The organism is Streptomyces sp. TRM49041 (genome assembly GCF_008271805.1).
Lineage (GTDB): Bacteria > Actinomycetota > Actinomycetes > Streptomycetales > Streptomycetaceae > Streptomyces.
In genome coordinates this window covers 1-57671 of the sequence record NZ_VSRY01000076.1, presented here as the reverse complement: position 1 = coordinate 57671, position 57671 = coordinate 1, and the positions used below count along the sequence as shown (strand labels likewise).

Sequence of the window (57671 nt, the reverse complement as noted above, 5' to 3'; positions counted from 1 at the left end):
GGCCGATGACCGTGGAGAGCTCGTACCGGTCGGTGATGACCCGTCCGTTCACCTGGGCTCGTCCTTGCGGAGGAGATCGCTCAGCTCGTCCAGCTCGGCGCGGACCTGCTGGATGCGCGGCGGCGCGGCACCCGCGTCGGGCTGCGGCTGCGGCTGGGGCTGGGGCCCGGGCTGCGGCTGCGGCTGCGGCCGCGGTGCCTGGACGTGGGGCTGCTGGGCCGGTGCCTGCGGCTGCGGGGTCTGCGGCTGCGCGTACGGGGCCGCGGCGGGCGGCGGTATCTGCCCGTACGGCTGGAGCTGCGGCCGCGCGGGGGGCTGCGGCTGCGGGTAGCCGTACCCGCCCGTCGTCCCCGGGTATGTCGCCGCGTACGGGTTGGCGGCCGGGCGGGCCGCGACGCGCGTGTCGTGGTGGCGGATGTCGGCGTACAGGTAGTACCCCGTGAACAGCGCCGCGTTCAGCAGGACACCGCCCACCGCGAGGTCCGCCTGTGTGGACTCGACGTCGCCTTCGGGGAGGAACGCCAGGCAGGTGACCGTGACCACCACGGACACGCCGAACAGCCACCAGTCCCGCGCCCGGCGGGTCACCACCGCGAGCCGCACCATCGTCGCCCCCGTGAGGAAGCCCAGGCTCAGCAGGGGCAGCAGCGCGAACACGACGCGGAGCACGACGACATGGGTCGGCGTACGACGCTGCGGTGTCACATGGCCGGGGCCGTACATGGCTGCTCCAGGGGGACAGGGTGGTGCTACTCGTCTGATACGGGGTCGAGCGTATACAGCGACACCGACAAGAGCTCCAGGGTTGTACAGAACCCCGAACCGAGATCAAGCCGTGAGCGTGCCGTCCGTCAGCCCGTCGTACATGCCGCGCACCAGCTGCTCCCCGAGGCGGCCCGCCTGCCGGAGGGCCTGCTCGAACTCGGCCAGGGTGCGGAACCGTTCGCCGTACCGCCGCTGCTCGGCGAGCGGGAGCCGGGGCAGCTGGAGGCGGCGCACGTCCAGCCGGGTCGCGGTGGAGGCGTAGCTGCTGGCCTGCCGCTGGTTGGCGGTGCCGCGCAGGAACCCGGCGAGGAACCAGGGGTCGAGGGCGGCCGGGTCGGGGCGCAGGAGCTGGAGGTTGCGGCCGAGGGCGGCGCCGGCGGTGGCCTCGTCGACGACGCGGGCGACGGAACCGCCGCCGAGGACGGGGACGATGACGTCACCGGTGCGGAGGAGGACGGGTTCCTCGCCCCCGGCGGGGCCTTCGGGGAGGCTGCCGGTGGGTTCCTGGCCGGTGAGGACGTCCTGTTCGGTGAGCACCCGGACGCGGGCCGCGCCGGTGCCGGCCCCGGCGGTGGCGGTTGTGCCGGCGGTGGCGGTTGCGGTGCCCGTGCCGCCCGCGTGAAGGCGGAGGGCGCCGCTGCGGGCGAGTTCGCCGACGGTGACGCCGGGCGGGCGCGGCGGGGCGGTGTGGCCGGGTGGCGCGGCGGGGTGGGTGAGCGGGGCGGCGGGCGGGGTCAGCTCGGCGGTGCGGCGCAGCTCGGCGGCCAGCCGGTCCCGTACGGCCGCGAGTTCGGCGGCGCCGCCTGCGGCCGGGGGCGGCAGATGGCGGGCGGGCGCGAGGTCCACATCGTCGTCGAGCAGCTCGATGACGGGCAGGGAGCGGCTGGTGCCGGGCCGTTCGGCGACGGTGCCGTGCTGCTCGAAGGGCGTCCACGCGTCGAGTACGGCGGTGTGGACGGCCTGCCAGTCGAGCCTGTCGCGGCCCGCCGCGCCGTACGCGGTGGTATCGACGAGGAGCAGCTCGGGCGACGGCGCCCCGCCGGGCGACGCGGCGGCGGGTTTGCGCAGCACCCACAGGTGGAGGGGGATGCCGTACGGGGGCGCGGCACCGGCCGGGAGGGCGACGACCGCGCGGAGCACGCCGCGGCGCAGCAGGTCGGCGCGGATGCGGCGGCCGGAGCGGCGGGACGCGGCGGCGGGCGGCATGAGCAGGACGGCCGTGCCGCCGGGGCGGAGCCGGGCGACGGCATGCTGGACCCAGGCCAGCTCGGACTCCGTGCGGGCGGGGAAGCCGTACTCCCAGCGCGGGTCGTAGGCCAGCTCGTCGTGGCCCCAGTTGCGCTCGTTGAAGGGCGGGTGGCACAGGACCGCGTCGGCGGTGAGGTGCGGGTGGGCGTCGGCGCGCAGGGAGTCGCCCACACGCGCGTGGACCTCGGCGTCGGTGTGGAGGGCGAGGCGGAGGGCGGTGAGGGCGGCCAGGTCCGGGTCGGCTTCCTGCGCGTACAAGGCGGTGGGCCGCTCGACGGCGCGCAGCAGGGCGCCGGTGCCGGACGCGGGGTCGAGGACGGTGCCGCCGCCGCGGCCGGGCGGTGCGGCGAGGGCGGCCATGAGGGCGGCCGGTCCCGGCGGGGTGAGCGTGTACTGGCGGGGGTTGGCGTCCAGGTGGCGGCCCAGCAGGAACTCGAACGCCTGCCGGGCGCCGCCGGAGCCGCGGGCGCCGCCGGCCTCGGCTTCGGCGGCCTCGGCGGCCTCGGCGGCTTCGGCGGCTTCGCCGGCTTCGCCGGCGAGGTCGGCGGCGGCACGCAGCAGCGGTACGGAGGGCGCGAGCGCCTCCGCGGTGGGCGTCGGTACGGCACGGTCGGCGCCGAGGCGGGCGGTCAGGACCTCGTCGAACACGGTGGGCAGCGCCTTGGCCAGGCGCTCGTCCGGCACGACGGCGTGTTCCAGCCAGGCGGCGGGCCTGTCCCATACGAGGAGGAGGGCACAGCCCGCGTGGATCAGGCCCGTGGTGGCCCCGGCGGGGTGGCCCACGGCCTGCTGCCAGACCCGTTCCCGCAGGGGGACCTCGGCGAGCTTGCCCTGTGCGCGCAACCAGCGTTCGACGTCGGCGAGCGCGAAGGAGGGGCTGGACTCGGTGCCGCCGACGGGCTTGGGGAAGTCCGGGTGGCGGCGCCGCCAGTTGCTGACGGCGGCCCGGCCCACACCGGCGAGCCTGGCGATTCCGGCGGCGGTCACCTCTGTTGCGTTCTCCGGCACCTGGCCGCTCCCTCCGTCCAACTGTGTGGCCGATCCTACGGCGCTCGCACGACGCACTCTTTCACAGTGTGAGTCGACCGAGAAGGTGTGAGCTGTGTTGACTCGGTTCACAAGCTCTGCTGTGATTGACCCGTCGCTACACGGGGCTGCGCCAAGGCTCCGACCACACGTCATGTCTTCGTCTGGAGGGCACACCCATGTCCCACCCCACGCAGCCCCAGTACGGCACCCCTCAGCCCGCCCCCGGCCCGGCCGCACCGGCACGCAACGGGCTCGGCACCGCCGCCCTGGTGCTGGGCGTCATCGGCACGATCTCGGGCTTCATCCCGCTGTTCTTCTGGCTGGCGGGCATCCTCGGCCTCATCGCCCTGATCCTCGGACTGTCCGGCCGGGGCCGCGTCAAGCGCGGCGAGGCCACCAACAAGGGCGTGACGACGACGGGCGCGATCCTGGGCCTGGCGGCGCTGATCCTCTCCGTCGTCGGCGCGGTCATCACCTACAAGGCCGTGGACGAGGCCGTCACCGAGCTCAACAAGGAGCTCGGCAACACCGCTCCGAAGGAGACCACCGGTGAGGCGGGCACCGGCACGGACACGGGCGCGGGCAGCGGTGACGGCACGGACGGCGCCAAGGTCCCTGAGGTGCTCGGCGCCGACGAGACCGTCATCTACGACGACGACCTGAAGATCACCATCTCGGCGGCCAAGGCTTACAAGCCCACCGAGAGCGCGCTCGACCACACCGAGGGCAACAAGGCGTACATGGTCACCGTCGTCATCGAGAACGGCGGCAAGGAGAAGTTCAACGCCGACCTGGTCACCCTGGAGGCCCGCGCCGGTGCGAACGGCGTGGCCGCCCCGCAGATCTACGACGACGGCCTGGACGACTTCACCGGCACGATCGTGCCCGGCAAGAAGGCCACAACGCAGTACGCCTTCGACGCCCCGGCCGACGCGAAGACCCTCACCGTCGAGGTCAGCCCGGGCCTGGAGCACGAGGCCCACCAGTGGGAACTGAAGCTCTGACCCGCTGAGCGCCTCCACCGGCGCTCAGCTCCTCCCCTCCCCTCGCTCCGGCCTACCTCCCCCCTTCCCCCTTCCCTCTTCCCCCTCCCCCGCTCCTCGCGCTCAACTGGAGAACCACCATGCCCGCCCGCCTCGACACCGCTCTCAGGCTCGGCCTCAGCTCCCTCGCCGTCCTCTCCCTCACCGCCTGCGGCCTGACGGGCGGGCAGGCGGCGGAGAAGAAGGAGGAGACGGGCCCGTTCGCGGGCCTGTCCGGGCCGCAGATCCTCAACAAGTCCATCAAGGCGACCAAGACGGCCGAGTCCCTCAGGTTCAACCTCACCACCACCAGCGCCACCGACGGCACCACGAAGGCATACATGGCCGTCGACACCGAGGGGCGCTGCTCGGGGACCCTGTCCATAGGGACCGGGACCATGGAGATGATCAAGACCGGCGGCGTGGCCTACCTCCGCTTCGACGAGGCGTTCCTGCGCGAGGAGAACAAGGACGGCTCACCGGAGGAGACGGAGCAGATCCTCAAGGAACTCAAGGGCCGCTGGATGAAGACGGACGCCTCGGACCCTGAGACCGAGGACAGCCTCGAACTGTGCGAACTCGGCTCTCTCCTCGCGGACCTGGAAACCGGTGTCAACCTCGCCGGCAAGGGCGAGGAGACCACCGTCAACGGCAAGAAGGCGCTGAAGCTCATCGAGTCGGACGGCGAGGAGACCACCACGACCTACGTCGCCACCGAGGGCGAGCCCTATCTGCTGAAGATCGTGGTCAAGGGCGGGGACGAGCCGGGCACGATCACGTTCACCGACTACAACAAGCCCGTCACCGCCGAGGCGCCCGCCGCCAAGGACATCCTCGACCTCGACGAGACCGCGAGCGAGCCCGCGAACGAGACCGAGAGCGAGCCCGAGAGCGCCTAGAGAGCACGGAGCTCACACAGGGACCGAGCCGGGGAGGCTGCCGCAGGGGAGCAGCCATCCCGGCTCGCCCTCGCGCGTTCACAGCCGGTGGCGTACCCACACGTTCGGCTCGACGTACACGGCGTACCCCTGGGACGCCTCACAGCGCACCGGAGCCAGCGCGCCGGGGACCTCCACCGGCCCGTCAGTGTCGAAGGGCAGCCCGGTCCAGGAACGCCACCGCTCCACCGAGTCCGTGACCGTCATGGAGGCAGGCGCCACCGAGTCGACGACGCCGCCCGCCCGCACATGGACCCGCAGCCACGCGTCGTGCGGCAGCCCGTCCTCCGGCCGGGTACGGGAGACGTACTCGGCCATCGGCGTACGCGGCTCCAGGTGCTTGCCGTTGGGCCGGAGGGGGGCGACGACCTCGTCGAAGCCCCGCTCCCGGGCGTTGTCGCGCATCGCGGCGAGCATCCGCGACGACAGGCCACGGCCCAGCGCCGCCTTCGAGACGGATATCTCGATCGCGCTCGTCGTGTCGGGCTTCCGGCCCTCCCGCCGGTCGTCCATCCCCCACAGCAGCACCTGGTCCCAGCCCTTCGCGGGCAGCGCGCCCCGGCCCTCGGCGGCCAGTGCGAACGGCACGCTGAACGAGCGCGCCACCACGACCCCGTCGCCGTCCACCGCGACCTGCACATGCTCCGGGATCTCGCCGACCATCCAGTCGTAGGCGATATCGGAGACCGGGTCGTGGAGCATGAACTCCGGCCACAGGTTCGGCATCCGCCACATGGCGTCCACCAGTTCCGGCCGCTCGGCGAGGGTGCTGATCTTCAGGTCCATACGGGCAGGCTGGCACGCCCCGCCGCCCGCGAACCAGCTGTTTTCCGCCTTCTACGATCCCAGGATCGTCGTCAGGAACTCACCCGTCCACGCCAGCAGTTCCCGCCCCACCACCGGCTTGCCGCCGATCTTGCCCGTCGTCGGACGGGGCACCAGGATCTGCCGCGCGGGCGCCTTGATGACCGTACGCGGGTACAGCCGCTTCAGGCGCAGCTCCTGCGACTCGCGCAGCTCCACGGGCGCGAAGCGGATGTTGTTGCCCTGGAGCACGATCTCGCCGACCCCGCACGCGCGCGCGAGCATGCGCAGCCCGGCCACCAGGAGCAGGTTCTCGACCGGCTCGGGCAGCTTGCCGTACCGGTCGGTCAGCTCCTCCCGTACGGCCTTGATGTCCTCCTCCGTGTTGGCGGAGGCGATCGACCGGTACGCCTGGAGGCGCAGTCGCTCGCCCGGCGCGTAGTCGTGCGGGACATGCGCGTCGACCGGCAGCTCGATCTTGACCTCCAGCGGAGGCTCCTCCTCCACTCCGCCTTCGAGGGACGCCCGGTAGTCGGCGACGGCCTCGCCCACCATCCGTACGTACAGGTCGAAACCGACGCCCGCGATGTGGCCGGACTGCTCGCCGCCCAGCAGGTTGCCCGCGCCGCGGATCTCCAGGTCCTTCATGGCGACGTACATACCGGCGCCCATCTCGGTGTGCTGGGCGATCGTCGCGAGCCGCTCGTGCGCGGTCTCGGTCAGCGGCTTCTCCGGCGGGTACAGGAAGTACGCGTAGCCGCGCTCCCGGCCACGGCCGACGCGGCCGCGCAGCTGGTGGAGCTGCGACAGGCCGAAGTTGTCACCGCGCTCCACGATCAGGGTGTTGGCGTTGGAGATGTCGATACCGGACTCGACGATCGTCGTGGAGACGAGGACGTCGAACTTCTTCTCCCAGAAGTCGACGACGACCTGCTCCAGCGCGTTCTCGGACATCTGGCCGTGCGCGGTCGCGATGCGGGCCTCGGGGACGATCTCGCGGAGCCGGGCGGCGGCGCGGTCGATCGACTCGACGCGGTTGTGGATGTAGAAGACCTGGCCCTCACGGAGCAGTTCACGGCGGACGGCCGCACCGATCTGCTTCTCCTCGTACGGGCCGACGAAGGTGAGGACCGGGTGCCGCTCCTCCGGCGGGGTGGTGATCGTCGACATCTCGCGGATGCCGGTGACGGCCATCTCGAGCGTACGGGGGATGGGCGTCGCGGACATCGTCAGCACGTCCACGTTCGCGCGGAGCTTCTTCAGCTGCTCCTTGTGCTCGACGCCGAAGCGCTGCTCCTCGTCGACGATGACGAGGCCGAGGTCCTTGAACCTCGTCTCGGAGGAGAACAGCCGGTGCGTGCCGATGACGACGTCGACCGAGCCGTCCTTCAGTCCCTCCAGGGTGGCCTTCGCCTCCGCGTCGGACTGGAAACGGGACAGGGCCTTCACGGAGACCGGGAACTGCGCGTACCGCTCGCTGAACGTGCCGAAGTGCTGCTGCACGAGGAGCGTGGTGGGGACGAGGACGGCGACCTGCTTGCTGTCCTGGACCGCCTTGAAGGCGGCGCGGACGGCGATCTCGGTCTTGCCGTAGCCGACGTCGCCGCAGATCAGCCGGTCCATGGGGATCGACTTCTCCATGTCCTCCTTCACCTCGGCGATGGTGGACAGCTGGTCGGGCGTCTCCGCGTACGGGAAGGCGTCCTCAAGCTCGCGCTGCCACGGGGTGTCGGGGCCGAAGACGTGCCCGGGTGCCGCCATGCGCGCGCTGTACAGCTTGATGAGGTCGGCGGCGATCTCCTTGACGGCCTTCTTCGCGCGCGCCTTGGTCTTGGTCCAGTCGGCGCCGCCGAGCCGGTGCAGGGTCGGGGCCTCGCCGCCGACGTACTTGGTGACCTGCTCCAGCTGGTCGGTGGGGATGTAGAGCCGGTCCCCGGGCTGGCCGCGCTTGGCGGGCGCGTACTCGACGAGCAGGTACTCGCGGGTGGCACCCTGGACGGTGCGCTGCACCATCTCGATGTACCGGCCGACGCCGTGCTGCTCGTGGACGATGTAGTCGCCCGCCTCCAGAGTGAGCGGGTCGATCGTCTTGCGGCGGCGGGTCGGCATGCGGCGGCCGTCCTTGCCGGCGGCCTTCTGGCCCGACAGGTCGGTCTCCGTGAGCACGGCCAGCTTCAGACCGGGGTCGACGAAGCCGTACTCGATGGAGCCGCACGCCACCTGCACGACGGACGGGGAGACGACGGCGAGGTCCGCTTCGAGGCGGGCCGGGACGCCTTCGCCGCCCAGCACCTCGACCGTGCGGGTGGCGGGGCCGTGCGCCTCGGTCACGAAGACGGTGCGCCAGCCGTCGGCGAGCCACCCCTTGGTGTCGGCGAGGGCCCGGGCGGTGTCGCCGCGGTACGCCTCCGGGGCGTGCATGCCGAGCTTGAGGGTGTCCTGCTCCGGCTCCCCCGCCGGCTCGTCGGCCGATGTCAACGTGGCCGCGAACGGTGACACCGACCACCAGAGCACTCCGAGCTCGCGGGCCCGGTCCCGTACGTCGGCGATCGACCACAGGGACGCTGCGCCGACGTCGATGGGCGCCTCGCCGCCGCCCGCGGTGGCCGCCCACGACGCCTGGAGGAACTCCTGGGAGGTGGCCACCAGGTCGGCGGCCCGGGTACGCACCCGCTCCGGGTCGCACACGAGAGCCATGGAGCCCTCGGGCAGGACGTCCAGGAGCAGCTCCATGTCGTCCACCAGGACCGGGGCCAGGGACTCCATGCCCTCGATGGCGATCCCCTCGGCCAGCTTGCCGAGCAGCTCGCCCAGCTCGGGGTGCGCCTCCGCCAGCGCGGCGGCGCGCTCCCGCACCTGCGGGGTCAGCAGCAGCTCCCGGCAGGGCGGGGCCCACAGCCCGTGCTCGGCGATCTCCAGGGACCGCTGGTCGGCCACCTTGAAGTACCGGATCTCCTCGACGTCGTCCCCCCAGAACTCGACGCGGAGCGGATGCTCCTCGGTGGGGGGAAAGACGTCCAGGATGCCGCCGCGCACGGCGAACTCGCCACGCTTCTCGACGAGCTCGACGCGCTGGTAGGCGGCGGCCGACAGGCCCTCGACGATCTCGTCCAGGTCGGCCGTGCGCCCGGTGCGCAGACTGACCGGCTCCAGCTCGCCGAGCCCCTTGACCTGGGGCTGGAGTACGGAACGGATGGGGGCGACGACGACCTGTACGGGCCCGGTGGCGGGGTCGTCGGCGGAGGGGTGCGCGAGCCTGCGCAGCACCGCGAGCCGCCGCCCGACCGTGTCGCTGCGGGGCGAGAGCCGCTCGTGCGGGAGGGTCTCCCAGGCCGGGTACTCCACCACGCCGTCCGGGTCCAGCAGCGACCGCAGCGCCGCCGCCAGGTCCTCCGCCTCCCGCCCGGTCGCCGTCACCGCGAGCACCGGCCGCCCCGCCTCCCTGGCCAGCGCGGCCACGGCGAAGGGCCGCGCGGCGGGCGGACCGACCAGGTCGACATGCGCCCGGTGCCCGTCGGCGGCCGCCTTGACGGCTTCGGCGAGGGCGGGGTCCTTGACGACGGCGTCGAGCAGACCGTGCAGGCTCATGGAGACATCCATCCCAGGAGTGGTGGTGCGAGGTGTGGGGCAACGCGAACCACCCGGCACGCGTCACGGGCCGGGGGTCTCCAGCCTACGACGCCGCGGTGACAGACGCCCCCGGATACCCGTGGCACGGGTATCCGGGGGCGTGGGCGTACCGGGGGCGGGCGTACCCGGGGGTAGGCGACCGGCGGCACGGGCGCACCCGCGGCACAGGCGTACCCGCGGCACGGCCGCGCGGCGCGCCCTCCACGCCTGCGGGGGAACCGGCCCACACGGGCCCCCGCGGGAGAACCGCCCCCCGCGGGAGAACCGGCCTACTCCGTCGCGATGGCGTTCAGGACGTTCATCCGGCCCGCGCGGAAGGCGGGGACCAGCGCGGCGACAAGCCCCACGAAGGCCGAGCCGATGAAGACCGTCAGGATCGTCGGCCACGGGATGTCCAGGATGCCCAGGCCCTCCAGGGCGAGGAGCTTCTGGGCCGCCGCGCCCCAGCCCATGCCGAGGCCGAGACCCAGCAGGGCGCCGAACAGGGCGATCACCACGGACTCCAGGCGGATCATGCGGCGCAGCTGGCGGCGGGAGAGGCCGACCGCCCGCAGGAGGCCGATCTCCCGGGTCCGTTCGACCACGGACAGCGCCAGGGTGTTCACCACGCCCAGCACCGCGACGATGATGGCCAGCGCCAGCAGCCCGTAGACGATGTTCAGGAGCTGGCCGACCTGGTCCTGGATCTCCTTCTTGTAGTCGGTCTGGTCGCGCACCGTGTACTGCGGGTAGTCCGCGAGCGCGTCCTTCAGCGCGGTGTACGCGGCCGCCTCACCGCCGTCCCGCGCCTTGGCGAGGAGCAGCAGCGTCGCGGGCATCCGCTCGGCGGGTACGTACCGTTCGACGGTCGTGAGGCTGGTGTACTTCCCGCCCGCGTCGACGCTGGTGTCGTCGGAGGTGATCGCCGCGACCTTCAGCTTCGCGGTCCGGCCGTGCTGGAAGGCGACGGTGAGGGTGTCACCGACCTTCACACCGTGCTGGTCGGCGTACTCGTCGCCGACCGACATCGCGTCCGCGCCGTAAGCGGCGGCGAGGTCGCCCGCGACGACCTCGCGGCGCAGGTCCTGCTCGTACGTCGGTTCGGCGGCGACGAGGCCGGTCTTCTCGCTCGTGCCGTCGGGGGCGGTGAGCGTGACAACCGCCAGGGTGATCTCGGTGACGTGGGCCAGTCCGGGCGACTTCTCCATGGCGGCCTTCGCCTGCGGCACGATCGTCTGCCCGGGAGCGGTGGGCTGGACGATGAAGTCCGCGCCCACGGACCGGTCGAGCTCCTCCGTCGCGGAGGCGACCATCGACGAGCCGACCACCGACATACCCGCCACCAGCGCCAGCCCGATCATCAGGGCGGCGCCGGTCGCGCCGGTGCGGCGCGGGTTGCGCAGGGCGTTGCGCTCGGCCATGCGTCCGACCGGGCCGAAGACCCGCAGGACGATCGCGCCGAGCACCCGGACGACCCCGCCGACCAGCAGCGGTCCGACGACGACGAACCCGACGAGGGTGAGGACCACCCCGGCCGCCAGATACAGCGACCCCCGGGCGGCCTGGTCGGCACCGGCCGCGGCCAGCAGGGCGGCCGCTCCGGCGCCCGTCAGGACCAGGCCGACAGCACCGCGTACGCGTCCGGCGCGGCCGTCCGTCGTGCCGCTGGTGCCGGCGTCGCGGAGGGCGGCCATCGGCGAGACCTTCCCGGCGCGGCGGGCCGGGACGTACGCGGCGAGCAGCGTGACTGCGATGCCGAGGAACAGCCCGACGGCCGGGGTGGTCCACTTGACGGTCAGGTCCTGCGTGGACAGCTCCATGCCCATGGACGACATCAGCTCCATGAGCCCGACGGCGAGCCCGACCCCGGCGGCCACACCCGCGACCGAGCCGACGACGCCGAGGAGTACGGCCTCGACGAGGACGGACCGGTTGACCTGCCTACGGCTGGCGCCGATGGCGCGCATCAGGCCGATCTCGCGGGTGCGCTGGGCGACCAGCATGGAGAAGGTGTTGACGATGAGGAAGACACCGACGAGAAGAGCGATGCCGGCGAAGCCGAGCATGGCGTACTTCATGACGTCGAGGAAGCCGGAGACGTCCTCGCTCATGGAGTCGGCGGCCTCCGCCTGCGTCTGGAGGTGGTAGCCGCCGGCGTCGGCGTCACTGCCGCCGCCGAGCGCGGCGGCCACGTTCCGCTTCAGCTGCTCGTGGCTGACGCCGGACTCGGCCATGACCGTGACGTCGGTGAACCGGCCTTCGCCGCCGAGGAATTCACGCTGCGCGGTGGCGGTGTCGTAGAAGAAGACCGCCGCACCCGGGTTGGTGATCTTGAAGGACGCGATACCGGACACCTTGGCCGTGAAGTCGCCGGCGACGGAGATGGTGCGCACCTCGTCGCCGATCTTCAGGCCGTGCTTCTCGGCGGTGCCGGCGTCGACCATGACGTCGGTGGGGCCACGCGGGGCGTGGCCGGAGCCGACCTCCATGGTGCGGAGGTCGCCCTGGGTCCAGTTGGACGCGATGGTCGGGGCGCCGCTGGTCGGGCCGAGGTTCTTGTTGTCGGCGTCGACGACGGTCGCGGCCAGGTAGGTGACGACCCCTTCGGCGGAGGCGACACCTTCGGCCGCCGCCACCTTCTCCACCAGGGAAGCGGGCAGCGACTCGGGCCTTCCGGTGGCCGATATCTCCTCGTCGCCCTCCGCCGAGGCGGGACTGACGGTGACGTCGGGGGTGGAGGTCGCGAAGAGCTTGTCGAAGGTGGTGTTCATGGTGTCCGTGAACACCAGGGTGCCGCTGACGAAGGCCACCGACAGGAGGACGGCCACGGCGGACAGCGCCATCCGCCCCTTGTGGGCGAGGAAGTTGCGCAGGGAGGTCTTGAGTACGGTCATGATGTGCGCCCCCGGGCGTCGAAGTCCTTCATACGGTCGAGGACCGCCTCGGCGGTGGGCTTGAGCATCTCGTCGACGATGCGGCCGTCGGCGAGGTACAGGACGCGGTCGGCGTAGGAGGCGGCGACGGGGTCGTGGGTGACCATCACGATGGTCTGGCCGAGTTCGTCGACGGAGCGGCGCAGGAAGCCGAGGACTTCGGCGCCGGCCCGGGAGTCGAGGTTGCCGGTCGGCTCGTCCCCGAAAATGATCTCGGGGCGGGCGGCGAGGGCCCGGGCGACGGCGACGCGCTGCTGCTGGCCGCCGGAGAGCTGGGCGGGCCGGTGCCCCAGCCGGTCGGCGAGCCCGACGGTCTCGACGACCCGCCTGAGCCACTCACTGTCGGGTTTGCGGCCGGCGATGTCCATGGGCAGCGTGATGTTCTCGAGCGCGTCGAGGGTGGGCAGCAGGTTGAACGCCTGGAATATGAAGCCGATCCGGTCGCGGCGCAGCTGGGTCAGCTGCTTGTCCTTGAGCCGGGTGATCTCCACATCGCCGAGGTGGATCTCGCCGCCGGTGACCGTGTCGAGTCCGGCGAGGCAGTGCATGAGCGTGGACTTGCCGGAGCCGGACGGGCCCATGATCGCGGTGAACTGCCCTCGGGCGATGTCCACGTCGACGTGGTCGAGGGCCACGACCCGGGTCTCCCCCGCCCCGTATGCCTTGACGACCTGCCGCACCCGCGCGGCGACGGCCGTACGCCCTCCGGTGCCCCCGTGCTGGGGAGTGGTGACAGCCGTGGTCACGATAACTCTCCTCGATTGAACGGAACGGAACGAAATGAACGAGACGAACGAGATGAACGAGACGAACGAGACGAACAGCAGGAATCCGAATGACCGCCCCGGCCCGGCCGCCCCGTCCCACCCGTAAGTACAAGTTAAGGAATGGCCGGATACCGTCTCGTCCTCCACGGGGACGACCGCACCCTGGGCTGAAGTAAGTAGCTCCCCCTAGGGGCCCCCACCCCCGCGGGGGACTCCTGGAGGAGCCGTCTCCCCCTTGGGTACCAGGCATCGCCGCACGGCCCCAACCTGTTTTCCCGGCTCGCGCGAGTGAGAAGGTGTCCCGGGAAGGCGGCCGCGGAGGGAAGGGACGCAGGTGGCGGAGGGTACGGACGGCGTACGACCGAGCCAGGCCCCGCCCCGGGAGCCGACCCCTTCTCCCAGGAGCCCGCGCCGCGCCCCGGTGGTCGCCGCGATGATGCTGGCGATGGCGCTGGCAGCGCTCGACGGCACGGTCATCGCGACGGCGGTCCCGCAGATCGTCGGCGACCTGGGCGGCTTCTCGGTCTTCTCGTGGCTGTTCTCCGGCTACCTGCTCGCGGTCACGGTCACCATCCCCGTGTACGGCAGGCTCTCCGACTCGTACGGCCGGAAACCGGTCCTGGTCGTGGGCATCGTGCTGTTCCTCGTCGGCTCACTGCTGTGCGCGGCCGCCTGGAACATGGCGTCGCTGATCGCGTTCCGGGTGCTGCAGGGCCTGGGCGGCGGGGCGTTGCAGGGCACGGTGCAGACCATCGCGGCGGACCTGTACCCGCTGAAGGAGCGCCCGAAGATCCAGGCGCGGCTTTCGTCGGTGTGGGCGGCGTCGGCGGTGGCGGGACCGGCGGTGGGCGGGCTGCTCACGACGTACGCGGACTGGCGCTGGATCTTCCTGGTGAACCTCCCGGTGGGCGGCCTCGCCCTCTGGCTGACCGTCCGTTACCTGGTCGAGCCGCAGCGCGCCCACCTCCCGGGCCTCCCGGGCCGCCCGCGCGTCGACTGGCCGGGCGCGCTGCTGGTGTTCGCGTCGGGCGCGGTGGTGCTGACCGCGCTGGTGCAGGGCGGGGTGGCGTGGCCGTGGCTGTCGGCGCCGTCGCTCGGGCTGCTGGGCGCCGGTGCGGTACTGGTCGCCGCGACGGTGCTGGTGGAGTGCCGTGCCGTGGCGCCGATCGTGCCGGGCTGGGTGTGGCGGCGGCGCCCGATCGCGGCGGTCAACCTGGCGCTGGGGGCGCTGGGGCTGCTGATGGTGGCACCGTCGGTGTTCTTGCCGACGTACGCGCAGGCGGTGTTGGGGCTGGGGCCGATGGCGGCGGGTTTCGTCCTCTCGGTGATGATCCTCAGCTGGCCGCTGAGCGCGTCGTTCTCGCACCATGTGTACCGGCGGGTGGGCTTCCGCCAGTCGGCACTCATCGGCATGACCCTGGCGATGCTCACCCTGCTGGTCTTCCCCCTCCTCCCGTACCCGGGCGAGCCCTGGCAGCCGGCCCTCCTCATGCTGGTCCTGGGCGCGGCACTGGGCCTGTTCCAGCTGCCGCTGATCGTGGGCGTCCAGTCGACGGTCGGCTGGTCCGAGCGGGGCACGGCGACGGGCTCGGTCCTCTTCTGCCGCCAGACAGGCCAGAGCCTCGGCGCGGCCCTGTTCGGCGCGGTCGCCAACACGACCCTCACCGCCCACCTCGGCTCCTCCGCCGACCTCGACACGGCCGCCCGCGCCCTCTCCGACCCGGCCGCCCTGGCCCCGGCCGCGGCGGAGTCCCTGCGCCGCGCCGTGGACGCCGCGGTCGAGTACGTCTACCTGGGCGCGGCAGCGGCAGCGGCCCTCGCCGTCCTGGCCCTGCTCCTCCTCGCACCCCGCCGCTTCCCGGTCCTCCGTGAGGGCGAGGCGGACTGAACGGCCACAAGGGCACTCTCCCGCCCCACCTCGCCGTGCGGTCACGCCTGATAGAACGCTCCGATGGACGTGGCACTGCTGGAACAGTTGTTGGACGAGACCTTCGATCACGCCGTCGTGCACCACGGTTTCACCGACTACATGCGCGACTATCAAGTGGTCATCCATGCGACGGCCGACCCCCGCACCGGCATCGAGCCCGCCTACCTCAGGTACCTGTTCCGCTACTGCGTCGAGGCCCGATGTGAAACGACGCTGTCGTCCGAGACGTGGCGGGCCTCCCTGGACGACCGACTCATCGAAGGCGAGACAGGGGACGCCGGCCTCGACGGATACGTGTGGGGCGTGAAGTGGCATGCCCTGTACCCAGGCGCGAGACTCCTCCCCCAGTCCGACACGGCCGGCCGGTGGCGCCAAGCCGTAGGTGTCGACTTCCACGAAGTCCGCATCGACACGAACGCCCACCGCCTGACGCTGGTCTTCTCCGACCTGCGGGTGAGCGAAGTCCCAGTGGGGTACGCAGCGTTCGTCACGGGCTGAAGTATCGCCGCACCAAGAGAGCACGACTCCCTCGCAGCGTATGTGCGGGGGCCCGCACGCTCTCCACGTCGAGGCTCACGCACTGTCGGCGGGAGTCGGGTCTGCCGAGGTCGGCGAGGGTGGCTTCGACGACCGGTAGGCCCTAACGGGCAGGGCAATACATTCATGATGTGTGACGACCAGGAGCAGGACCGGACAGAACGCACAGCACACCTGCAGCCACTAAGAGCTCCTAACGCAATGACGTGAGCCGTCTCCAGCAGATGAGCGCACATACGAGGCTGAGGAGGGCTTCGTGGACGTCGTGGCGGATCTCCCAGCGGATCCGCAGGCGGCGGAAGTGGTGCAGGAGGGCGAACACCCGCTCGACGACCCATCGCTCAATGCCCAGGCCGGAGCCGTGCTCGGTGTTGCGGCGGGTGCTTGCTGCCCGTCCTGCCCCGGTCGACAGGACTTCATCCTGTCCCGGTTCCCTTTAGAGCTCTGACGTGCGAGGAGTCCACGGCCGCACGGGAGATCCCTACTATCCCCACGATCACCGGGAGGTTGCCGGGATTGGACTTTCGGCAGTGTCGGGCGGCCCGGCCTTTCCCGTACCGTCAAGCGGATGACCTCTGCGATTCGAGACCGTTGGGCCCCGTATGCCCTGCTCGCTGGTGCCGTGGCGGCGGCGGGACTGAGCGTCTGGAGTCCCTGGTGGGCGATTCCCTGCGCGGGGTGCGCCTTCCTGGCGGGGCGGCGGCCGGGGTGGGGCCGGGCGACGGTGGTGGCGCTGGCCGTGCTGCTGGCGGGCGGTGTGGTGGCCGTCGTGGTGGTGCCGGGGTGGATCACGCTGGGCAGCCGTTTCGTGGCCGTCGTGGCGGGGGCTGAGGTGCTGCCCTGGTTCGCCGGACGATTCTGGCGGCAGTACCGGGAGCTGGTGCGGGCCGGCTGGGAGCGGGCCGAGCTGCTGGAGCGGGAGCGGCAACTCGTCGCCGAGCAGGCCCGGTTGCGGGAGCGGACCCGCATCGCCCAGGACATGCACGACGTGCTCGGCCACGACCTCAGCCTGATCGCGCTCTCCGCGGGCGCGCTGAAGCTCGCCCCCGACCTGCCGGAGACCCACCGGGAGACGGCTGGCGACATCAGGGCCCGGGCCGAGGCCGCCGTCGACCGCCTCGGCGAGGTCATCGGCGTGCTCCGGGAGGGCGGCGAGGCAGCCCCCACCCGGCCCCACGGCGACATGCGGACCCTGATCGATCAGGCGCGCCGGGCTGGGCTGTCGGTGGAGGCTGAGCTGGATGACGGGGAGGTGCCCGCGGCGGTCGCGGGCACCGTCCACCGCATCGTCCAGGAGGCGCTGACCAATGTCGCGAAGCACGCCCCAGGCGCGGCGGCTACGGTCCGGGTGCGCAGCGGTGCCGCCGCGACGCAGGCGGCGGTGGAGAACGGGCCAGGGTCAGGCGAGCTGGGGCCCTGCGCACGCGGCGGGCACGGGTTGATTGGCCTCGACGAACGGGTCAGGCTCGCGGGCGGGCGGCTGGAGTATGGCCCCGAGGGCGAGGGCTTCGCCGTCCGCGTCTGGCTGCCGCACACCGCGGTTGTGCAGCCGACGGCCGCACAACCGCCGCTGGAGCACCGCCGCGCGCGTCGCCGACTCGGCCGGACGACCGTCGCTGCGATCCTGGTGCCGCCCACGGTCGTCGTCCTGCTCGCCAGCGCCCTGCAGGTGTGGGAGGTACTGATGGTCAGGGAGTCAGTGCTGACGCCCCAGGAGTACGCCGATCTGCGGCCGGGCCAGGAGCGTACGGAGCTGCGCCTGCCGGAGCGGCAGACACCCTACCGGCCCTCGGACGCCAGGTGCGAGTTCTACGCCGTGACGGCCAACCCGCTCGACGACCAGTTCGCCGACACCGCGTACCGCCTCTGCTTCCGGGACGCCACGCTGACCTCCGCCGATATGGTGGACGTCGCATGATCCAGGTACTGATCGCCGATGATGAACCCATGGTCCGCGCGGGCGTCCGAGCCGTACTCGCCACCGATCTGGAGATCGAGGTCGTCGCCGAAGCCGCCGACGGGCACGGCGCGGTGGAGCTCGCCCAGCGGCACCGCCCCCGGGTGGCCGTGCTCGACATCCGCATGCCGGGCGTGGGCGGCATCGAAGCCGCGGCGGAGATCCGCAGGACGGTGCAGGACACCGGCGTCATCATGCTGACGACCTTCGGCGAGGACGACTACGTGCTCCAGTCCCTCGGCAGCGGGGCCTCGGGTTTTCTGCTCAAGTCCGGCGAGCCCGAGGAGCTGATCCGGGGCGTGCACGCGGTGGCCGACGGGGCGGCGTACCTCTCACCGAAGATCGCCGCCCGGGTCGTCGCCCACCTGGCCGCCGGCGACACGGCCGCGGCCGCCGGACGACGGACCGCCGCCCGCAACCGGGTCGAAGCCCTGTCCGAGCGGGAGCGCGAAGTGCTGGCCCACCTCGGCTCCGGGCTGTCCAACGGCCAGATCGCGCGTGCCCTCCACGTGGTGGAGGGCACGGTCAAGGCGCACGTCAGCTCGATCCTGTCACGGCTCAGCGTCGACAACCGGGCGGCCGCGGCCGTGGTCGCCCACGAAGCCGGGATCGTGCCAGCCCAACTTCGCGAGGACCGCTGATATCGCACGGGTTGCGAGCGGCCAGGCCAACACGAGGACGGCCGCCGTTCCGGTTGCCCCGAGCACTGCGCCGGCCACCACATCATGCGGGTAGTGCACGCCGACAGCGACCCGCAGCAATGCCGCGGCTCCGGCCAGCGGCAAGGTCAAGACGGCCAGCCAGGGCCGCAGCAAGGCCACCCCGACGGCCAGCCCCGCGGCCAGCGTGGCGTGGTTGCTGGGGAAAGCCCAGTCCCCAGCCCCGGGGCACTCGGCAACCGCGGCCACACCCCGCAGCGCATTGCAGGGCCGCATTTCGCCCACCGCGAGCTTCACGCCCTCGCTGACCCCGTACGCCACCAGCGTGCCCACCCCGACGAGCATGGCTCCGCCGGTCAGCCGTGCGTCCTTGCGGCGCAGGGCCATCCACCCCATCCAGGCGAGCAGCAACCCGAGGACGACCAGCACCGCCTCGCCGGCCACCACCAGCAGCGTCCCCAGCCACTCGGGCGCCCCCGCCACGGCGTCGTGCACCGCCCGGTACCCGTCCGCGCTGGCACCGCTTTCGACGGCAACCGGATCCTGCTCACCCAGCCCGCCGGGGGCGAGCCACACCACGGCGCCCACCCCGGCACCGCCCACGGCCGACGCCCCCGCCAACCGCCAACCCGTCTTGTACAGCTGCTCTCTGTTCATGCCTCCGGACGCTAGAAACGCGCCCGGAGCTACGCCTCGGCCGAAGGGCAAGGCGGGCATTGGACCTTCGTCATAGCCCGCCCGTTGACGGGTGCTTGAGGGGCGCGTAGTCCACGAAGTCGATGCGGTGCTGCGGCTCGGGGTCGCCGTCGCACCATCGTGCCGCGGGTAGATCGGCGACCAGGTATTGCCAACAGAATGATCAACGGTGTGGTTGGATCCCGCTCAGCGTCAGGTTGATCGTGCTGGGGAGAGGTTGGGGTGGCACGGCCGAAGCCGTGGGAGGTCAACGACGAGTTGTGGGCGGTGATCAAGCCGCTGTTGCCGAAGGTTGAGCGTCGTTCGCGTTACCCGGGCCGGAAGCGTCTGGATGACCGCCTGGTCCTGCAAGGGATCCTGTTCGTGCTGCACACGGGGATCCCCTGGGAGCACCTGCCCCAGGAACTGGGCTTCGGCTCGGGGATGACCTGCTGGCGACGCCTAGCCAAGTGGCACGAAGCCGGAGTGTGGCAGCAGCTGCACGAGGTTCTGCTCGCGAAACTGAGGGCCACCGACGCGCTCGACTTCTCCCGTGCGGCCGTGGACTCCTCGCACGTCAGAGCCCTAAAAGGGGGATCAAGACGGGACGAAGTCCTGTCGATCGGGGCAGGGCGGGCAGCAAGCACCACCTAATCACCGACGCCACTGGGATCCCGCTCGCCGTCACACTCACCGGCGGCAACCTCAACGACGTCACCCAGCTTATCCCGCTGCTGGAAACCCTGCCGCCCGTGAGGGGCAAGCGTGGTCGGCCCCGTCGGCGCCCCGACGCGGTCCTCGCGGACCGCGGATACGACCACGACAAGTACCGGCGGCTGGTACGTGAACTCGGCATCCGGCCGCTGATCGCGCGCCGCAACACCGAGCACGGCTCCGGCCTGGGCACTGAGCGATGGGTCGTCGAGCGGGCGTTCGCCCTCCTGCACCACTTCCGCCGCCTGCGGATCCGCTGGGAGATCCGCCACGACATCCACGAAGCCCTCCTCAGCCTCGGATGCGCGCTCATCTGCTGGAGACGGCTCACGTCATTGCGTTAGGAGCTCTAAGTCCCCGACCACAACAGCCCGCACGATCCGACAGCGAGACTCGCCACGGCGGCACTGCGACCTGCGCACTAGCTCACTATCACGCGAGGCGTCCCCGATCCCCAACTTCGACGTATCGCATCCGCAGAAGCGCCATTCATGTCCAATGAGCTCACGAGGACAGGAGTTATCAGCGACTGAGCGTGGGCGCTCACGCACCCAGGAGCCATGAGGCGCGATATGCATGCATCTCACCATTCCACCCAATTGTCGGACTCTGCTCAAGTAAGCAAAACTGCAGCCGCCGCGCCGTAGAACCCCACGTCAGGCCCTGTGTTCCCCGCGCACGCGGGGTGACCTCCAGGAAGCGCATCCGCGTCACGCCCGGACACGGCAGCGCCCCTGGCCGTACCGTCCGTACGGGCAGGGGCGTGACGTCAACAGGGTCGGCAGGTCAGAGCAGGCCGTCCCACATCTGTTCCAGCAGGACCGACCACCAGCTCTCCGGGGACGACAGGGCCGCCGGGTCCAGCATGGCCAGCTGGGCCTGGAAGTCGACGGTCCAGCGGCCCGCCTGGTCCGGGGTCAGGCCGAAGCGGAGGCGCCACATCCGGCCCAGCAGCGCCATGCACCGGGTGAACTCCGGCAGCCCGCTGTTCACGAACTGCGGTGCCACCGGCTGGCCCCCGGGCCCGGCCTCCACCGGTACGGCGACGATGTGCGCCGTACCGTACTGGACGCAGATCGCGCGCCCGAAGTCGGAGCCGAGCACCAGGTACGAGCCCGCGTCCGACGCCGGCTGGACCTGGCGCTGGGCGGCGAGCTCGGCCAGTGTCGGGACGACCGGCTGAGCGGGCTGGGCCCAGAAGAAGGGCCCGAAGTCCGCCGGGAGGCCCGCCCACACGAGGGTGCGCGCGACCAGTTCCGGTACGCCCTGGCGGGACACGGCCCGCTGGTCGAACCGGCAGATGCCGTGCGGCCCGAACGCGCCCGCCAGTTCCTGGGCGATGCCCTCCGGCGGGATCGGCGGCGCGGACTGCACCGGCGGCAGCGGGGCACGCACCGGGGCGGGCCGCGCCGGGCCGTCGGCGACCTGGTGCAGTTCGCCCTGGTGGGCGATCAGTTGCTGCATGCCCTGCTGGCGGCTCGCGTGGTCACGCCCGTACGGGGCGATCGACGTGATCCGCGCCTGCGGCCAGGTCTCCCGGATCATCCGGGCGCAGTAGCCACCGGGCAGCTCGCACGACGCCAGCTCGGTGTGCAGCTCCAGTACCTGCTGCGGCGGCACGTTCATGGCGCGCAGCTCGTGCAGGATCTGCCACTCGGGGTGCGGCGTACCCGGCGCCGAGCGGCGGATGATCTGCGCCTCCGAGCCGTCCGGGGCCCGGTAGCGGAGCACCACCTGGTAGCCGGGGCCCACCGTGGGCAGCCCGGTCGGCTGCGGCTGCGGGTAGCCGTACGCGGCCGGCGGTACGGGGCCTGGGGCGGCCGGCGGCGGTACGTGGCCGGCGGCGGCCGGCGGCGGTACGGCCCCGGGCGCTCCCGGCGGGCCCGGAGGCGCGGGCGGACCACCCGGACCGCCCGGACCGCCCGGGCCACCCGGACCCGGCTGGGCGAGCATCGTCGCGGCATGGTGCACCCCACCGGGCGGCGTCCCACCAGGCGCGCCAGGCACGCCAGGCGCGCCGGGGGCGCCGGGGGCACCAGGTGCTCCGGGCGGGCCGGGAGGCGCCGGGGGGCCGCCCGGGCCAGGCTGCGCCAGCATCGTCGCGGCCTGGTGCGTACCGCCACCCGGAGGCGGCGTCGATCCGGGGGGCGCCGGAGGTCCGGGAGGTCCAGGAGGTCCGGGCGGGCCCGGAGGCGCGGGTGCACCCGGGCCTCCCGGTCCACGAGGACCCGGCTGGGCCAGCATCGTCGGCGCCTGGTCCACCGCGGGCGCGCCCGGCGGCGGCGTCGCCCCGGGCGGCTTCGGGTCGTCGGGGCCGAGCTGCGCCACCAGCTGCGTCGGTACGTACCCCCCGGCCGGCGCGCCCGGCGCACCGGGACCCGACGCGGGGGCGGGCTGCGCTGGAGCGGGCGGCGGGGTGGCGTTGCCGGCGGGCGGGCGCGCCCCGGGCGTACCCGGCGCGCCCGGAGGCGGCGGGGTCGTCGAACCACCGCCCCGCGTACCGCTCCTGGCGCCGCGCGGCGGCAGCGTCGCCTTGCTGGTCGCCGCGTCCGCTATGTCGGCCGCCCGCGCGGCATCCGGGTCCAGCGCGGGCGAGACCGCGGTACGGGGCAGCTGGCTGCCGCCCTGCATCAGCGCGGTCGGCGCGTCGGCCGGTACGGACGGCGGCGGGGTGTCGTCGTCGTCCGCGCCGGAAAGCGGCGGCGCGAACACCGTCGCCGGCAGCGGCACTGACCCGTCGTCGCCGTCGGCGCCGCCCTGCGTACTCGTGTCGTTCCAGGGGGACGGCGCGGGCGGCGGCGTCGCGGTGACATCGTCGGACGCGGTCGCCCCACGGTCGGTGGTGGAGGAGGTGGAGGGGGTGGAGGGGGTGGAGGGGGTGGAGGGGGTGGAGGGGGCGGTGCCCGTGCCCGTGCCCGCGGTGGCCGGGGCGGGTACCTCGTCCAGCGGCGCGGGCGTCGCGCCGGCGGGACCCCGTCCCGGCTCCACCGAGCCAGAGCCAGAACCAGAGCCGGAACCGGAACCGGAACCGGAACCGGAGCCGGGAAGCGAGCCCGAACCGGCCCCCGGCCCGGAAGCCGGAGCCGAGGCCGGAGCCGGAGCCGGAGCCGGAGCCGGAGCCGAAGCCGAAGCCGAAGCCGAAGCCGGAGCCGAAGCGGGAGCCGAAGCCGAAGCCGGAGCCGAAGCCGAAGCCGAAGCCGGAGCAGCCCCCTCCCTCCGGTCGGGAATGCCCATCCGGTCCGCCGCGTCCTGCAGCCACTCCGGCGGCGTCAGCAGGAACGACGTCTGGTTGAGGTCGACGCGCTCCGGCTGCCGGGCCGCGCCCGTGCCGCTCGCGTTCTCGTCCGGCCGCGGGCCGTACTGCTCCTCGTACCGGCGGATCACCTCGCCCACCGGCAGCCCGGGCCACAGCGTGGCCTCGCCGCTGTCGCGGGCGATGACCAGGCGCTGCCTGCCGCCGTCCGAGGACGGGCCGTCGGGGCGGTCCTCCGCCCACGCCACGAAGCCCAGCTCGAACTCCCGTACCCGCACCTCGCGGTGCTGGTACGCCGGCACATCGCCGTTGACCCACTCCTCGGCGCGCTCCTGCGCCTGCGCGAATGTCACCATCGGACCGTCACCCCTCGCCCGTCACGGGGACAGCCCGCGCGAAGCCGCCGTCCACCATCAGGTTCGCCACCGTCTCCAACTCCGGCGGACTGCCCGCCAGGCGCTGCAGGAACGCGTCGAAGTCCGCGCCGCACGGCAGCAGCAGCCGCTCCATGCGGTCCTGGATCGCCGACCCGTCCCCGTCCCGCGCGTCGTCGTGCGGGCAGAACCACACCGAACCCGCCCCGGCGCCGCGCACCTTGACCGCCAGCAGTCCGCCCTGGACGAAGCCGACGCCCAGGTAGTCCTTCGTCAGATGGTCCCGCAGACACTTGTTGACGTACAGCAGGTCGTTGGCCCCGGCCTCGTCCCGCACCGTGAAGAACGGCTGGTCGATCAGGAGTCCCAGCTCCGCGTCGAGAGCGACACCCACCGGGGCGCAGCCGCCGGCGGCCTTCAGGAACGTGCGGTACGCACCCGGCAACCGGTAGCCGAGGTCCTCCTCGACGCCCTGCAGCTGGGACTCGGACACGGACACCGCACCCCTGGGCAGCCCGAAGTGGGCGGGGCGGGTCTCCTGGAGCGGGCGCGTGCCGCGCTTGTCCTGGTCGACCGCCGCCGTGGCCAGACCGCCGTGGTGGCGCAGCAGCGCCTTCACCTCCACGGGGACCAGCTCCATCCGGCGCGTGTCCGGCACGTGGTGCCAGGTCCAGCCGTGCGGCGTCGCCACCGCCGGTACCGTGTCCCACAGGGCGTGGCCGTCCGCGTGCAGCGCGGCGTTCGCGGACACGTAGTCCGTCAGCCGCAGCTCGTCCACGCCGAACCCCGCCGGGGGCTCCGCGATCTCCGCGGCGGCACGCGCGTACGGCGAGAAGTCCGGGCGGCCGTCGGCGTCGATCCGTACCCCTCCGGGGTGACGGGCGGCCCGGACAGGGTCCGGGAAGTGCACGACCTGCCCGGCGTAGGCCGCGTTCGGCGGCGCGGCGTGGTGCCCGAGCCGACCCGTCGGCCGACCTGTCGTCATGGCGGTTGCCCCCTGGCTGCTGCTGGCTGGTTCCGCACAGCCTATGCGGTGGGGCCGGAGGGCGGTCCGGGCCTCCACTTCGGTGACCATCCGTCACCCCCAGGTGACACATCGGCGATCATGCACCACACCCGTGGCACGTTTCGGGGATCCCGTTTCCCATCTCCCCACCCGTTTGGCAGTCTGTCCACGCAACTGGGGGGATTGCACAGAGGGGAACAGCACACACCATGAACGCAGCGCGACCGGGCAGCACACCCGCAGCCACCGCCACGGGGCCCGGCACCGGAGACCCGCGTCTCTCGTGGAGCTCAGCGACCCCCGACCGCGCGCCCACGCTCCGTCACCGCCGTGACGGCATACTGCCCACCGTCGGTGCGGCCCTCTCCGTCCGCGGCGAGACCCTCACATGTACCGCCGCGCGCGGCAACCAGCCGCCCGCGCTGCACCCCCTCGTACAGGATTTCCTCGACACCCTCACAAGCGGACAGCGGGAGCGCTTCACCGGGCGCTGCCCCGAGGCCATCCTGCTGTCCCGGCATCTGACCGCCGCGGAGGACGGCCGCTCCAAGCGGGCCCGGCGCAAACCGCTCACGGCGGGCGAGGCGAAGCGGTCCCTCAAACATGCCAAGATCACCGCGCGGCGCATCCGGGAGGACGGCGACCCGCTGCACGGCAGTTACGCCGCGCCCTGCCGCTCCTGCGCCGCGCTCCTCGCACACTTCGGGGTACGCCCCGTCGACCCGAACCCGAACCCGAACCCGACCTCGAACCCGACCTCGACCTCGAACTCGAACTCGATTCACCAGAACGGCTGACCGCACCCGACATGCCCGACCTGAACACCACCCGCTTCTCCGTCGCCGTGGACGCCGCCCTGCGGGAGGCCGGCTGGCAGCCCGGCCGCTGGGACATCAAACAGGCCGAGCACTGGGCCGACACCCTGCGCGCCCATGTGTCGCCCGCCGGGCACCGGCACAGTGTGTTCCCGGCGGCGGTCGAGGCATGGGCGGAGTTCGGCGGGCTGCGGATCACCCCGCCGAGGGCCGGCCGGCAGATCGCGCCGACCCCGCTCGTCGTCGACCCCCTGGCCGGGCTGCACCTCACGCGCACCCTCGCGGACCTGGGCCGCGCCCTGGCGACGGAGCTGGCGCCCCTGGGCGCGGAGGCCGACGACCAGGCCGTCCTGGCGATCGACACCGAGGGGCGCGTGTACAGCCTGGACCACACGGGCGACTGGTACCTCGGCCCGGACATCGACCACGCCCTGAGCGCGCTGGTCACGGGCGCCCACCCGGTACGCCTCACCAACCCCTGACGGTCCGACGCCCTGGTGCCGGGGCCGCGGCTACCGCCCCGACGGCAGTACCGCCGAGACCTTGAAGCCGCCCTCGTCCGTCGGGCCCGAGACGAAGACGCCGCCCAGGGCCGTCACGCGCTCGCGCATGCCCACCAGGCCGTTGCCGCCGCTGGGGAGACCGGCGTCCGTGGCGGCGGCGTCTGAGGGGCCGTTCTCGACCTGCATGGCGACCTCGTCGCCGCGGTGAGCGAGCCGTACGACGACCTTGGCACCCGCCGCGTGCTTGTGGACGTTCGTCAGGCCCTCCTGCACGACCCGGTACGCGGTCTGCTCCAGCTCCGGCGCGTACTCCCGGGCCTCGCCCACGACCAGCAGCTCGACGACCGTACCGGCCGCCCGCGACTGCTCGATCAGCTCCTCCATGTCGCCGAGGCCAGGACCGTCCTCGGCGGTGGCGGCCTCCGCCGCCGAGGCCGCCGCCCGGCCGACCGCCACGAGGGGCCGCGCCCCCGCGCCCGAACCGGCACCGGCGCCGACGCCCGCGGCCACGCCCGCCGCGCCCGTGTCCGCACCGGCGCCGACGCCCGCCGCGACCGGCGACGGCTGCTCGGAGCGGAGGACGCCCAGCATCTCCCGCAGCTCCGTCAGCGCCTGCCGCCCCATCTCGCCGACCAGCGCCGCGTTCTTCACCGCCTTCTGCGGGTCCTTCGGCGCCACCGCCTGAAGGGCCGCCGCATGCACCACCATCAGGCTCACCCGGTGCGCCACCACGTCGTGCATCTCGCGGGCGATCCGCGTCCGCTCCTCCGTACGCGCCAGCTGCGCCCGCTGCTCCGCCTGGTCGGCGAGGAGCGACAGCTCCTGCTCCAGGCTGTCGGCCCGCTCCCGCAGACTCTCCATGAGCCTCCGGCGCGCCCCTATATAGAGCCCGAACAGCACGGGCGGCGCCGTCAGGCCGAGCGACATGATCACCGACACGAGCGGCACGTACCAGGAGCCGGGGTCGAAGTCCGCCGCCCCGACGTCCTGCCGTACCTGAACGAACGTCACCAGGAACGCCGCGACCAGCGACATGCCCGCCAGCGCCGCGATGATCCGCCGCGGCACCTCGGACGCGGCCAGCGTGTACAGGCCGACCAGGCCCATCAGGTAACCCATCTCGGCCGGCGTGATCGCGATGGCCACCAGCACGACGACGATCGGCCACCGCCGCCGCAGCACGAGCACGGCCCCGACCAGCAGCCCGAACAGCACCCCCACCGGCACCGGCAGCGCGGCGCTCTCGGCGAACCCGATCCCCTCGATCCCGCACTCCAGCGACGAGAGGACCCCGAGCCCGATGTCCAGCGCGGCGCTCCGCCGTCTCTCCCACCACCACAAGCCACGGGCGAGCGTGCCCGTGGCGTCCTGGTGTTCCCCCGTTGCGGTCATGGCTCCCAGCCTACGGGCGGCACCCACGCACCCGCGCGGGACCCTGGGAGCACAGAGACGGGCGATTCGCACGAGAAACAACCGGTAATCGCCCGAACAATTGAATCGCCCGCATATTCGATCCGGAATCTCGAATTCCGGGACGAGGCTGCTCCCATGACAACCGCCACCGGTAAGTACGCCGACTTCGAAACCCTCCGCACCCAGGCCGTGGCATTACGCCGCGAGGGCCTCAGCCTCCGCCAGATCCGAGACCGCCTCGGCATCCACAACAACGACATCCTCAACCGCCTCGTGAAGGGCGAACCGCCCCCGGAGTGGACCAAGCGCCCCCGCGCCAAGGACGACCTTCGAGCAAAGGCCCGCGAACTCCGCCTCCAGGGCATGACATACGACCAGATCCAGGTCGAGCTCGGCTGCTCGAAGAGCTCGATCTCGCTGTGGGTACGAGACCTCCCGAAACCGGAGCGGAGGTCGCCGTCCGAGCAGGCGAAGCTGGCAGCGCAGAAGCGCTGGGAACACGAGCTCGCCATGCGCGACATCGAGCGCCGGCACACCAAGCAGGAGGCACGGCGGGCCATCGACCAAGTGACGGACCGCGAGCTGCTCCTCGTCGGGGTCGCGCTCTACTGGGCGGAAGGAGCCAAGGACAAGACGTACCAACGCCGCGAGCGCCTGCACTTCATCAACAGCGACCCAAACGTGATCACCCTCTACCTGAGGTGGCTCGACCTACTCGGGGTCATGCCCGACAGACTTCGCCTCCGGGTGAGCATCCACGAGTCGGCCGACGTCGGCGAGGCTGAGAAATTCTGGGCCGAACTAGCGGGCGTCGACGTCGCCACGTTCCAAAAGCCCATCCTCAAGCGACACAACCCCAAGACCAGCCGCAAAAACACCGGTGAGGCCTACCGTGGCTGCCTGGTCATCTACGTGACCAAGAGCGCCGACCTGTACCGTCGCATGGAGGGTACCTGGTACGGCATAGTATGCGGTGCGTCCGCAACCGATCTCGAAAATCGGACATAGCGGCCATCCCGGGTCGTCTAAGGGCAAGACGTCAGATTTTGGCTCTGATCATGGGGGTTCGAGTCCTCCCCCGGGAGCCCATGCCCAGTTCGGGTCCTGACCTCCAAGGTCGGGGCCCGTTCTCGTGTGTGGGGTGCCCGCACAGGCCACCCCCAGGCCGCCCGCCATCCCCCCGGTATCCTGCGGGTGTCCACCACCCGAAGCCGAAGGGCCACTCGTGAGCGCCAACCCCCCGGCCGCAGTCATCGTCCTCGCCGCGGGTGAGGGCACCCGCATGAAGTCCAAGACCCCCAAGGTCCTGCACGAGATCTGCGGTCGTTCCCTCGTCGGGCACGTCGTCTCCGCCGCGCGCGAGCTGGGCCCCGAGCACCTGTGCGTCGTCGTCGGGCACGCCCGTGAGCAGGTCGCCGGGCACCTGGAGGAGCACTACGCGGGGACCAGGACCGCGGTTCAGTACGAGCAGAACGGCACCGGTCACGCCGTGCGCATGGCCCTGGAGGCGCTCGGCCGGGTCGACGGGACCGTGGTCGTCGTGTGCGGCGACACCCCACTGCTCTCCGGTGACACGCTGGGCGCCCTGGCCGCGACCCACGCCGCCGACGGGAACGCCGTCACCGTGCTGACGGCCGAGGTGCCGGACTCCACCGGCTACGGGCGGATCGTGCGCGACCCGGCGACGGGCGCGGTCACCGGGATCGTGGAGCACAAGGACGCCACCGAGGAGCAGCGGGCCGTCAAGGAGATCAACTCCGGGGTCTTCGCCTTCGACGGGCGGCTGCTCGCCGAGGCGCTGGGCAAGGTGCGGACCGACAACAGCCAGGGCGAGGAGTACCTCACCGACGTGCTGGGGATCCTGCGCGAGGCGGGGCACCGGGTCGGCGCCTCCGTCGCGGGCGACCACCGGGAGATCCTTGGGATCAACAACCGCGTCCAGCTCTCCGAGGCCCGCGCGCTGCTCAACCGGCGGCTCCTGGAGCGCGCCATGACGGCCGGTGTGACGGTCGTCGACCCGGCGTCCGTGCAGCTCGACGTGACGGTGACGTTCGAGCGGGACGCCGTGATCCACCCGGGTACGCAGCTGCTGGGCACCACGCACCTCGCGGAGGACGCCGAGGTGGGCCCGAACTCGCGGCTGAAGGACACCGAGGTGGGGCGCGGCTCCCGGGTGGACAACACCGTGGCCGACTCCGCCCAGATCGGCGAGAGCGTGTCCGTGGGGCCGTTCGCCTATCTGCGGCCCGGGACGCGGCTCGGCGCCAAGAGCAAGATCGGGACGTACGTCGAGACGAAGAACGCGACGATCGGCGAGGGCACGAAGGTGCCGCATCTCTCGTACGTGGGCGACGCGACCATCGGCGACCACACCAACATCGGCGCCGCGAGCGTCTTCGTGAACTACGACGGCGAGAACAAGCACCACACGACGATCGGGTCCCACTGCCGGACCGGTGCGGACAACATGTTTGTGGCTCCTGTCACGGTCGGGGGCGGCGCGTACACCGCGGCCGGCTCCGTGATCACCAAGGACGTGCCGCCCGGCTCACTGGCCGTGGCCCGTGGTCAGCAGCGGAATATCGAGGGTTGGGTGGCCCGGAAGCGGCCCGGAAGCGCGGCCGCCCAGGCGGCCGCGGCGGCCGCCGGAGAGGCCGGCGACGAAGGCTGACCGAAATCGGGTACGCCGGAATTCGGCGTACCGTGATACGTGCACACAATTTCGGCTGGTTCGCTGCGCACGGGACGCGCGGCCAGAGGACACGTCTGAGGAGACAGTGCTGTGACCGGGATCAAGACGACCGGCGAGAAGAAGCTGATGCTCTTCTCCGGCCGCGCCCACCCCGAGCTGGCCGAGGAGGTCGCACATCAGCTGGGTGTCGGTCTCGTGCCGACGAAGGTCTTCGATTTCGCCAACGGTGAGATCTATGTCCGGTTCCAGGAGTCGGCGCGTGGCGCGGACTGCTTCCTGATGCAGAGCCACACGGCTCCGATCAACAAGTGGATCATGGAGCAGCTGATCATGATCGATGCTCTGAAGCGGGCCTCCGCGTCGAGCATCACCGTGATCATCCCGTCGTACGGCTACGCCCGGCAGGACAAGAAGCACAAGGGCCGCGAGCCGATCTCGGCCCGTCTGGTCGCCGATCTGCTGAAGTGCGCGGGCGCGCACCGCATCCTCACCGTGGATCTGCACACCGACCAGATCCAGGGCTTCTTCGACGGCCCGGTCGACCATCTGACGGCGCTGCCGGTGCTGGCCGACTACGTGGGTGCGAAGGTCGACCGCTCGAAGCTGACCGTGGTCTCCCCGGACGCCGGCCGGGTACGGGTCGCCGACCGCTGGTGCGACCGGCTGGACGCGCCGCTGGCGATCGTGCACAAGCGCCGTGACAAGGACGTCGCCAACCAGGTGACCGTGCACGAGGTCGTCGGTGAGGTCGAGGGCCGCGTCTGCGTCCTGGTCGACGACATGATCGACACGGGTGGCACGATCTGCGCCGCCGCCGACGCGCTCTTCGCGCACGGCGCCGAGGACGTCATCGTCACGGCGACGCACGGCATCCTCTCCGGTCCGGCCGCGGACCGGCTGAAGAACTCGAAGGTGAGCGAGTTCGTGCTCACCAACACCCTCCCGACGCCGGGCGAGCTGGATCTGGACAAGATCACGGTGCTGTCGATCGCGCCGACGATCGCCCGCGCGGTGCGTGAGGTGTTCGAGGACGGCTCGGTGACCAGCCTCTTCGAGGAGCAGGCGTAACCCCGCTCCGCATACCGCTCCGTGAAGGCCGTCTCCCCCTGCCGGGGAGGCGGCCTTCCGCTTGTCCGGTAGACTGGTGCGGTTGCTCGGCGAGGGAGGCCGTGGTCCAGGGACCGCGGCGGTCCGTTATCGACGCGCTCTTCGTAGCAGGCCAAGTCCAGTCGTGGCCGAGTGACCACGACCGATGTACGTCTACTCATACGAGGAGTGCGCAATGTCCGAGGTGAAGATCTCCGCCGAGACCCGCAGCGAGTTCGGCAAGGGTGCCGCCCGCCGCGTCCGCCGTGAGAACAAGGTTCCCGGTGTCCTGTACGGCCACGGCTCCGACCCGGTCCACGTGACGCTGCCGGGTCACGACCTGATGATGGCCCTGAAGGCCCCGAACGTCCTGCTCTCCCTCGACCTGGGCGGCAAGACCGAGCTGGCCATCCCGAAGGCCGTGCAGCGTGACGCGCTGAAGGGCTTCATCGAGCACGTCGACCTGCTGCTCGTGAAGCGCGGCGAGAAGGTCAACGTCGAGATCTTCGTCCACACCGAGGGCGACCTGGCCCCGGGTGGCAACCTGCTCGAGCACGTGCTGAACGCCCTGCCCGTCGAGGCCGAGGCCACGCACATCCCGGAGAGCGTCACGGTCTCCGTCGAGGGCCTGGCGGCCGGCGCCTCCGTCCTGGCGAAGGACATCGCCCTCCCGAAGGGCGTCTCCCTGGCCGTCGAGGAGGACACCGTCGTCCTGCAGGTCCTGGCCGCGCAGGCCGAGGAGCCCTCCGGTGAGGCCGCCGAGGGCGTGGAGGGCGCCGAGGCCTGAGCCTCGGGCCTCAACGCCTGATGTTGTCGTGGGGGGTGCCCGGCACCCCCCACACCCCTCTGGAGGCACACGCGGATGACGACGGACGCCAGCGCCCCCTGGCTGATCGCGGGGCTGGGGAACCCGGGCCCCGGTTACGCCGGGAATCGGCACAATGTCGGCTTCATGGTGGTCGACCTCCTCGCCGAGCGGATCGGCGGCGGCTTCAAGCGGCACGGCAAGGCGCAGGCGCAGGTCGTCGAGGGGCGTATCGGCCCTCCCGGGCCGGGGAGCCGCCGGATCGTCCTGGCGAAGCCCATGTCGTACATGAACCTGTCCGGCGGGCCCGTGACCGCCCTGCGGGACTTCTACAAGGTGCCCACCGACCACATCGTGGCGGTCCATGACGAGCTGGACATCGACTACGGCATGCTCCGCCTCAAGCTGGGCGGCGGCGACAACGGCCACAACGGTCTGAAGTCGATGACGAAGGCGATGGGCCCGGACTACCACCGGGTGCGGTTCGGGATCGGACGTCCGCCCGGCCGGATGCAGGTCGCCGACTACGTCCTGAAGGACTTCTCCGGCACCGAGCGCAAGGAGCTCGACTACTTCGTCGACCGCGCCGCGGACGCCGTGGAGTGCCTGGTGACGGAAGGTCTGGAGCGCGCGCAGTCCGCGTACAACTCCTGACGAACCGCGCACCGGAATTGACCGAACGCGGTCCCATGGCCAAGGATCGCGCCCCATGAGCCCCAAAAAGCGGACTTCCGTACTCCCGTACGCCCGTGTCACCGCCATGGCGCTGGTCGCCCTGCTGCTGGTGGTCGCGGGCGTCTGGGCGTCCTGGGGCAACGCGCAGCACGTGCTGCTCTCCAAGGGGCGCGAGCACGGCACGATGACGGTCACCGGCTGCGGCGACGTGGTCTGCACGGGCCGCTTCGCGCCGGGTGGCACCGGGGAGTCCCGTACGGATATGACGATCACGCGGTCGGTCGCCGTCGAGAAGGGCGGCCGGTACGACGTCGTCGTGAAGCCCGGCACGAAGGAAGCCGTCCGTACCGGCTGGGCGGGCGGCCTGCACGCATGGCTGCCGCTGGCCGGAGCGCTGGTGCTCGCGGCGCTGATCATCGGCGGCGGGCTGCGCTGGACCCGGGTGGCGTGGGCGTCCGGGGCCGTGGGCGGGGCGCTGCTGGTGGCGTCGTTCCTGGCGTTGTGACGACACATCAGCTTCACGGATTCGGTGCGACTGTCGCAGAACTGGTGCCGATTCGCGTACAACCAAACGGAATTTGACCCAACTGTTATCTTGGATCATTCGGACGGACGCCATACCTCCGTGTAAATAGGATCTTTCTCCCTTGACGGTCTGTCGGGCCCATAAGGAAGCTGAGCCGCCACCCTCCACGGAACAGTCCGTTCATCTGCCCCAGAGGTAACCCCATGCCCACTCTCAAGAGCCGTTGGGCCGCCGCCGCGCTCCCCGTCGCGGCGTCTCTCGTCCTCGCCGGCGGTGCCCCCGCCTTCGCGACCGACCACACGTACTCGGTCGACATCCACCAGCCTCTTCCGATCTCCGCCTCCACCTGGGAGGGCTCTACGGAGAAGAAGTGCGCGGACATCCCGTCGACCCAGGACGGCTGGCACTTCGTGCTGCCGACCAAGGGCACCACGTTCGTCAAGCTGACGGTCGAGTTCGAGCAGGGTGGCGAGCAGGTCATCACCTCGTTCGGCCCGCCGAGCGACAAGCACGCCTACGTGGCCTCCGCCCCCGGTGACAAGCTGGTCTCGGCCACCGCCGAGGTCGAGGGCGGCGAGGTCAAGTGGTTCAACCTCTCGCACATGTGCCCGGGTACCGCCCCGTCGCCGAGCACCCCGACGGACGACGACACCGACGAGCCGACCGCGTCGCCGTCGCAGTCCACGGACACCCCGAGCGAGGAGCCCACCCCCTCGGCGTCCACGTCGACGCCCGGCGAGGTCGCTCCGACCGCCGCCCCGTCCGCCTCTGAGGGCTCCACGACCGGTGACCTCGCCGAGACCGGCAGCAGCGCCCCCGTCGGCGCCCTCGCCGGTGTCGCGGCCGCGCTGCTCGCGGGTGGCGCCTTCCTCGTGATGCGCCGCCGCAAGGCCGGGCAGCACTGACAAGCCACCCCGCTCGTGGGACGGGCCCCCGCCGGAAGCTCCGGCGGGGGCCCGTCCGCTTACGCGACGAGGCGCGCGGTCAGCCGGTGTTGCGCAGACCTGCCGCGACACCGTTCACGGTGAGCAGCAGCGCCCTGGCGAGCAGCGGGTCCGCGGGCTTCTCGGCGGCCGCCGCGTCGCGCTGCCGCTTGAGGAGCGCGACCTGGAGGTAGGAGATCGGGTCCAGGTAGGCGTCGCGGACGGTGAACGTCTGCTTCAGCACGGGCTGCGCCTCCAGCAGCTCGCGCTCCCCGGTGATCTGGAGAACCTGTTCCAGGGTGAGGGCGTGCTCGGCCTCGATGGTGGCGAAGACGTGCCGCAGCTCGTCCGGCACCAGGGTCTCCACGTAGTGGCGGGCGATCCGCAGGTCGGTCTTGGCGAGGGTCATCTCGACGTTCGACAGGAAGTTGCGGAAGAAGTGCCACTTCTCGTACATCTCGGCGAGTACGTCGCCGTGTCCGGCGTCGCGCAGCGCCTTCAGGCCGGAGCCCACGCCGTACCAGCCGGGCACGATCTGCCGTGACTGCGTCCAGCCGAAGACCCACGGGATGGCCCGCAGCCCGTCGAGCCCTGCCCCGGAGTCGGGGCGGCGGGACGGGCGGGAGCCCAGGTGCAGCTCGGCGAGCTGGTCGACCGGGGTCGCGGCGAAGAAGTACGCCGGCAGGTCGGGGTCCTCGACGAGCCTGCGGTACGCGGTGTGCGCCGCCTCGGAGACGATGTCCATCGCCGCGTCCCAGCCGGCCAGCGCCTCGTCGGACTGTCGGGGAGCGGTGTGCAGGGCGGACGCCTGGAGGGTGGCGGCGACGGTCAGTTCCAGGTTCTCCCGGGCCAGGGCCGGGATGAGGTACTTGTCGGAGATGACCTCGCCCTGCTCGGTGACCTTGATCTCGCCCTCCAGGGTGCCCCACGGCTGGGCGAGGATCGCGTCGTGCGAGGGGCCGCCGCCACGGCCGACGGTGCCGCCGCGGCCGTGGAAGAGGCGCAGCCGGACGCCGTAGCGGTGGGCCACGTCACGGAGTCTGCGCTGGGCGCGGTGGATCTCCCACTGGGAGGTGGTGATGCCGCCGAACTTGGAGGAGTCCGAGTAACCGAGCATGACCTCCTGGACGTCACCGCGGAGCGCGACGAGACGCCGGTAGGAGGGGTCGGCGAGCATGTCGTTGAGGATGACGTCGGCGGCCTTGAGCTCGTCGGTGGTCTCCAGCAGCGGCACGATGCCGATCTTGGCCCAGCCGCCGTGCAGGTCGATCAGACCGGCCTCGCGGGCGAGGACGGCGGCGGCGAAGACATCGTCGGCGCCCTGGCACATCGAGATGATGTACGACTCGATCACCTCGGGCCCGAACCGCTCGAAGGCCGCCTTCACGGTGTGGAAGACACCCAGGGTCTTCTGCCCGGCGGCGTCGAGGGGCGCCGGGGTCGGGGCCAGCGGGCGGCGGGAGCGGAGCTCCTTGGCGAGCAGCTTCTGCCGGTACTCGCGGGGCATGTCCGCGTACCGCCACGACTCCTCGCCGAGCCGGTCGAAGAGCTGGCCGAGGGCGTGGTGGTGGGCGTCGGCGTGCTCACGGACGTCCATGGTGGCCAGCTGGAGGCCGAACGCGGAGAGCGTGCGGATCGTACGGTCGAGGTGGCCGTCGGCGAAGAGGCCGCCGCGGTGCTCCCGGAGGGACGTCTGGATGAGGGCGAGGTCGGTGACCAGCTCGGCGGTGCCGAGGTAGTCGCGGCCCTCCTGGTGCGGGGTGCCCTTGGCGAGGCGCTCGCGGGTGTTGACCAGCTTCTGCCGTACGCAGGTCGCCTTGAGGCGGTACGGCTCCTCGGCGTTCAGCCGCTTGTAGCGGGGGCTGATCTCGGGCAGCCGTTCGAGGTCCTGCTGGAGGGAGTCGAGGAGCTCCTGCGTGGCGCCGGCGTACCGGATGGAGTTCGACAGCAGCCCGCGCAGCTCGTCGATCATGCCGATGGCGTCGGTCAGGCCGTGCTCGTGCTGGAGGATCAGCACCTCCCACGTGACGGCCGGGGTCACGTTCGGATTGCCGTCGCGGTCGCCGCCGATCCAGGTGCCGAAGGTCAGCGGCCGGGTGCCCGGCGGCAGCTCGACGCCGACGCGCTCCAGCTCCGCGGCGAGGTCCTCCAGGACGTCGCCGACGGCGCCGACGTGCAGCTCGTCCAGGTAGTAGATGGCGTTACGGGCCTCGTCGGCGGGCTCGGGGCGGACCACCCGGAGCTCGTCGGTCTGCCAGATGAGGTCGATGTTCTCGGCGAGCCGGAGGTCGTGACGGCGAAGGTCGGCGTCGGTGACGGGCTCGTCTAGGAGGGCGGCGATCCGGCGCAGCTTGTTCAGCACCGAGCGGCGCGCCGCCTCCGTCGGGTGGGCGGTGAAGACCGGCCGCACGTTGAGGTGCTTGACGGTCTCACGGACATGGTGGGGATCACCGTCCTTCAGCATGTCGGCCGTCCGGGCGAGCAGGCCGCCCTCGGCGGCGCGGCGCTGGCGCATCTCGCGGCCGCGGTGGACCTGCTCGGTGACGTTGGCGAGGTGGAAGTAGGTCGAGAAGGCACGGACGAGCCGGGCGGCGGTCTCGAGGTCGGTGTCGCCGAGCAGCTCGGCGGCGGCCTCGCCGTCCTCGCGGGTCAGGCGGCGGACCTTCTCGACGAGCTCGAGGAGCTCGGGTCCTTCCTGCCGTACGAGCGTCTCGCCCAGCAGGTCACCCAGTCGGCGGATGTCGGCGCGCAGCTCGGCGCTGGCGGAAGGGGTCTGGTCGGCACTGCTCACAGGTGCGGCTCCTTGCAGTGATGAGCACGTCTGGAGGGGTACTGATGGGTGTCCCCGGGAATGCCCCTTCGGCCTATCGGAGGGTTTTCACGAGGCATTCCCCCTGGGAAGCTGCGGACCGCGCTGTCCGACGGCACCCAGGATAGGCGGCCGTCCGGGCCACGCCGTCAACAGCCCTCTTGCCGCGGGCGCGCGCGCTGCCATACTTACGACGCCGTAGGTTACGGAACCGTAGCCACGCCCTTTCTGCACCCTTCCGCCCTTTCCTCTCACCCCCAGGGGACGCACATGACCATGAGCCCCGAGGTGCTCGACCACACTGCCGAAACCAAAGAGCTGCCGCCCGCGACACTCGGCGGCGACAACAAACGATCCATCGAGCAGATCGCGCTGCTGCTGTTCATCACGGTGCCGTTCCTCGCCCTGGTGGCGTCGGTGCCGCTGGCCTGGGGGTGGGGGGTGAGCTGGCTGGATCTGGGACTGATGACCGCGATGTACTACATCGGCTGCCACGGCATCACGATCGGCTTCCACCGGTATTTCACCCATGGGTCGTTCAAGGCGAAACGTCCACTGCGGGTCGCGCTGGCGATCATGGGCTCACTGGCGGTGGAGGGGCCGCTGGTGCGCTGGGTGGCGGACCACCGCAAGCACCACAGGTTCTCCGACGACGAGGGTGACCCGCACTCGCCGTGGCGGTACGGGGAGACGGTGCCGGCCCTGCTGAAGGGGCTGTGGTGGGCGCACATCGGCTGGATGTTCGATCAGGAGCAGACGCCGCAGCAGAAGTACGCCCCGGACCTGATCAAGGACCCGGCGGTCCGCCGGATCTCCCGCCAGTTCGTTCTGTGGACGGTGGTGTCGCTGGCGATCCCGCCGCTGGTCGGCGGCCTGGTGACCATGTCGTGGTGGGGCGCCTTCACGGCGTTCTTCTGGGGCTCGCTGGTGCGGGTGGCGCTGCTGCACCACGTCACCTGGTCGATCAACTCGATCTGCCACGCGGTCGGCAAGCGCCCGTTCAAGTCGCGTGACCGCTCCGGCAACGTGTGGTGGCTGGCCGTTCTGTCGTGCGGCGAGTCCTGGCACAACCTGCACCACGCGGACCCGACGAGCGCCCGGCACGGTGTGCTGAGGGGCCAGGTGGACTCCAGCGCCCGGCTGATCCGCTGGTTCGAGAAGCTGGGCTGGGCGTACGACGTGCGCTGGCCGTCGGAGGCCCGGATCGAAGCCCGGCGCCGGGAACGCGCCTCGAACGCGGCATGATGGACGGCGTGGCGATCGACGGCAGCAGTACCAGCAGCGACAAACCCAGGCGTGGCCGCCGGGTCCGGATGACGGGCGCGGAGCGCCGTCAGCAGCTGCTCGACATCGGCCGGACGCTCTTCGCCGAGCGCGGCTTCGAGGGCACGTCGGTCGAGGAGATCGCGGCGAAGGCCGGGGTGTCCAAGCCGGTGGTGTACGAGCACTTCGGCGGCAAGGAGGGGCTGTACGCGGTCGTGGTGGACCGCGAGATGCGCCGGCTCCTGGACATGGTGACCGGCGCGCTCACGGCGGGGCATCCACGGGAGCTGCTGGAGCAGGCGGCGTTCGCGCTGCTCGACTACATCGAGACGTACACGGACGGGTTCCGGATCCTGGTGCGGGACTCGCCGGTGGCGCAGTCGACGGGTACGTTCGCGTCGCTGATCTCGGACATCGCCACGCAGGTGGAGGACATTCTGGGCCTGGAGTTCAAGGCCCGCGGCTTCGACCCGAAGCTGGCGCCGCTGTACGCGCAGGCGCTGGTGGGGATGGTCGCGCTGACCGGCCAGTGGTGGCTGGACGCCCGCAAGCCCAAGAAGGCGGAGGTCGCCGCCCACCTCGTGAACCTGGCCTGGCACGGCCTCGACGGCCTGGAACCGAAGCCCCGCCTCATAGGCCACCGCAAGAACTGACCCGGTGGCCGGAGGGCCCGCCCCCGGCCCCACGGGGACGTGACGCCGTCCGTCTGCGCCCCCCATGGCGTGAACCGCCGTGGAGGGCCGGACCCCGCACCCACCGCGTACGAGGCGGGGCCCGGCCCTCTCCTGCGGGGCGCCTGACGCGGGCGTCACGCCCGTCGTTCCCGGGTGCGCCCGTGGAGCCCGGCATCAGCCCGCCTTGTGCGCGACCGCGAAGACCCGGCGGAACGGGAAAACCGTCCCGTACGGGCCCGGCGGGTACGCCTTCCGGAGAAGATCGCGGTACTGGGATATGAACTCGGCGACCGCCTCGCCGTCGTCATCGAGCGCAGTGATGACCGGGCGCAGGGCGGTGCCCTTCACCCAGTCGAGGACCGGGTCCTCGCCCTGGAGGAGCTGGGAGTACACGGTCTCCCAGACGTCCGCCACGCAGCCGAGGTCGGTGAGGCGGCCCAGATAGTCCGCCGCCTCCAGGATGTGGACGAAGCGCCGCCCGTGGTCGGCGAGGCGGTCCCGCCACTGCGGGGTCTCGCACAGCTCGCCCAGCAGCGCGTGACTGGGCGAGGTGAAGTTGGCCGGCACCTGGAAGGCCAGGGTGCCGCCGGCCACGATGCCGTCCAGCCAGACCGGGAAGGACTCGGGGTGGTTCGGCACCCACTGGAGCGCGGCGTTGGAGACGATCAGGTCGTACGGCTCGTCCGGCGTCCAGTGGGCGGCGTCGGCGCCTCGGAAGTCGAGCCAGCCGCCCCCCGCCGTGGTGCCCGCGTGGTGCTTGCCGGCCTGTTCCAGCATTTCGCGTGACAGGTCGAAGCCGGTGATGTGTGCGTCCGGCCAGCGGTCGGCGAGGAGCGCGGTGACGTTCCCGGGGCCGCAGCCGATGTCGGCTATCCGGGCGGGCCTCCCCTCCGTGACGGCGGGCAGTTCGGGGATTCGGGCGAGCAGGTCCAGAAACGGCCGGGCCCGGTGGCTGGAGTGGCGCAGGTACTGCAGTGGATCCCAAATGGGTGCGGAATGCACGGTCAATCCCCTTGCTGGTCAGTGATACCTATGCGGAACGTGCTCCAGCGAGGGCCCGCTCAATCGTGCGATTGTACATTTCTCGACATCAAGAGACTTCATGTCGACAGATCCCCTACACTGATCGTCATGGAGGACGAGGTCGACCGTCTGGTCGCAGCATGGCGCCGCGAGCGCCCCGACCTCGACGTGGAACCGCTCGAGGTGCTCAGCCGGGTCTCCCGGCTGGCCCGCCATCTGGACCGGGCACGCCGCCTCGCCTTCGCCGAGCACCAGCTGGAGCCCTGGGAGTTCGACGTCCTGACGTCGCTGCGCCGCGCGGGCGCCCCGTATCAGCTCTCCCCGGGCCAGCTCCTCACCCAGACGCTCGTCACGTCCGGCACCATGACGAACCGTATCGACCGGCTCGCGAAAAAGGGCCTCGTCGAGCGCCTGCCCGACCCCACCGACCGGCGTGGCGTCCTCGTCCGCCTCACCCCCGAGGGGCGCGACCGCGCCGACCAGGCCCTCGCCGGACTGCTGGAGCAGGAGCGGGCCATCCTGGCCGAGCTGTCCCGCGCCCAGCGTGCCGACCTCGCGGCGCTGCTACGCCAGCTGACCGCCCCGTTCGACAACATCCCCGGCTGACTCGGCCGGCCCCACACCCGCCCGGCGGGCCAGCGCGACCGCCGCCAGCGTGGAGTGCACACCCAGCTTGCCCAGTACGTTCTGCATATGCGTACGCACCGTGTGCGGGGACAGGAACAGCCGCTCCGCCACCGCCTTGCGGCCGAGCCCGGCGACCATGCAGCGCAGCACCTCCCGCTCGCGCGGGGTGAGCGACTCGACCAGCCGCTCGCTGTCGGTGCGGTGCTTGCGCGCGGCCGTCAGCTCCCGCAGCACCCCGGTGAGCAGCGCGGGCGCCAGGTGTGTCTCGTCGCGGAGCACGCCCCGTATGACGCCGAGGAGCCGCTGCAGCGAGCAGTCCTTGGCCACCCAGCCGGAAGCACCCGCCTGGAGGGCGAGCGCGGCCCGGCGCGGGTCGTCCTTCTCGGCCAGCACCACGGTCCGTACGGAGGGCTGGCCCTGGCGCACCCCCGCCACCAGCGAGATGCCGTCGACGATCCCGTCCGCCGCGCCACCGTCCGGGACGACGCGCGCCACGGGTGACCCGGCCGCCGCGCCCAGGTCGGCGTCGACGAGCAGCACGTCGAACCTGCGGCCCTCCGCGGCCGCCCGTTCGAGGCAGCGCAGCGCGGCCGGCCCGCTGCCGGCCGCGGCCACGTCCACGTCCGGCTCGGCCGCCAGCGCCGCGGCGAGCGACTCGGCGAAGATGCGGTGATCGTCCACCACCAGAACCCGGATACGGACCACTGACACCCCCATACGTCGAGGAAGCGGACCGGCGCGGGTACGACGCCCGGAGTTGAGGCATTCACATGGGCGCACGGCCGCCGCCGTGCAGTGACTGCCACCCCACCCCGGGCGTCGTACCCGACTGTCTCGCCCCCTGATCAGCGTCGGCCCCCACCGATGCTGTGCATCAGCGTACGGCCGTGAAGCCGCACCGGAAGCCGATTTGCAGAACTGACCGACCAGGGTGTTTCCCGTGTTTCACCAGTGTCGTAACGAGACGGAAATCGACAATGCCAGATCCACTTGATTCCGTGTCAGGGGAATTCTCGCCGGGTTCACAGGACGCGGCGCGCTCCCGCCGACGGCACCGCGGGGAAGATCCGGGGCGCCGGGCGGCCCGCCGCGGCGAACGCCCCCTCCACCGCCGAGGCCACCTCGCCCGCCCGGTCCGCCTCCACGAGGACGACCGCCGACCCGCCGAATCCGCCGCCGGTCATCCGGGCGCCAAGGGCCCCCGCCGCACCGGCCGCCGACACGACGAGGTCCAGCTCCGGGCAGGAGACCCGCAGGTCGTCCCGGAGGGAGGCGTGCCCCTCGTCCAGGACCGGCCCGACCGCCCGTACGTCACCCGCGTCCAGCAGGGCCGTCGTCCGCTCGACACGGTGATTGTCGGACACGACATGGTGGACGTACGCGCGCACGGTCGGGTCCGCCAGGCACGCGAGCGCGTCCGGGAGTCCCTCGTAGGGCACTTGGCGCAGCGTACGGACCCCCAGCGCCCGCGCCCCGGCCTCGCACCCGGCGCGCCGCTCGGCGTAGGCGCCGTCGCCGAGCGCGTGCTTCACGCCGGTGTCGACGACCAGCAGCCGCAGCCCGTGGGCGGCGAGGTCGAACGGTATCTGACGCCCCGCCAGGTCCCGGGTGTCGAGGTGCAGTACATGCCCCTCCTCGCAGCAGGCGGACGCCATCTGGTCCATGACGCCGCAGGGCACGCCCACGAACGCGTTCTCGGCGCGCTGGGCGAGGACCGCGAGCTCCGGACCGGTCAGGCCGAGCCCGTACAGGTCGTTCAGGGCGAGCGCGGTGACCACCTCCAGGGCGGCGGACGACGACAGCCCCGCGCCCGTCGGGACGGTGGACGACAGGTGGATGTCCGCGCCGGTGACCGCGGTGTGCCCGGCCTCGCGCAGCGCCCACACCACACCCGCCGGGTAGACGGCCCAGCCGCTGCCGGTGCCCGGCCGCAGGGCGGCCACGTCCAGGTGGACGACGCCCTCGCCGGACCCGACGTCGGCCTCGGCCTCGGCGGAGTGGACCCGCAGCCGGCCGTCGGTACGCCGGGCCACGGCCGCGACCGCCGTGTGCGGCAGGGCCAGCGGCATCACGAACCCGTCGTTGAAGTCGGTGTACTCGCCGATGAGGTTCACCCGGCCCGGCGCCGCCCATACGCCGTCGGGCGCCGTCCCGTACAGCTCGTGGAACCGCGCGGCGACCTTCTCGGCCGTGGCGGTGGTCTCCGTACCGCCGCTCACTCCCCCGCCCTTCTCACCGGCCCCTGCCGCTCCCGCCGCTCCTGCTCCTCCTCCCGCCCCTGCTCCAGCTGCGGCGCGCGGGCGAAGTCCCAGGCGTCGGCGACGATGCCCGCGAGGTCCGTGCGCGACGGCTGCCAGCCGAGCCGCTCGTGCGCGACGGCCGCGGAGGCGACGAGGACGGCCGGGTCGCCGGCGCGGCGGTCGGCCATGACCTCCGGGACGGGGTGACCGGTGACCTTGCGGACGGTCTCGACGACCTCGCGGACGGAGAAGCCGTTGCCGTTGCCGAGGTTGCAGATCAGATGCTCGCCGGGGGTGACGGCGGCCATGGCGAGAAGGTGGGCCTCGGCCAGGTCGGCGACGTGGATGTAGTCGCGTACGCAGGTGCCGTCGGGGGTCGCGTAGTCGTCCCCGTAGACGGAGATGGACTCCCGTCGGCCGAGGGCGACCTGGAGGACCAGCGGGATGAGGTGCGACTCGGGGTCGTGGCGCTCGCCGTACCGGCCGTGCGCGCCCGCGACGTTGAAGTAGCGCAGCGACGCCGCGGCCAGTCCGTGGGCGGCGGCCTCGCCGCTGATCATGTGGTCGACGGCCAGCTTGGACGCGCCGTACGGGCTGGTGGGGGCGGTCGGGTCGGTCTCCGTGACCGGCGTGGAGACCGGCTCGCCGTACGTCGCGGCGGTGGACGAGAAGACGAGCCTGCGGACGCCGGCCTCGCGCATGGCGGTCAGCAGCGCCATCGTGCCGCCGACGTTGTTCTCCCAGTACTTCTCCGGACGCGCGACGGACTCGCCGACCTGCGAGAACGCGGCGAAGTGCAGGACGCCGTCGTAGGACGGGTCCAGGAAGCGGGCGGCGTCCTGGACACGGCCCTCGACGAACGCGGCGCCGTCCGGGACGGCCTCGCGGAAGCCGGTGGACAGGTCGTCCAGGACCGTCACTCCGTGTCCGGCCTCCAGCAGATGCGCGGCGACCACACTGCCGACGTAGCCTGCCCCGCCCGTTACCAGGTACTTCATGATGCGCTCGCTACCTCTCGCAGTCGCCGGGCCGCGGCCTCCGGCGGCACGTCGTTGATGAACACGCTCATGCCGGACTCGGAGCCCGCGAGAAACTTCAGCTTGCCGGAAGTGCGGCGGATGGTGAAAAGCTCGAGATGCAGTGCGAACCCTTCGCGCCGCGGATCGCCGAACGGCGCCTGGTGCCAGGCGGAGATGTACGGCGTGGGCGGCTCCCCTTCCCCGAACAGCCGGTCGAAGCGTCTCAACAGTTCCAGATACACCTGTGGGAACTCTGTGCGCGCCGCGCCGTCCAGGGCGCGGAGGTCGGGGACGCGGCGGGCCGGGTAGAGGTGCACCTCGTACGGCCAGTGCGCGGCGTACGGCACGAAGGCGGTCCATTGGCCGGTGGCGAGGACCACCCGCTCGCCGTCGGCGCGCTCGCGTGCGACGAGGTCGTCGAAGAGGTTGCGGCCACCGGTGCGCTGGGCGTGCCTGTCGAGGGAGCGCAGCATCAGGGCGGTGCGGGGGGCGGTGAACGGGTAGCCGTAGATCTGGCCGTGCGGATGGCCGAGGGTGACGCCGATCTCGGCACCCCGGTTCTCGAAGCAGAACACCTGCTCGACCCCGGGGACTTCGGCGAGTTCGGCGGTGCGGTCGGTCCAGGCATCCAGGACGAGCCCGGCCTGTTCCTCGGTGAGGTCGGCGAAGGACGCGTCGTGGTCGGGGGTGAAGCACACGACCTCGCAGCGGCCGGAGTCCCCGGCGAGCGAGGGGAAACGATTCTCGAAGACGACCACGTCGTAGTGGTGGTCGGGGATCTCGGTGTGCCGGCCGCGGCGGGACGGGCACAGGGGGCACTCGTCGGCGGGCGGGTGGAAGGTGCGGCCCTGGCGGTGGGACGCGACGGCGACGGCGTCGCCCAGCAGGGCGTCCTCGCGGATCTCGGAGGTCGTGGAGACCTGGTCGAGCGCCCTGGGGTCGACGGCGTCGCGCACCGCGTCGTCCCGGGAGTCGTAGTACACGAGCTCGCGCCCGTCGGCGAGCCGCGTGGACGTCTTCTTCACTCGGGCTCCTCACACCACAACAGGCCAAACAAAATCGCGCACAAGAAACCACATGCGAACAGGCGCGTCAATGTGCGGTGGTGTGAACAGGCCGCTGTGGGGAGAGGGAACGGGAGAGGTCAGAGCTGGTGCGGGATCCGCGGGGTGCCGGCCGCTGCCCGGTCGAGGAGGCCCGTGCGGGCGGCCAGCGCGGTGGCCTCCAGACGCGAGCCGACGCCGAGCTTCATCAGGACGCGCTGCACATGCGTACGGGCCGTGCTCGGCGCGATGCCCATCCCGGCGGCGATCAGCCGGGTGTCCTCGCCCTCGGCGACCCGCACCAGCACCTCCACCTCGCGGGGGGTGAGCATCTGGAGGAGCCGCTGCCCCTCGTCGTCGGGGGTCGCGGCCGGGTTGAGCAGCTCCGTGAACGCGCCCTGGAGCAGCTGCGGGGCGACGGCCGCCTCACCCGCGCGGGCCTTCGTCATGGCCCGCTCGACACCCTCGATGCGCTCGTCGTGACGTACGTAACCGGAGGCGCCGGCCGCGAAGGCCGCCGCGATGCCACGGGGGCTGGGCACGGGACCGAGAACGACCACGGCAACCTGCGGGCGGTCCCGTTTGATTCGTACGACGGGGTCGAAGATGCCCGGCTCGGCCGGGGTCGCCGTGCCCAGCAGGCACACCTCCGGCGCGCGGCTCACCACCAGCTCGGCCGCACCGGCCGCGGGCGCGGCGGCGGCGAGCACCCGGTGCCCGCGGAGCTTCAGGGCCGAGGCGAGCGCCTCGGCGAGCAGGCGGTGGTCGTCGACCACCATGAGCCGCACGCCCATCGAGAACCCCCATCTCCCTGGAGATGACCCCCCGGCCCTCCCATGACCCGGCAAGCTACACGCTTGTTCGACGCCATGCGCCCCCTACCGGTGAGAAGCCCCCCACAATGTCGAATTCTTCGCCAATCAGGGCTACTTACGAGGACGCATGCTGACGGCCCGATGTTGACGCCGCGGTGCTGACACCGGTACGCCGACGGCCCGGCACATCCGAGAGGGACATGCCGGGCCGCCGTCGGTCTCCGGCCGGTCGGCCGGTTCCATTCGCTACTTGGTGGTGTACACCAGGGCCAGGTAACGCGTTTCCTTGACCACGGTCGAGGGCTTCGACACGAAGTAGTCCGCCAGGTACAGCCGACCGTCCTGGTAGATCATGTCCTCTCGTTCCCAGAGGCCGATCTCGGCGTCCCGGCTCGTCCGGTCGGCAGGGGTCTTCAGCAGCACGGTCTGCTTGAGGGAGCCGCCGTGGACGCTGACGATCTGGCCGCCCCTCTCGTACCCCGGCGTCTTGTAGACGATGAGGTTCCCGCCGTCCATCCGCACCGGGTAGACCTCGGTCTTGTCGCCGGAGTCGATCTTCTGGCCATTGAGCTTGCCGGTGTTCAGGTCGAACGCGACGATCTCGTTGACCTTGTTGTAGTCGTCACCGGGACCGTCGTGGGGCTCGGTGGGCACGTAGAGCAGGCCGTTGCCGACGACGAGCTTCGCGCAGTTCTCCACCTCGGTGGAGCGGCACTTGCCCGCGTACCGATCGGCGTCGACGCTGATCTTCGCCTTCAGCTTGCCCGTCTTCTCGTCGATGGAGAAGAAGTCCGAGATACCGGAGCCGTCGGTCGCGGTGCGCCCGACGTTGGCCGCCACCACCAGCGGCTTGCTGGAGACGACCGACGCGAACTCGACGCCCGCGGGCATCTTGTACGAGGAGATGGGCGCGCCCGTGGCCGGGTTGATGTTCTGGATGACCACGTACTTGTTGTTGCTGTCGCCGCACTTGCGCGCCGCGACCAGGGCCTCGCCGCCGCCGTAGCCCATGTCGTAGCAGCCCTCGGTGTTCGCCTGCGGGCGCCAGAGCTCCTTGCCGGAGGCCAGATCCCAGGCAGCGCCGCCGTTCGTGCCACCGGCCGCGACGGTGTTCGCCCCGATGGTGACCTCGTCCCAGCGGGCCTTGCGGTCACCGCTGGTGGCGCCCTCCACGGACTTGGTCCAGAGCATCTTGCCTGCGGTCAGGTCGATCGCGCCGACCTCGGTGCACGGCGGGTACTTCTGCTCCTTGGTGGGCTTCGCCGGCTGGAACAGGACGGCGGCCTTGCCGTCCTTGAAGTTGCCGGACGCGCCGCAGATCTCGCCGGGGAGGGGCACCGTCCAGAGCTTGGTGCCCTTCTCCGCGTCGTAGCCGACGACCTCGTTGACACCCGACTTGACGTAGGTCTTCTCGGTCAGCCAGGAGCCCTTGGTGGTCACCGTGTCGGTGACGACGGGCGCAGGGATCTGGAAGGCCACCTTCGCCTGGGTGTTGGCGGACGCCTTCTCCTTGCCCTCACCGTCGGGGGCCTTGTTCTCGGTCTCCTCCTTGCCACCGCCCTCGGTGGAGCCGGAGGTGCCGCCGTTCGCGGTCGGGGTGTCGTCGTCGCCCTTGGTGGAGGCGTACCAGACGCCGCCGCTGACGATCAGGACGACCGCGACGGCCGCCGCGATGATGATCTGCATCTGCGCCGACAGCTTCTTCTTGCCGCCGGGACCGCCCGGGGCGCCGGGCATGCCGGGCATGCCGGGCATGCCCGGCTGCGGGGGCATCCCCTGGTGCATGGGCGCGGTCGGGTAGCCGTAGGACGGCTGCTGACCGGGCGCCTGTCCCGGCGCCTGTCCCTGCGCCTGGCCGGGGTACTGGCCGGGTGCCTGCGGGTAGCCGTGGTTCGGGGCCTGGCCGGGTGCCTGCGGGTAGCCGTAGCCCGGGGCGGTCGGGGGCTGCGCGGGCGGGGGCGTCTGCGGGGTCCCCGGGGCCTGCGGGTAGCCGTACGCCGGGCCGCCCTGCGGCGGGGGCGGGGGCGGGGTGCCGTAGCCGCCCTGCGGCGGGTCCTGCGGGGCGCCGAAACCATCCTGCGGCGGAGGGCCGGCGGGCTCGTTCGGCGGGCCCGGGGGCTGGTTCGGCGGAGGTGGTGGCTGGGTCATCGTGTCCGTACCTCTGAGGAAAAGGAGTCGTCAGTCCGTGGGCGCCGGCGGCGGCACGGTGATCGCGGCGGGCTACTTGCCATAGGCGATCATGGTCTTGGTCTCCCTCTCCGCCTCGTCGTTCCGGGCGCTCACCCGGCCGCTCGCGATGAAGAACCGGCCGTCGGCGTAGGCGTACCGCGGCTGCCAGAAGTCACGCTCGAGCTTCGCGACGGAGGCCGGGTGCTGAAGCAGCACCTCCGGCTTGCCGCCCGTCGCGGCGAGCGTGGCGACGGCGCCGCCGCGGTCCCAGGAGCCCTCGGTGTAGAGCAGCAGCTTGCCGCCCTCCATGCGCAGGGGCAGCATCGTCTTCTCCGCGCCCGCGTTCGCCCGCCACTTGGGCTTGCCGGTGTTCAGGTCGAACGCCACGACGTCGTTGGTGCCGCGGGTGAGGCTGGTGGGCTCCGTCGACATGTAGAAGGTGTCGCCGTCGGCCACGACGCCGACGCAGCCCTGGAGCCGCTGGCCGAAGACGATCAGACCACCGCCGGCGCACTGGGAGCGGAACTTGTCCTTGCCGCCGGAGAGCTGGGAGCGGAGCTTGCCCGCGTCCGTGAGGGACAGCACGGTCCGCTGCTTCTTCTCCTTGTGGACCGCGTTCACCACGAGCGGGCTGACCGAGTAGACCTTGTCGACCTCCCAGCCGCGCGCCAGCTGGTACTTCCACTTCGCCTTGCCGGTGGCCGGGTCGACCTGCCAGACCTCCTGCTGCGGGTTCTTGTAGTCGTCGACCCGGCAGCCGGCGGCGGCGATCAGCTTGGGGCCGTCGCCGGCGAACGCGTAGGGCCGGCAGCCGTCGGCGGGCTTGCCGAAGATCTGCTTGCCGTCGGCCAGCGAGAAGCCGTACGAGTTGTTGGTGCCCGCGGCCGCGACGGTGTTGCCGGCGATCGCCAGCGTGGGGTCGGACAGCGAGCCGAAGCCCTTGCCCTTCGGGATCTCCGTCTTCCAGCCCGCCTTGCCGGTCTTCAGGTCGACCTTCTGGAGGACCCGGCAGTCCGCGCGGTCGCCCGTGCCGTCCTTGATGCCGAGGACGATGGTGCCGTCGGCGGTCGGGGCGACCGGGGCCTCGCACACGTCCGTGGTGAACGGCAGGCTCCACTTCTTCTTGCCGTCGGTCACCGAGAACGCCTCGACGCTCCGGTACATGGCCTTGACGACGGTGTCGCCGACGATCCACGGGCCGTACACGTCGGCGCCGTTGCGCGGCAGGTCCACGTCGTTCTTGACGAGCCATTCGACCTTGGCCTCGCCCGGCCGGCGGCCCGCGTTCAGGTCGTCGTCCTGGGCGCGGCCGTCACCGGAGCCGTCGCCCTTGTCGACGGAGGCGGAGGTGCTGGGCTCGGGTGCGGAGCTGGACGCGGAGGCGACGGGCTCCTTCGGGTCCTCGTCGCCGCTGAGCGCGAAGTAGGTGCCGCCGCCCACGACGAGCAGACCGGCCGTGGCCGCGGCGATGACGAGGCCGGGCTTGCCCTTGAAGGGGTTCTTGCCGCCGCCGGTCCCGCCGGGCGGCATGGGCGCGCCGGGGTACTGGGGCTGGGTGGGGTAACCGCCGTACGGGTTCGGCTGCTGGCCGTACGGGCCGGGCTGGCCGTACGGGCCCGGCTGCTGCCCGTACGGTCCGGGCTGGCCCGGCTGGCCCGGCTGGCCGTACGGTCCGGGCTGCCGGCCGGGGGCCTGCGGGTAGCCGTAACCGGGCGCCGGGGGCTGCTGGCCGGGCGCCTGCGGGTAGCCGTAACCGGGTGCACCGGGCTGGCCGGCGGGCGGCTGGGCCGGGTGCTGCCCGGGAGCGGCGGGCGGCTGGGCCGGAGGTGCGGACGGCGGCTGCGCGGGCGGTGCGGACGGCTGCTGGGGCGGGGCCGCGGGCGGCTGCGCGTGCGGCTGGGGGACCCCCTGCGGGTCCTGCGGAGACCCGAAGCCTCCCTGCGGCGGTTGCTGGCTGGGCGGCTGAGTCATCAGCGCTTCCCCCTTCGTGCGGTCCGCTGGCCGATCGGCCTCCCCCGCGATTCCGGCGCGAGGCTCGTCGCCGGAATGGAGCGAATCGGACAGGGATGTCGCACTGTTACGTGAGTCGAGCGGGGTTTCTTTCTACCACCCGGGCCCTTGGCGCAGACGGGCCGGACCGCCCCTGTTCCCAAGGGCGGACGGGCCCGTGATGCCGCTGTTACCGGCTCTGCACGGCTTCTCTACGAGCTTCTGAACGTGTCGTCCGGTGCGTGGCGCGGCTATGCGTCGTCGGCCAGTTCAAGCCAGCGCATCTCCAAGTCCTCGCGCTCGGCGACGAGTTCCCGGAGCTCCGCGTCCAGTTTCGCCACCTTCTCGAAGTCGGTGGCATTTTCGGCGATGCGGGAGTGGAGCGCGGACTCCCTGTCGGAGATCTTGTCGAGCTGTCGCTCGATCCGCTGAAGCTCCTTCTTCGCTGCGCGTGCGTCGGCCGCGGACGCCGTCCTGGCCGCCTTCGCCGCGGGCACCGGGGCGGGGGCGGGCATGGCCGCCTCGATCATCCGGCGGCGGCGCTCCAGGTACTCGTCGATACCGCGCGGCAGCATGCGCAGCGTGGCGTCGCCCATCAGCGCGAACGTACGGTCCGTGGTCCGCTCGACGAAGAACCGGTCGTGGGAGATGACGACCATCGAGCCCGGCCAGCCGTCGAGCAGGTCCTCCAGCTGGGTCAGCGTCTCGATGTCGAGGTCGTTGGTGGGCTCGTCGAGGAAGAGGACGTTCGGCTCGTCCATCAGCAGCCGCAGGAGCTGGAGGCGGCGGCGCTCACCACCGGACAGGTCGCCGACCGGCGTCCACTGCTTCTCCTTCGTGAATCCGAACTTCTCGCACAGCTGGCCCGCCGTCATCTCGCGGCCCTTGCCGAGGTCGACGCGGTCGCGGATCTGCTGGACGGCCTCCAGCACGCGGAGGGCCGGCGGGAGTTCGGCGACGTCCTGCGAGAGGTAGGCGAGGCGGACCGTCTTGCCGACGGTCACCCGCCCGTCGGCGGGCTGCTGCTCGCCCTGTGTCACGGCGGCGTCGGCGAGGGCGCGGAGCAGCGACGTCTTGCCCGCGCCGTTCACCCCGACCAGGCCGACGCGGTCGCCCGGGCCGAGCTGCCAGGTGAGGTGCTTGAGGAGGGTCTTCGGCCCGGCCTGGACGGTCACGTCCTCCAGGTCGAACACCGTCTTGCCGAGCCGGGCCGACGCGAACTTCATCAGCTCGCTGCTGTCGCGGGGCGGCGGCACGTCGGCGATCAGCTCGTTGGCCGCCTCGACGCGGTAGCGCGGCTTGGACGTACGGGCCGGGGCGCCGCGGCGCAGCCAGGCCAGTTCCTTGCGGACGAGGTTCTGCCGCTTGGTCTCCTCGGTCGCGGCGATCCGCTCACGCTCGGCGCGCGCGAAGACGTAGTCGGAGTAGCCGCCCTCGTACTCGTGGACCGTGCCGCGCTGGACGTCCCACATGCGCGTGCACACCTGGTCGAGGAACCAGCGGTCGTGCGTCACACAGACGAGCGCCGAGCGGCGGGCCTGGAGGTGGCGGGCCAGCCAGGCGATGCCCTCGACGTCGAGGTGGTTGGTCGGCTCGTCGAGGACGATCAGGTCCTGATCCTCGATCAGCAGCTTGGCCAGCGCGATACGGCGGCGCTCACCGCCGGAGAGCGGGCCGATGACCGTGTCCAGTCCCTGCGGGAAGCCGGGCAGGTCCAGGCCGCCGAAGAGGCCGGTGAGTACGTCCCGGATCTTGGCGCTGCCGGCCCACTCGTGGTCGGCGAGGTCGCCGATGACCTCGTGCCGGACGGTGGCGGCCGGGTCGAGCGAGTCGTGCTGCGTGAGCACCCCGAGGCGGAGTCCGCCGCTGTGCGTGACTCGGCCGCTGTCGGCCTCCTCCAGCTTGGCGAGGACGCGGATCAGCGTGGTCTTGCCGTCGCCGTTGCGCCCCACGACACCGACGCGGTCGCCTTCAGACACGCCGAGGGACACCCCGTCGAGCAGGGCACGGGTGCCGTACACCTTGCTGACGGCCTCGGCATTGACCAGGTTGGCGGCCATTTCACTCCTGATGTGGCGGGACGGACCTTCCAGAGTAGTGGGCGCCGGGGGGTGCCCTTCAGGCCGTGCGGTAGCGTGCGGCGATCGTCCATGGGAGGGGCCGGCTGTGATGAGGCGGAGTGTCGTGGCGGCGGGGGTGGCCGCGGCACTGCTGACGGGCTGCGCCGGCGGTACCGGAGCGAAGGGCGCGGGAGCGGGCGGTACGTCCGTGAGCCCGTCGGCGAGTACCTCGGGAAGCCCCTCGGAGGCCGCCTCGCCCGCGGTCGCCACCCCCGCGGTGGCGGCGAGTGGCGGCGCGCTCGGCGGGACGGGGTCGGTCTGCCCGCTGCCCGTCACGTTCGATGTGGCGGCCCGGTGGGAGCCCGAGAGGATCAAGCCCGTCGAGGACCCGGACTTCCGGTCGCTGCTGGAGCAGGGCACCGTCACGGTGGTCTGCGAGATCGACGCGAAGCCCGCCGGGCAGATCGGCTTCCTCCGCGTCTGGACCGGCGAGCACACGGACACCATGCCCCGCCAGGTGCTGGAGGCGTTCGTCGCGGACGAGGAGTCCCCGTCGTCGGTCGTGTACCGCGACGTCCGGGCCGGCCGGGCCGGCGGCGTGCCCGCCACCGAGGTGACGTACGTCGTGACCAGCGAACTCATGGACGAATCGCGGAAGGCCCGGGCCCTGGCCGTCATGACACCGCGTGGCGCGGTGGTGCTGGCGCTGGGCGGGCTGGACACGCGGGAGCACGAGGAAATGCTCCCGGCGTACGAGCTGGCGAAGACGACCATGACGGTGCCGGGCGGCTGACGGGAGAACCGGAGGGCCTCGTACCGCGTGTCCGTGACCGTACGAACGGCCATCCGGACGGCCATCCGGACCCGCCGTGGCACGACCCTTCTGAGAGGTACGGACATGAGCAAGGACAGCAAGGACAGCAAGGACCAGACCCCCCTCCTGCGTCGTCGCGGGGCCCGGTTGACCGCGGTCGCGTCGGCGGCGGCCGTCGTCGTGGCCGGCGGGACGTTCTGGCTGTCCGGCGGATACGAGGAATGGCGCGGCACCGACCCCCTGTCCCGGTCGTGCCAGGGCGACCTGGCGGCCGAGCCGGTGCGGGAGCTGCTCCCGGACGTCGAGCTGACGTCGTCGAGCGAGCTGCGGCAGGACGGGTGGTTCTGCTCCGCCGAGACACGGGACGGCAAGGCCGGACTCCAGATCCGGATACGGAACGTGGGCGAGCCCTTCGGCCCCGACGGCGCGATCGACCCGGGCGAGCACGCGGTGCCGCTGGGCGGCGGATGGACGGGCTCCTTCTCGTACGACGCGACGGCCACGGCGGCGCCGGCCCGGGCGCTCGTCCTGCTGGACTGCGGCGACGCGCCGGGGGACGGGCTGCTGGCGGCGGCGGACGGGCGCCTGGGCAGGGGCGGGACCTTCAGCTCCGCCGAGGCACGGGCGAATCTGGTCCGCGCCCTGACGGACACGGCCCTCTCCTACGCCCGCCGCACGGGCTGCGACGCGCAGACGGCAGACCCGCTGGACAAGGTGCCCGCCCCGTCGACCGGCGGCCACCAGCCCCTCGCCAAGGCGTCCGGTACCTGTGCGAACGTGGTGGACGCCGCGACGGGGCGGCGGTGGGGGGCCGGCGCGGTCGTCGAGACGCCGGCGGAGCCGGCGCCCGTGGAGACGTGTCTGCTGGGCAGCCGCCTGGGGACACCGCTCTACACCTTCACCGCGTCGTACGGGCCGTACGGCGAGGCGGCCCTGTCCGGCCCGGACGCGGGCCTCCCGGCCAAGGACAAGGCGGATTCGCCCACCGGGCGGTACCGGATGACCGCCAGGTGCCCGGGCGCGGACGCGACCGCGGTGTACACGATCGCCCCGGACGACGGCCTGGCCCTGGACCACGCGTCCCTGCGCACGGCCCTGAAGTCCTTCGCCACCCGCTCGGCCGACCGCCACGCCTGCGAGCCCCCGGCGTAGCCCCGGGGGCCGCGCCCCCTGCCCGGCCGACGCATCCCGTTGTCGGTCGACCGCGGCCCGGTTCGCGCGGAGGGGCGCGCACCAGGGCGGAGGCTCAGCGAGGTCGAGAGCGGGCCTCGACCAGGAGCCAGCCCGTCAGGGTCATCGCGGCGGCGCCGGGCGCCGTGACCTCGAAGGCGACCAGGGGCGCGCTGTGGCCCTCCAGGAGCCCCGCGAAGCCGACTGCGGAGAGGCCGAGGACGCCCAGGAGGGACAGAGTGATGCCCAGGGCGGCCACGGCGGCGGACGTGGGGCTCGGGGACGCCGCCCCGGGGCGCGGCGGGCGCTCGAAGGGGCGGAACAGGGCCACCAGTACGGCTGTCACGACCACCGCCGCCACCAGGCGGAGCGGAAGCTGCGTCCACCACGCCCCCGACGCCGGCTCGGGAAGCGTCACGCCGAGCGCGAGCATCGCGCCGTACACGCCGAGCATCGCCGTCAGGTGCCAGAGGAACGCGGTCATGGCCACCCCGTTCGCGGCCACCACCGCCCGCCAGACGCGAGCGCGGGCGGCCAGGCGGGTGCCGGGGCCGCGCAGCAGTTCCACCGCGCCCACGAGCCACACCCCGTGGCAGAGCAACGCCACCGTGGGCGGCGCCATGTTGGAGACCTTCTCGCCGGGCATGCCCACCATGGACAGGGGGTACGGGCCCAGGGCAACCAGCGCCGCGGTGGCCGCCAGGCCGGTCACCGCCGGCACCCACGGCGCCCGGAGGCGGCCGTCCGCGCGCAGGAAGCCCAACTGGTGGATGGCCAGCCACACGAACGCGAAGTTCAGAAACCCGACGAACGGCACGTCCGCCGCGAAGCGCAGCGCGTCCACCACCACGGCGCCCGTCACCAGCGCCCCGAACGCGCCCCAGCCCCACCGCTCGTGGAGCTTCAGCAGGGGCGGGGTGAGTGCCACCATCGCCAGGTAGATGCCGATGAACCACAGCGGCTGCGTCACCAGGCGCAGCGCCGTGCCCGTCAGGCCGGCGCCCCCGCCCAGGAGCTGGATGACCAGCGCCGCCGTGCCCCACACCACGATGAAGACCACCGTCGGGCGCAGCAGCCGTCGCAGGCGGCCCCTGACGAACGTCGCGTACGCCGGGCGGGATCGGTACGACAGGGCGTGCGCGAAGCCGCCCACGAAGAAGAAGACCGGCATGACCTGGAGGACCCAGGTGAGGAGTTGGAGCGACGGGACGACCGCCAGCAGATTGCCCACCCGGCCGTCGGCCGTCACCGCCGCCATCAGCCAGTGCCCCAGCACCACCGTCGCCAGCGACGCGACCCGCAGCAGGTCGACGTAACGGTCCCGTGTGGCGGGGGTGGCGGCGGCCGGCTCCAGCACGCTGAGCCCCGTACCCGCGCCTGTGCCCGTGCTCGCACCCGTACCCGTACTTCGCATGCGGGTAGCGTCCCGTCCCGGTCTCCGGGGACGGGAGAGTACAGGTACTCAGTTACGGCGTGAGTACGCGCGCGCCCGGCGCCGGAGACGTCGCCGCGCGTGCCGTGCGGCAGGTGCCGGACGCGATGAGCGCCGCCGCCACCGTCTCCGCCGCGTCGGCGTCCTTGACGAGGAACGCCGTCGTCGGACCGGAGCCGGAGACGATCCCCGCGAGGGCCCCGGCCCGTATGCCGGCCGCGAGGGTGTCGGCGAGCGAGGGGCGCAGGGACAGGGCGGCCGGCTGGAGGTCGTTGGCCAGGGCGCCCGCCAGGGCGGTGGTGTCGCCGGTGCGCAGCGCCTCCAGGAGTGCCGGGGAGGCGGTGGGGGCGGTCGCGTCCGTGGTGATGCGGTCGAACTCGCCGTACACCGCGGGGGTGGAGAGCCCGCCCTCCGCCACCGCGAAGACCCAGTGGAAGGTGCCGCCGGTCGGGAGCGCGGTCAGCCGCTCTCCCCTGCCCGTTCCCAGCGCCGCCCCGCCCACCAGCGAGAACGGCACGTCGCTGCCCAGTTCGGCGCAGATCTCCAGGAGTTCGTCCCGGGTCGCGCCGGTGCCCCACAGGGCGTCGCAGGCCAGCAGGGCGCCCGCGCCGTCCGCGCTGCCGCCCGCCATGCCGCCCGCGACCGGGATGTCCTTGGCGATGTGGAGGTGGACGCGCGGCTCGATGCCGTGCCGCGCCGCCAGGAGCTCCGCCGCGCGGGCCGCCAGGTTCGTACGGTCCAGGGGGACCTGGTCGGCGTCCGGGCCCTCGCAGGTGACGCGGAGCGAATCGGCGGGGGCCGCCGTGACCTCGTCGTACAGGGATACCGCCAGGAAGACGTTCGCCAGGTCGTGGAAGCCGTCGGGGCGGGCCGGGCCGACGGCGAGCTGGACGTTGACCTTGGCCGGGACTCGGACGGTGACGCTCACGCCTTGGCCTCCGCGATACGGGCGAACTCTTCCACGGTGAGGGACTCGCCCCGGGCCTGGGGCGAGACACCGGCGGCGACGAGAGCCGCCTCGGCGGCGGCGGGCGAGCCCGCCCAGCCCGCCAGCGCGGCCCGCAGCGTCTTGCGGCGCTGGGCGAACGCCGCGTCGACGACGGCGAAGACCTCGCGCTTGGTGGCCGTGGTCTTCGGGGGGTCCCTGCGTACCAGGGACACCAGGCCGGAGTCGACGTTGGGCGCCGGCCAGAAGACGTTGCGGCCGATCGCGCCGGCGCGCTTGACCTCGGCGTACCAGTTGGCCTTGACGGAGGGGACGCCGTACACCTTGTTGCCGGGGGCGGCGGCGAGGCGGTCGGCGACCTCGGCCTGGACCATGACGAGGGTGCGCTCGATGCTCGGGAAGCGGTCGAGCATGTGCAGCAGGACCGGCACGGCGACGTTGTACGGCAGGTTCGCCACGAGCGCGGTGGGCGGCGGGCCGGGCAGCTCGTCCACGTTCATCGCGTCCGAGTGGACCAGGGAGAAGTGGGAGGCCCGCTCCGGCATACGCGCCGTGATCGTCGTCGGGAGCGCCGCCGCCAGGGTGTCGTCGATCTCCACCGCGATCACCCGGTCCGCCGCCTCCAGCAGCGCCAGGGTCAGGGAGCCGAGGCCCGGGCCCACCTCCACGACCACGTCGTCGGGGCGTACCTCCGCCGTGCGGACGATACGCCGGACGGTGTTGGCGTCGATGACGAAGTTCTGGCCGCGCTGCTTGGTGGGGCGTACGCCCAGCGCTGCGGCCAGTTCGCGGATGTCGGCGGGGCCGAGTAGGGCGTCGGGCTCAGTGGTGCTCACCGATACAGCCTACGGCCGCAGTGCGGCCACGGGCTCGCCCCCCGCTGCACGTAGAGCTTCTTCGCCCGGTATGTCTGCTCGGCGGCCGGGGCGTCCTCGGCGCGGCCGGTGCCGCCGAGCGCCTGCCAGGTGCCGGCGTCGAACTGGTAGAGGCCGCCGTAGGTGCCGGACGGGTCGACGGCGTCGGGGCGGCCGCCGGACTCGCACTGGGCGAGGGCCTCCCAGTCGAGATCGTCGGCGCCGGCGACGGAGGTGGGCATCGCCTTGGTACCGACCTTGACGATCCGGGTGACCGGCTCGCGGACGGTCTGCACGCCGGTCCTGCGGGGCTTCTGCCGGACGCCGTCGACCGTGCGCAGCCGGTAGGTGACGCGGCGCATGCCCTTGCGGCCCTGCCGGGCGACGACCTCGGTGCCCTTGAAGAGGGTCGGGTCGTCGACGCGGCGCACGTCGTACGGGATGGGTTCGTCGCGTACCTCACGGCCGCGGGTGACCCGCAGGACGGTGACGGTCTGGCCGTCACGGGGGAAGGCGGTGGGCGGTACGGAGATGGTGTCCTCGCCGTGCAGGGTGATCCCGGCCTGGTCGAGGGCTTCGGCGACGGTGGCGCCGTTGGTGCGGACGGTGCGTTCGCGGCCGTCGGCGAGGAAGGTCACGGTGCGTTCGGTGCGGACGCGCAGGGCGAGGCCCTCGCGGCTGATGGCCGAGGAGCGGGAGACGTCGAGGTGGGCGCCCTCGGCGCGTACGCCGAGTTCGCGGAGGGCCTCGTCGACGGTGCGGGCGGTGGTCCACAGGCGGCGGCCGCGGCCGTCGAGGTGGAGGTCGAGGGGGCGGCCCCAGCGGACCACGACCTCGTCGCCGCTGGCGAGGGCGGTGCCGGGGTCGGGGGCGACGAGGTCGTGTTCGCCGACGGCGAGGCCCTCGGCGGCGAGCAGTTCGGCGACGTCGTCGGCGAAGGTGTGCAGGGTGCGGGGGGCGCCGTCGACGCTGAGCCGTACCGCCTTGTCGTCGGCGACGAACGCGCTGGTGCCGCCCGCGAGTACGGCCACGATGAGCGCCTGCAGGACGAGCCGCCGCGGGCCGT

Annotated in this window: 45 protein-coding genes, 1 tRNA gene and 2 pseudogenes (1 of these 48 running past the window's edge); 22 read left to right on the top strand and 26 right to left on the bottom strand. The window is 72.2% G+C overall.

The features are described 5' to 3' along the window. The 3 genes from FVS66_RS05750 to FVS66_RS05740 form a co-directional block, all read right to left on the bottom strand. A protein-coding gene (locus FVS66_RS05750; RefSeq protein ID WP_149179899.1) for a serine/threonine-protein kinase crosses the window boundary here: on the bottom strand, window positions 1-52 show its 5' portion. It extends 1505 nt beyond the left edge of the window; the window shows 52 of its 1557 coding nt (coding positions 1-52); its start codon is at window positions 50-52; its stop codon lies beyond the left edge, outside the window. After that, window positions 49-723, bottom strand: coding sequence for a hypothetical protein (locus FVS66_RS05745; protein ID WP_149179898.1), 675 nt, complete (start codon window positions 721-723; stop codon window positions 49-51). The genes FVS66_RS05750 and FVS66_RS05745 overlap by 4 nt, the downstream gene beginning before the upstream one ends. Before the next feature lie 105 nt (window positions 724-828). After that, entirely contained in the window at window positions 829-3021 is a 2193-nt protein-coding gene (locus tag FVS66_RS05740; protein ID WP_262386826.1) for an N-6 DNA methylase, read from the bottom strand. A gap of 197 nt (window positions 3022-3218) precedes the next feature. Here FVS66_RS05740 and FVS66_RS05735 point away from each other — a divergent pair, with 197 nt between their 5' ends. Further along, entirely contained in the window at window positions 3219-4046 is an 828-nt protein-coding gene (locus FVS66_RS05735) for a DUF4352 domain-containing protein (RefSeq protein WP_149179897.1), read from the top strand. A gap of 119 nt (window positions 4047-4165) precedes the next feature. Continuing rightward, window positions 4166-4963 carry a hypothetical protein gene (locus FVS66_RS05730; protein ID WP_149179896.1) on the top strand — a complete coding sequence of 266 codons (798 nt, stop codon included), beginning with the start codon at window positions 4166-4168 and terminating at the stop codon, window positions 4961-4963. 78 nt (window positions 4964-5041) lie between these two features. Here the strand turns inward: FVS66_RS05730 and FVS66_RS05725 are convergent, their stop codons facing one another. From FVS66_RS05725 to FVS66_RS05710, 4 genes are all read right to left on the bottom strand, one after another. After that, window positions 5042-5788, bottom strand: coding sequence for an N-acetyltransferase (locus tag FVS66_RS05725; protein ID WP_149179895.1), 747 nt, complete (start codon window positions 5786-5788; stop codon window positions 5042-5044). Between the two features lie 51 nt (window positions 5789-5839). Further along, a complete protein-coding gene (mfd, locus tag FVS66_RS05720; protein WP_149179894.1) occupies window positions 5840-9394 on the bottom strand; it encodes a transcription-repair coupling factor in 3555 nt (1184 codons plus the stop codon). 311 nt (window positions 9395-9705) lie between these two features. Then, window positions 9706-12309 (bottom strand): ABC transporter permease, encoded by a 2604-nt coding sequence (locus FVS66_RS05715; protein WP_149179893.1) that lies wholly within the window; start codon window positions 12307-12309, stop codon window positions 9706-9708. Next, on the bottom strand, window positions 12306-13094 hold the full coding sequence (locus tag FVS66_RS05710; RefSeq protein ID WP_149179892.1) for an ABC transporter ATP-binding protein: 789 nt from the start codon (window positions 13092-13094) through the stop codon (window positions 12306-12308). Before FVS66_RS05710 ends, FVS66_RS05715 begins: the two co-directional genes overlap by 4 nt. Window positions 13095-13449: 355 nt before the next feature. On the opposite strand from FVS66_RS05710, the gene FVS66_RS05705 reads away from it, so the two are divergent. Beyond that, window positions 13450-15003 (top strand): MFS transporter, encoded by a 1554-nt coding sequence (locus FVS66_RS05705; RefSeq protein ID WP_149179891.1) that lies wholly within the window; start codon window positions 13450-13452, stop codon window positions 15001-15003. A gap of 63 nt (window positions 15004-15066) precedes the next feature. Next, window positions 15067-15543 carry a hypothetical protein gene (locus FVS66_RS05700; RefSeq protein ID WP_149179890.1) on the top strand — a complete coding sequence of 159 codons (477 nt, stop codon included), beginning with the start codon at window positions 15067-15069 and terminating at the stop codon, window positions 15541-15543. 232 nt (window positions 15544-15775) lie between these two features. Here the strand turns inward: FVS66_RS05700 and FVS66_RS05695 are convergent. Next, a pseudogene (locus tag FVS66_RS05695) lies at window positions 15776-15961 on the bottom strand (transposase); the annotation flags it as partial. 189 nt (window positions 15962-16150) lie between these two features. Here FVS66_RS05695 and FVS66_RS05690 point away from each other — a divergent pair. Then, the gene (locus FVS66_RS05690; RefSeq protein WP_149179889.1) at window positions 16151-17500 is read left to right on the top strand and encodes a histidine kinase; all 1350 of its coding nucleotides are present in this window, start codon (window positions 16151-16153) and stop codon (window positions 17498-17500) included. Next, window positions 17497-18180, top strand: a complete 684-nt coding sequence (locus FVS66_RS05685; protein WP_149179888.1) for a response regulator transcription factor — start codon at window positions 17497-17499, stop codon at window positions 18178-18180. The genes FVS66_RS05690 and FVS66_RS05685 overlap by 4 nt, the downstream gene beginning before the upstream one ends. Here FVS66_RS05685 and FVS66_RS05680 read toward each other — a convergent pair. Further along, window positions 18091-18855 carry a phosphatase PAP2 family protein gene (locus FVS66_RS05680; protein ID WP_149179887.1) on the bottom strand — a complete coding sequence of 255 codons (765 nt, stop codon included), beginning with the start codon at window positions 18853-18855 and terminating at the stop codon, window positions 18091-18093. The two genes, FVS66_RS05685 and FVS66_RS05680, sit on opposite strands and share 90 nt — an antisense overlap. Before the next feature lie 261 nt (window positions 18856-19116). Here FVS66_RS05680 and FVS66_RS05675 point away from each other — a divergent pair. Beyond that, window positions 19117-19931 (top strand): IS5 family transposase gene (locus FVS66_RS05675; protein ID WP_262386825.1). Its coding sequence is split into 2 segments (ribosomal slippage): window positions 19117-19443 and window positions 19446-19931, totalling 813 coding nucleotides; the frame shifts between segments, so codons are not numbered across the junction. Window positions 19932-20373: 442 nt separating this feature from the next. Here the strand turns inward: FVS66_RS05675 and FVS66_RS05670 are convergent. After that, window positions 20374-23196, bottom strand: coding sequence for an SUKH-4 family immunity protein (locus tag FVS66_RS05670; RefSeq protein WP_149179885.1), 2823 nt, complete (start codon window positions 23194-23196; stop codon window positions 20374-20376). 7 nt (window positions 23197-23203) lie between these two features. Further along, window positions 23204-24199, bottom strand: coding sequence for an SMI1/KNR4 family protein (locus FVS66_RS05665; RefSeq protein ID WP_149179884.1), 996 nt, complete (start codon window positions 24197-24199; stop codon window positions 23204-23206). A 230-nt stretch (window positions 24200-24429) separates the two neighbouring features. Between FVS66_RS05665 and FVS66_RS05660 the strand changes: the two genes are divergently transcribed. Together FVS66_RS05660 and FVS66_RS05655 are read left to right on the top strand one after the other, a co-directional pair. After that, a complete protein-coding gene (locus FVS66_RS05660) occupies window positions 24430-25017 on the top strand; it encodes a YwqJ-related putative deaminase (RefSeq protein WP_149179883.1) in 588 nt (195 codons plus the stop codon). Between the two features lie 11 nt (window positions 25018-25028). Continuing rightward, window positions 25029-25517: an SUKH-3 domain-containing protein gene (locus FVS66_RS05655; protein WP_149179882.1), complete on the top strand. Its 489-nt coding sequence runs from the start codon at window positions 25029-25031 to the stop codon at window positions 25515-25517. 30 nt (window positions 25518-25547) lie between these two features. Here FVS66_RS05655 and FVS66_RS05650 read toward each other — a convergent pair whose 3' ends face one another. Continuing rightward, on the bottom strand, window positions 25548-26930 hold the full coding sequence (locus tag FVS66_RS05650) for a histidine kinase (protein WP_149179881.1): 1383 nt from the start codon (window positions 26928-26930) through the stop codon (window positions 25548-25550). Between the two features lie 156 nt (window positions 26931-27086). On the opposite strand from FVS66_RS05650, the gene FVS66_RS05645 reads away from it, so the two are divergent. From FVS66_RS05645 to FVS66_RS05610, 8 genes are all read left to right on the top strand, one after another. After that, a complete protein-coding gene (locus tag FVS66_RS05645) occupies window positions 27087-27959 on the top strand; it encodes a hypothetical protein (protein ID WP_149179880.1) in 873 nt (290 codons plus the stop codon). 6 nt (window positions 27960-27965) lie between these two features. After that, window positions 27966-28036 (top strand) — tRNA-Gln (locus FVS66_RS05640). A gap of 140 nt (window positions 28037-28176) precedes the next feature. Next, window positions 28177-29622, top strand: a complete 1446-nt coding sequence (glmU, locus tag FVS66_RS05635) for a bifunctional UDP-N-acetylglucosamine diphosphorylase/glucosamine-1-phosphate N-acetyltransferase GlmU (protein ID WP_149179879.1) — start codon at window positions 28177-28179, stop codon at window positions 29620-29622. Window positions 29623-29733: 111 nt separating this feature from the next. Beyond that, window positions 29734-30711 (top strand): ribose-phosphate diphosphokinase, encoded by a 978-nt coding sequence (locus FVS66_RS05630; RefSeq protein WP_149179878.1) that lies wholly within the window; start codon window positions 29734-29736, stop codon window positions 30709-30711. 214 nt (window positions 30712-30925) lie between these two features. After that, window positions 30926-31516 (top strand): 50S ribosomal protein L25/general stress protein Ctc, encoded by a 591-nt coding sequence (locus FVS66_RS05625; protein ID WP_149179877.1) that lies wholly within the window; start codon window positions 30926-30928, stop codon window positions 31514-31516. A 75-nt stretch (window positions 31517-31591) separates the two neighbouring features. Further along, window positions 31592-32188, top strand: a complete 597-nt coding sequence (gene pth, locus FVS66_RS05620; RefSeq protein WP_149179876.1) for an aminoacyl-tRNA hydrolase — start codon at window positions 31592-31594, stop codon at window positions 32186-32188. A gap of 55 nt (window positions 32189-32243) precedes the next feature. Continuing rightward, window positions 32244-32714, top strand: coding sequence for a hypothetical protein (locus FVS66_RS05615; RefSeq protein WP_149179875.1), 471 nt, complete (start codon window positions 32244-32246; stop codon window positions 32712-32714). 224 nt (window positions 32715-32938) lie between these two features. Next, window positions 32939-33640: an LPXTG cell wall anchor domain-containing protein gene (locus FVS66_RS05610; protein ID WP_149179874.1), complete on the top strand. Its 702-nt coding sequence runs from the start codon at window positions 32939-32941 to the stop codon at window positions 33638-33640. 79 nt (window positions 33641-33719) lie between these two features. On the opposite strand, the gene ppc is transcribed toward FVS66_RS05610, so the two are convergent. Next, a complete protein-coding gene (gene ppc / locus FVS66_RS05605; RefSeq protein ID WP_149179873.1) occupies window positions 33720-36449 on the bottom strand; it encodes a phosphoenolpyruvate carboxylase in 2730 nt (909 codons plus the stop codon). Window positions 36450-36737: 288 nt separating this feature from the next. Here ppc and FVS66_RS05600 point away from each other — a divergent pair, with 288 nt between their 5' ends. Further along, window positions 36738-37712, top strand: coding sequence for a fatty acid desaturase (locus FVS66_RS05600; protein WP_149179872.1), 975 nt, complete (start codon window positions 36738-36740; stop codon window positions 37710-37712). Next, window positions 37712-38383 (top strand): TetR/AcrR family transcriptional regulator, encoded by a 672-nt coding sequence (locus FVS66_RS05595; RefSeq protein ID WP_149179915.1) that lies wholly within the window; start codon window positions 37712-37714, stop codon window positions 38381-38383. The genes FVS66_RS05600 and FVS66_RS05595 overlap by 1 nt, the downstream gene beginning before the upstream one ends. A gap of 195 nt (window positions 38384-38578) precedes the next feature. Here the strand turns inward: FVS66_RS05595 and FVS66_RS05590 are convergent, their stop codons facing one another. Beyond that, a complete protein-coding gene (locus FVS66_RS05590) occupies window positions 38579-39406 on the bottom strand; it encodes a trans-aconitate 2-methyltransferase (RefSeq protein ID WP_149179871.1) in 828 nt (275 codons plus the stop codon). 129 nt (window positions 39407-39535) lie between these two features. Here FVS66_RS05590 and FVS66_RS05585 point away from each other — a divergent pair, with 129 nt between their 5' ends. Beyond that, the gene (locus FVS66_RS05585; protein ID WP_149179870.1) at window positions 39536-40033 is read left to right on the top strand and encodes a MarR family transcriptional regulator; all 498 of its coding nucleotides are present in this window, start codon (window positions 39536-39538) and stop codon (window positions 40031-40033) included. Here the strand turns inward: FVS66_RS05585 and FVS66_RS05580 are convergent. From FVS66_RS05580 to FVS66_RS05545, 8 genes and pseudogenes are all read right to left on the bottom strand, one after another. Beyond that, window positions 39992-40771: a response regulator transcription factor gene (locus tag FVS66_RS05580; protein ID WP_187645401.1), complete on the bottom strand. Its 780-nt coding sequence runs from the start codon at window positions 40769-40771 to the stop codon at window positions 39992-39994. The genes FVS66_RS05585 and FVS66_RS05580 overlap by 42 nt on opposite strands. A 305-nt stretch (window positions 40772-41076) precedes the next feature. After that, a complete protein-coding gene (gene galK / locus FVS66_RS05575) occupies window positions 41077-42273 on the bottom strand; it encodes a galactokinase (RefSeq protein ID WP_149179869.1) in 1197 nt (398 codons plus the stop codon). 77 nt (window positions 42274-42350) lie between these two features. Further along, window positions 42351-43292: pseudogene (gene galE / locus FVS66_RS05570) on the bottom strand (UDP-glucose 4-epimerase GalE); the annotation flags it as partial. Continuing rightward, complete coding sequence (gene galT, locus FVS66_RS05565; RefSeq protein WP_149179868.1) at window positions 43289-44338, bottom strand: galactose-1-phosphate uridylyltransferase; 1050 nt, start codon at window positions 44336-44338, stop codon at window positions 43289-43291. The pseudogene galE and the gene galT, both read right to left, overlap by 4 nt. Before the next feature lie 119 nt (window positions 44339-44457). Beyond that, the gene (locus FVS66_RS05560; protein WP_149179867.1) at window positions 44458-45150 is read right to left on the bottom strand and encodes a response regulator transcription factor; all 693 of its coding nucleotides are present in this window, start codon (window positions 45148-45150) and stop codon (window positions 44458-44460) included. A 267-nt stretch (window positions 45151-45417) separates the two neighbouring features. Beyond that, window positions 45418-47319 carry a PQQ-binding-like beta-propeller repeat protein gene (locus FVS66_RS05555; protein WP_149179866.1) on the bottom strand — a complete coding sequence of 634 codons (1902 nt, stop codon included), beginning with the start codon at window positions 47317-47319 and terminating at the stop codon, window positions 45418-45420. Window positions 47320-47391: 72 nt separating this feature from the next. Then, complete coding sequence (locus FVS66_RS05550) at window positions 47392-49311, bottom strand: PQQ-binding-like beta-propeller repeat protein (protein ID WP_149179865.1); 1920 nt, start codon at window positions 49309-49311, stop codon at window positions 47392-47394. 269 nt (window positions 49312-49580) lie between these two features. After that, window positions 49581-51389, bottom strand: a complete 1809-nt coding sequence (locus FVS66_RS05545) for an ABC-F family ATP-binding cassette domain-containing protein (protein ID WP_149179864.1) — start codon at window positions 51387-51389, stop codon at window positions 49581-49583. A 109-nt stretch (window positions 51390-51498) separates the two neighbouring features. Between FVS66_RS05545 and FVS66_RS05540 the strand changes: the two genes are divergently transcribed. Next, complete coding sequence (locus tag FVS66_RS05540; protein WP_149179863.1) at window positions 51499-52182, top strand: lipoprotein; 684 nt, start codon at window positions 51499-51501, stop codon at window positions 52180-52182. 105 nt (window positions 52183-52287) lie between these two features. Beyond that, the gene (locus tag FVS66_RS05535) at window positions 52288-53355 is read left to right on the top strand and encodes a hypothetical protein (RefSeq protein WP_149179862.1); all 1068 of its coding nucleotides are present in this window, start codon (window positions 52288-52290) and stop codon (window positions 53353-53355) included. A 94-nt stretch (window positions 53356-53449) separates the two neighbouring features. Here FVS66_RS05535 and FVS66_RS05530 read toward each other — a convergent pair whose 3' ends face one another. The 4 genes from FVS66_RS05530 to FVS66_RS05515 all read right to left on the bottom strand — a co-directional run. After that, window positions 53450-54787 carry an acyltransferase gene (locus tag FVS66_RS05530; RefSeq protein WP_149179861.1) on the bottom strand — a complete coding sequence of 446 codons (1338 nt, stop codon included), beginning with the start codon at window positions 54785-54787 and terminating at the stop codon, window positions 53450-53452. Window positions 54788-54839: 52 nt separating this feature from the next. Continuing rightward, window positions 54840-55733 (bottom strand): 4-(cytidine 5'-diphospho)-2-C-methyl-D-erythritol kinase, encoded by an 894-nt coding sequence (locus tag FVS66_RS05525; protein WP_149179860.1) that lies wholly within the window; start codon window positions 55731-55733, stop codon window positions 54840-54842. After that, window positions 55730-56587: a 16S rRNA (adenine(1518)-N(6)/adenine(1519)-N(6))-dimethyltransferase RsmA gene (gene rsmA / locus FVS66_RS05520; RefSeq protein ID WP_149179859.1), complete on the bottom strand. Its 858-nt coding sequence runs from the start codon at window positions 56585-56587 to the stop codon at window positions 55730-55732. Before rsmA ends, FVS66_RS05525 begins: the two co-directional genes overlap by 4 nt. After that, window positions 56584-57671: resuscitation-promoting factor (locus FVS66_RS05515; protein WP_262386823.1), on the bottom strand; the 1088-nt coding region annotated here is incomplete at its 5' end. The genes FVS66_RS05515 and rsmA, both read right to left, overlap by 4 nt.

Bases quoted from the DNA above. Each gene is read 5' to 3' on its own strand.
- FVS66_RS05745 (WP_149179898.1), bottom strand. From the start codon at position 723: ATGTACGGCCCCGGCCATGTGACACCGCAGCGTCGTACGCCGACCCAT.
- FVS66_RS05735 (WP_149179897.1), top strand. From the start codon at position 3,219: ATGTCCCACCCCACGCAGCCCCAGTACGGCACCCCTCAGCCCGCCCCC.
- FVS66_RS05730 (WP_149179896.1), top strand. From the start codon at position 4,166: ATGCCCGCCCGCCTCGACACCGCTCTCAGGCTCGGCCTCAGCTCCCTC.
- FVS66_RS05725 (WP_149179895.1), bottom strand. From the start codon at position 5,788: ATGGACCTGAAGATCAGCACCCTCGCCGAGCGGCCGGAACTGGTGGAC.
- mfd (WP_149179894.1), bottom strand. From the start codon at position 9,394: ATGAGCCTGCACGGTCTGCTCGACGCCGTCGTCAAGGACCCCGCCCTC.
- FVS66_RS05715 (WP_149179893.1), bottom strand. From the start codon at position 12,309: ATGACCGTACTCAAGACCTCCCTGCGCAACTTCCTCGCCCACAAGGGG.
- FVS66_RS05700 (WP_149179890.1), top strand. From the start codon at position 15,067: ATGGACGTGGCACTGCTGGAACAGTTGTTGGACGAGACCTTCGATCAC.
- FVS66_RS05690 (WP_149179889.1), top strand. From the start codon at position 16,151: ATGACCTCTGCGATTCGAGACCGTTGGGCCCCGTATGCCCTGCTCGCT.
- FVS66_RS05685 (WP_149179888.1), top strand. From the start codon at position 17,497: ATGATCCAGGTACTGATCGCCGATGATGAACCCATGGTCCGCGCGGGC.
- FVS66_RS05680 (WP_149179887.1), bottom strand. From the start codon at position 18,855: ATGAACAGAGAGCAGCTGTACAAGACGGGTTGGCGGTTGGCGGGGGCG.
- FVS66_RS05670 (WP_149179885.1), bottom strand. From the start codon at position 23,196: ATGGTGACATTCGCGCAGGCGCAGGAGCGCGCCGAGGAGTGGGTCAAC.
- FVS66_RS05665 (WP_149179884.1), bottom strand. From the start codon at position 24,199: ATGACGACAGGTCGGCCGACGGGTCGGCTCGGGCACCACGCCGCGCCG.
- FVS66_RS05660 (WP_149179883.1), top strand. From the start codon at position 24,430: ATGAACGCAGCGCGACCGGGCAGCACACCCGCAGCCACCGCCACGGGG.
- FVS66_RS05655 (WP_149179882.1), top strand. From the start codon at position 25,029: ATGCCCGACCTGAACACCACCCGCTTCTCCGTCGCCGTGGACGCCGCC.
- FVS66_RS05650 (WP_149179881.1), bottom strand. From the start codon at position 26,930: ATGACCGCAACGGGGGAACACCAGGACGCCACGGGCACGCTCGCCCGT.
- FVS66_RS05645 (WP_149179880.1), top strand. From the start codon at position 27,087: ATGACAACCGCCACCGGTAAGTACGCCGACTTCGAAACCCTCCGCACC.
- FVS66_RS05625 (WP_149179877.1), top strand. From the start codon at position 30,926: ATGTCCGAGGTGAAGATCTCCGCCGAGACCCGCAGCGAGTTCGGCAAG.
- pth (WP_149179876.1), top strand. From the start codon at position 31,592: ATGACGACGGACGCCAGCGCCCCCTGGCTGATCGCGGGGCTGGGGAAC.
- FVS66_RS05615 (WP_149179875.1), top strand. From the start codon at position 32,244: ATGAGCCCCAAAAAGCGGACTTCCGTACTCCCGTACGCCCGTGTCACC.
- FVS66_RS05610 (WP_149179874.1), top strand. From the start codon at position 32,939: ATGCCCACTCTCAAGAGCCGTTGGGCCGCCGCCGCGCTCCCCGTCGCG.
- FVS66_RS05600 (WP_149179872.1), top strand. From the start codon at position 36,738: ATGACCATGAGCCCCGAGGTGCTCGACCACACTGCCGAAACCAAAGAG.
- FVS66_RS05595 (WP_149179915.1), top strand. From the start codon at position 37,712: ATGGACGGCGTGGCGATCGACGGCAGCAGTACCAGCAGCGACAAACCC.
- FVS66_RS05585 (WP_149179870.1), top strand. From the start codon at position 39,536: ATGGAGGACGAGGTCGACCGTCTGGTCGCAGCATGGCGCCGCGAGCGC.
- FVS66_RS05580 (WP_187645401.1), bottom strand. From the start codon at position 40,771: ATGGGGGTGTCAGTGGTCCGTATCCGGGTTCTGGTGGTGGACGATCAC.
- FVS66_RS05560 (WP_149179867.1), bottom strand. From the start codon at position 45,150: ATGGGCGTGCGGCTCATGGTGGTCGACGACCACCGCCTGCTCGCCGAG.
- FVS66_RS05555 (WP_149179866.1), bottom strand. From the start codon at position 47,319: ATGACCCAGCCACCACCTCCGCCGAACCAGCCCCCGGGCCCGCCGAAC.
- FVS66_RS05550 (WP_149179865.1), bottom strand. From the start codon at position 49,311: ATGACTCAGCCGCCCAGCCAGCAACCGCCGCAGGGAGGCTTCGGGTCT.
- FVS66_RS05545 (WP_149179864.1), bottom strand. From the start codon at position 51,389: ATGGCCGCCAACCTGGTCAATGCCGAGGCCGTCAGCAAGGTGTACGGC.
- FVS66_RS05540 (WP_149179863.1), top strand. From the start codon at position 51,499: ATGAGGCGGAGTGTCGTGGCGGCGGGGGTGGCCGCGGCACTGCTGACG.
- FVS66_RS05535 (WP_149179862.1), top strand. From the start codon at position 52,288: ATGAGCAAGGACAGCAAGGACAGCAAGGACCAGACCCCCCTCCTGCGT.
- FVS66_RS05530 (WP_149179861.1), bottom strand. From the start codon at position 54,787: ATGCGAAGTACGGGTACGGGTGCGAGCACGGGCACAGGCGCGGGTACG.